General features: G+C 39.0%; 50 protein-coding genes (2 of these 50 running past the window's edge). 7 read left to right on the top strand and 43 right to left on the bottom strand.

Translation table 11 applies throughout. The features are described from left to right. The 3 genes from ACXYMX_RS00920 to ACXYMX_RS00910 all read right to left on the bottom strand — a co-directional run. A protein-coding gene (locus tag ACXYMX_RS00920) for an ATP-dependent Clp protease ATP-binding subunit (RefSeq protein ID WP_459042331.1) crosses the window boundary here: on the bottom strand, nucleotides 1-1,244 show its 5' portion. Its footprint begins 892 nt before the window's first position; only the first 1,244 of its 2,136 coding nucleotides appear in the window; it begins with the start codon at nucleotides 1,242-1,244; its stop codon lies off the left edge, out of view. Nucleotides 1,245-1,433: 189 nt separating this feature from the next. Further along, complete coding sequence (locus ACXYMX_RS00915; RefSeq protein ID WP_459042330.1) at nucleotides 1,434-1,745, bottom strand: metal-sulfur cluster assembly factor; 312 nt, start codon at nucleotides 1,743-1,745, stop codon at nucleotides 1,434-1,436. Between the two features lie 52 nt (nucleotides 1,746-1,797). Further along, entirely contained in the window at nucleotides 1,798-2,568 is a 771-nt protein-coding gene (locus ACXYMX_RS00910) for a serine aminopeptidase domain-containing protein (RefSeq protein ID WP_459042329.1), read from the bottom strand. Between the two features lie 134 nt (nucleotides 2,569-2,702). Between ACXYMX_RS00910 and ACXYMX_RS00905 the strand changes: the two genes are divergently transcribed. From ACXYMX_RS00905 to ACXYMX_RS00895, 3 genes are read left to right on the top strand one after another with little or no spacing between them, the layout of a single operon-like run. Continuing rightward, on the top strand, nucleotides 2,703-3,515 hold the full coding sequence (locus ACXYMX_RS00905; protein WP_459042328.1) for a Cof-type HAD-IIB family hydrolase: 813 nt from the start codon (nucleotides 2,703-2,705) through the stop codon (nucleotides 3,513-3,515). Nucleotides 3,516-3,542: 27 nt separating this feature from the next. After that, complete coding sequence (locus ACXYMX_RS00900; RefSeq protein ID WP_459042327.1) at nucleotides 3,543-4,400, top strand: DegV family protein; 858 nt, start codon at nucleotides 3,543-3,545, stop codon at nucleotides 4,398-4,400. A 5-nt stretch (nucleotides 4,401-4,405) separates the two neighbouring features. Continuing rightward, nucleotides 4,406-5,731 carry a CoA-disulfide reductase gene (locus tag ACXYMX_RS00895; RefSeq protein WP_459042326.1) on the top strand — a complete coding sequence of 442 codons (1,326 nt, stop codon included), beginning with the start codon at nucleotides 4,406-4,408 and terminating at the stop codon, nucleotides 5,729-5,731. Nucleotides 5,732-6,229: 498 nt separating this feature from the next. Here the strand turns inward: ACXYMX_RS00895 and ACXYMX_RS00890 are convergent, their stop codons facing one another. Genes ACXYMX_RS00890 through nikC form a run of 4 tightly spaced genes read right to left on the bottom strand, consistent with a single transcriptional unit; the run spans nucleotide 6,230 to nucleotide 10,166 of the window. Next, nucleotides 6,230-7,267 (bottom strand): ABC transporter ATP-binding protein, encoded by a 1,038-nt coding sequence (locus ACXYMX_RS00890; protein ID WP_459042325.1) that lies wholly within the window; start codon nucleotides 7,265-7,267, stop codon nucleotides 6,230-6,232. Beyond that, complete coding sequence (locus ACXYMX_RS00885) at nucleotides 7,239-8,264, bottom strand: ABC transporter ATP-binding protein (RefSeq protein ID WP_459042324.1); 1,026 nt, start codon at nucleotides 8,262-8,264, stop codon at nucleotides 7,239-7,241. Before ACXYMX_RS00885 ends, ACXYMX_RS00890 begins: the two co-directional genes overlap by 29 nt. A 29-nt stretch (nucleotides 8,265-8,293) precedes the next feature. Next, the gene (locus ACXYMX_RS00880) at nucleotides 8,294-9,256 is read right to left on the bottom strand and encodes an ABC transporter permease (protein ID WP_459042323.1); all 963 of its coding nucleotides are present in this window, start codon (nucleotides 9,254-9,256) and stop codon (nucleotides 8,294-8,296) included. 16 nt (nucleotides 9,257-9,272) lie between these two features. Then, complete coding sequence (gene nikC / locus ACXYMX_RS00875) at nucleotides 9,273-10,166, bottom strand: nickel transporter permease (protein ID WP_459042322.1); 894 nt, start codon at nucleotides 10,164-10,166, stop codon at nucleotides 9,273-9,275. A 376-nt stretch (nucleotides 10,167-10,542) separates the two neighbouring features. On the opposite strand from nikC, the gene ACXYMX_RS00870 reads away from it, so the two are divergent. Then, nucleotides 10,543-12,174, top strand: coding sequence for a glutathione ABC transporter substrate-binding protein (locus tag ACXYMX_RS00870; RefSeq protein ID WP_459042321.1), 1,632 nt, complete (start codon nucleotides 10,543-10,545; stop codon nucleotides 12,172-12,174). A 306-nt stretch (nucleotides 12,175-12,480) separates the two neighbouring features. Here the strand turns inward: ACXYMX_RS00870 and ACXYMX_RS00865 are convergent, their stop codons facing one another. The 18 genes from ACXYMX_RS00865 to ACXYMX_RS00780 form a co-directional block, all read right to left on the bottom strand. Beyond that, nucleotides 12,481-13,926 carry an alpha-amylase family glycosyl hydrolase gene (locus tag ACXYMX_RS00865; protein ID WP_459042320.1) on the bottom strand — a complete coding sequence of 482 codons (1,446 nt, stop codon included), beginning with the start codon at nucleotides 13,924-13,926 and terminating at the stop codon, nucleotides 12,481-12,483. A 658-nt stretch (nucleotides 13,927-14,584) separates the two neighbouring features. Further along, nucleotides 14,585-14,959, bottom strand: coding sequence for a YisL family protein (locus ACXYMX_RS00860; RefSeq protein ID WP_459042319.1), 375 nt, complete (start codon nucleotides 14,957-14,959; stop codon nucleotides 14,585-14,587). A gap of 74 nt (nucleotides 14,960-15,033) precedes the next feature. Continuing rightward, complete coding sequence (locus ACXYMX_RS00855) at nucleotides 15,034-15,933, bottom strand: fumarylacetoacetate hydrolase family protein (protein ID WP_459042318.1); 900 nt, start codon at nucleotides 15,931-15,933, stop codon at nucleotides 15,034-15,036. 59 nt (nucleotides 15,934-15,992) lie between these two features. Continuing rightward, nucleotides 15,993-17,153: a DUF418 domain-containing protein gene (locus ACXYMX_RS00850; protein ID WP_459042317.1), complete on the bottom strand. Its 1,161-nt coding sequence runs from the start codon at nucleotides 17,151-17,153 to the stop codon at nucleotides 15,993-15,995. Further along, entirely contained in the window at nucleotides 17,150-20,839 is a 3,690-nt protein-coding gene (addA, locus tag ACXYMX_RS00845; protein ID WP_459042316.1) for a helicase-exonuclease AddAB subunit AddA, read from the bottom strand. Before addA ends, ACXYMX_RS00850 begins: the two co-directional genes overlap by 4 nt. After that, the gene (gene addB, locus ACXYMX_RS00840; RefSeq protein ID WP_459042315.1) at nucleotides 20,817-24,302 is read right to left on the bottom strand and encodes a helicase-exonuclease AddAB subunit AddB; all 3,486 of its coding nucleotides are present in this window, start codon (nucleotides 24,300-24,302) and stop codon (nucleotides 20,817-20,819) included. Before addB ends, addA begins: the two co-directional genes overlap by 23 nt. 155 nt (nucleotides 24,303-24,457) lie before the next feature. Further along, nucleotides 24,458-25,624 carry a YeiH family protein gene (locus ACXYMX_RS00835; protein WP_459042314.1) on the bottom strand — a complete coding sequence of 389 codons (1,167 nt, stop codon included), beginning with the start codon at nucleotides 25,622-25,624 and terminating at the stop codon, nucleotides 24,458-24,460. A gap of 29 nt (nucleotides 25,625-25,653) precedes the next feature. Continuing rightward, complete coding sequence (locus ACXYMX_RS00830; RefSeq protein WP_459042313.1) at nucleotides 25,654-26,781, bottom strand: NAD(P)-binding domain-containing protein; 1,128 nt, start codon at nucleotides 26,779-26,781, stop codon at nucleotides 25,654-25,656. 41 nt (nucleotides 26,782-26,822) lie between these two features. Next, nucleotides 26,823-28,178, bottom strand: a complete 1,356-nt coding sequence (locus ACXYMX_RS00825; RefSeq protein ID WP_459042312.1) for an acetyl-CoA carboxylase biotin carboxylase subunit — start codon at nucleotides 28,176-28,178, stop codon at nucleotides 26,823-26,825. 49 nt (nucleotides 28,179-28,227) lie between these two features. Further along, nucleotides 28,228-29,004 carry a GntR family transcriptional regulator gene (locus ACXYMX_RS00820; protein ID WP_459042311.1) on the bottom strand — a complete coding sequence of 259 codons (777 nt, stop codon included), beginning with the start codon at nucleotides 29,002-29,004 and terminating at the stop codon, nucleotides 28,228-28,230. 27 nt (nucleotides 29,005-29,031) lie between these two features. Beyond that, nucleotides 29,032-29,253 (bottom strand): biotin/lipoyl-binding carrier protein, encoded by a 222-nt coding sequence (locus tag ACXYMX_RS00815; RefSeq protein ID WP_459042310.1) that lies wholly within the window; start codon nucleotides 29,251-29,253, stop codon nucleotides 29,032-29,034. A 23-nt stretch (nucleotides 29,254-29,276) separates the two neighbouring features. Further along, on the bottom strand, nucleotides 29,277-30,809 hold the full coding sequence (locus ACXYMX_RS00810) for an acyl-CoA carboxylase subunit beta (RefSeq protein WP_459042309.1): 1,533 nt from the start codon (nucleotides 30,807-30,809) through the stop codon (nucleotides 29,277-29,279). 61 nt (nucleotides 30,810-30,870) lie between these two features. Continuing rightward, on the bottom strand, nucleotides 30,871-31,548 hold the full coding sequence (locus ACXYMX_RS00805; protein WP_459042308.1) for an acetate--CoA ligase family protein: 678 nt from the start codon (nucleotides 31,546-31,548) through the stop codon (nucleotides 30,871-30,873). Continuing rightward, a complete protein-coding gene (locus tag ACXYMX_RS00800) occupies nucleotides 31,545-32,987 on the bottom strand; it encodes an acetate--CoA ligase family protein (RefSeq protein ID WP_459042307.1) in 1,443 nt (480 codons plus the stop codon). Before ACXYMX_RS00800 ends, ACXYMX_RS00805 begins: the two co-directional genes overlap by 4 nt. Before the next feature lie 45 nt (nucleotides 32,988-33,032). After that, nucleotides 33,033-34,319, bottom strand: coding sequence for a TRAP transporter large permease (locus ACXYMX_RS00795; RefSeq protein ID WP_459042306.1), 1,287 nt, complete (start codon nucleotides 34,317-34,319; stop codon nucleotides 33,033-33,035). A gap of 26 nt (nucleotides 34,320-34,345) precedes the next feature. After that, the gene (locus ACXYMX_RS00790; RefSeq protein ID WP_459042305.1) at nucleotides 34,346-34,858 is read right to left on the bottom strand and encodes a TRAP transporter small permease; all 513 of its coding nucleotides are present in this window, start codon (nucleotides 34,856-34,858) and stop codon (nucleotides 34,346-34,348) included. Nucleotides 34,859-34,919: 61 nt separating this feature from the next. Further along, nucleotides 34,920-36,008 (bottom strand): TRAP transporter substrate-binding protein DctP, encoded by a 1,089-nt coding sequence (gene dctP, locus ACXYMX_RS00785; RefSeq protein WP_459042304.1) that lies wholly within the window; start codon nucleotides 36,006-36,008, stop codon nucleotides 34,920-34,922. Between the two features lie 288 nt (nucleotides 36,009-36,296). Then, nucleotides 36,297-36,917 (bottom strand): TVP38/TMEM64 family protein, encoded by a 621-nt coding sequence (locus ACXYMX_RS00780; protein WP_459042303.1) that lies wholly within the window; start codon nucleotides 36,915-36,917, stop codon nucleotides 36,297-36,299. 130 nt (nucleotides 36,918-37,047) lie between these two features. Between ACXYMX_RS00780 and ACXYMX_RS00775 the strand changes: the two genes are divergently transcribed. From ACXYMX_RS00775 to ACXYMX_RS00765, 3 genes are all read left to right on the top strand, one after another. After that, nucleotides 37,048-37,773, top strand: coding sequence for an AzlC family ABC transporter permease (locus tag ACXYMX_RS00775; RefSeq protein ID WP_459042302.1), 726 nt, complete (start codon nucleotides 37,048-37,050; stop codon nucleotides 37,771-37,773). Beyond that, complete coding sequence (locus ACXYMX_RS00770; RefSeq protein ID WP_459042301.1) at nucleotides 37,773-38,081, top strand: AzlD domain-containing protein; 309 nt, start codon at nucleotides 37,773-37,775, stop codon at nucleotides 38,079-38,081. Before ACXYMX_RS00775 ends, ACXYMX_RS00770 begins: the two co-directional genes overlap by 1 nt. 195 nt (nucleotides 38,082-38,276) lie before the next feature. Continuing rightward, nucleotides 38,277-38,732, top strand: coding sequence for a hypothetical protein (locus tag ACXYMX_RS00765; protein WP_459042300.1), 456 nt, complete (start codon nucleotides 38,277-38,279; stop codon nucleotides 38,730-38,732). 70 nt (nucleotides 38,733-38,802) lie between these two features. Here the strand turns inward: ACXYMX_RS00765 and ACXYMX_RS00760 are convergent, their stop codons facing one another. From ACXYMX_RS00760 to ACXYMX_RS00675, 18 genes are all read right to left on the bottom strand, one after another. Beyond that, nucleotides 38,803-39,045 (bottom strand): CsbA family protein, encoded by a 243-nt coding sequence (locus ACXYMX_RS00760; protein WP_459042666.1) that lies wholly within the window; start codon nucleotides 39,043-39,045, stop codon nucleotides 38,803-38,805. A 22-nt stretch (nucleotides 39,046-39,067) separates the two neighbouring features. Next, nucleotides 39,068-40,237 (bottom strand): PDZ domain-containing protein, encoded by a 1,170-nt coding sequence (locus ACXYMX_RS00755; RefSeq protein ID WP_459042299.1) that lies wholly within the window; start codon nucleotides 40,235-40,237, stop codon nucleotides 39,068-39,070. Nucleotides 40,238-41,073: 836 nt separating this feature from the next. After that, nucleotides 41,074-42,513 (bottom strand): S41 family peptidase, encoded by a 1,440-nt coding sequence (locus ACXYMX_RS00750; RefSeq protein WP_459042298.1) that lies wholly within the window; start codon nucleotides 42,511-42,513, stop codon nucleotides 41,074-41,076. Nucleotides 42,514-42,581: 68 nt separating this feature from the next. After that, the gene (locus tag ACXYMX_RS00745; protein WP_459042297.1) at nucleotides 42,582-43,190 is read right to left on the bottom strand and encodes a redoxin domain-containing protein; all 609 of its coding nucleotides are present in this window, start codon (nucleotides 43,188-43,190) and stop codon (nucleotides 42,582-42,584) included. Beyond that, the gene (locus ACXYMX_RS00740) at nucleotides 43,187-43,843 is read right to left on the bottom strand and encodes a hypothetical protein (RefSeq protein WP_459042296.1); all 657 of its coding nucleotides are present in this window, start codon (nucleotides 43,841-43,843) and stop codon (nucleotides 43,187-43,189) included. The genes ACXYMX_RS00745 and ACXYMX_RS00740 overlap by 4 nt, the downstream gene beginning before the upstream one ends. Before the next feature lie 119 nt (nucleotides 43,844-43,962). Further along, the gene (locus ACXYMX_RS00735) at nucleotides 43,963-45,303 is read right to left on the bottom strand and encodes a murein hydrolase activator EnvC family protein (RefSeq protein ID WP_459042295.1); all 1,341 of its coding nucleotides are present in this window, start codon (nucleotides 45,301-45,303) and stop codon (nucleotides 43,963-43,965) included. A 37-nt stretch (nucleotides 45,304-45,340) separates the two neighbouring features. Continuing rightward, nucleotides 45,341-46,225: a permease-like cell division protein FtsX gene (gene ftsX, locus ACXYMX_RS00730; protein WP_459042294.1), complete on the bottom strand. Its 885-nt coding sequence runs from the start codon at nucleotides 46,223-46,225 to the stop codon at nucleotides 45,341-45,343. Beyond that, the gene (gene ftsE / locus ACXYMX_RS00725) at nucleotides 46,215-46,901 is read right to left on the bottom strand and encodes a cell division ATP-binding protein FtsE (protein ID WP_459042293.1); all 687 of its coding nucleotides are present in this window, start codon (nucleotides 46,899-46,901) and stop codon (nucleotides 46,215-46,217) included. The genes ftsX and ftsE overlap by 11 nt, the downstream gene beginning before the upstream one ends. 309 nt (nucleotides 46,902-47,210) lie before the next feature. Beyond that, a complete protein-coding gene (gene cccB, locus ACXYMX_RS00720; RefSeq protein WP_459042292.1) occupies nucleotides 47,211-47,537 on the bottom strand; it encodes a cytochrome c551 in 327 nt (108 codons plus the stop codon). A gap of 261 nt (nucleotides 47,538-47,798) precedes the next feature. Continuing rightward, nucleotides 47,799-48,900, bottom strand: a protein-coding gene (gene prfB, locus ACXYMX_RS00715) for a peptide chain release factor 2 (RefSeq protein WP_459042665.1) whose coding sequence is annotated in 2 segments (ribosomal slippage) — nucleotides 47,799-48,827 and nucleotides 48,829-48,900 — 1,101 coding nt in all. Because the reading frame shifts where the segments join, the coding sequence is not laid out codon by codon here. Between the two features lie 36 nt (nucleotides 48,901-48,936). Further along, a complete protein-coding gene (gene secA / locus ACXYMX_RS00710; RefSeq protein WP_459042291.1) occupies nucleotides 48,937-51,444 on the bottom strand; it encodes a preprotein translocase subunit SecA in 2,508 nt (835 codons plus the stop codon). Nucleotides 51,445-51,701: 257 nt separating this feature from the next. Next, on the bottom strand, nucleotides 51,702-52,271 hold the full coding sequence (hpf, locus tag ACXYMX_RS00705) for a ribosome hibernation-promoting factor, HPF/YfiA family (protein WP_459042290.1): 570 nt from the start codon (nucleotides 52,269-52,271) through the stop codon (nucleotides 51,702-51,704). 152 nt (nucleotides 52,272-52,423) lie between these two features. Next, the gene (locus ACXYMX_RS00700; protein ID WP_459042289.1) at nucleotides 52,424-52,810 is read right to left on the bottom strand and encodes a PilZ domain-containing protein; all 387 of its coding nucleotides are present in this window, start codon (nucleotides 52,808-52,810) and stop codon (nucleotides 52,424-52,426) included. A gap of 226 nt (nucleotides 52,811-53,036) precedes the next feature. Next, nucleotides 53,037-53,816 carry an enoyl-CoA hydratase/isomerase family protein gene (locus ACXYMX_RS00695; RefSeq protein ID WP_459042288.1) on the bottom strand — a complete coding sequence of 260 codons (780 nt, stop codon included), beginning with the start codon at nucleotides 53,814-53,816 and terminating at the stop codon, nucleotides 53,037-53,039. A gap of 35 nt (nucleotides 53,817-53,851) precedes the next feature. After that, on the bottom strand, nucleotides 53,852-54,628 hold the full coding sequence (locus ACXYMX_RS00690; RefSeq protein WP_459042287.1) for an enoyl-CoA hydratase/isomerase family protein: 777 nt from the start codon (nucleotides 54,626-54,628) through the stop codon (nucleotides 53,852-53,854). Between the two features lie 48 nt (nucleotides 54,629-54,676). Further along, entirely contained in the window at nucleotides 54,677-55,447 is a 771-nt protein-coding gene (locus ACXYMX_RS00685; protein WP_459042286.1) for a 3-hydroxyacyl-CoA dehydrogenase, read from the bottom strand. Between the two features lie 151 nt (nucleotides 55,448-55,598). After that, nucleotides 55,599-56,747, bottom strand: coding sequence for an acyl-CoA dehydrogenase family protein (locus tag ACXYMX_RS00680; RefSeq protein ID WP_459042285.1), 1,149 nt, complete (start codon nucleotides 56,745-56,747; stop codon nucleotides 55,599-55,601). Nucleotides 56,748-56,822: 75 nt separating this feature from the next. Further along, nucleotides 56,823-57,671, bottom strand: partial view of a CaiB/BaiF CoA transferase family protein gene (locus ACXYMX_RS00675; RefSeq protein ID WP_459042284.1) — the 3' portion only. The gene runs 300 nt beyond the window's last position; the window shows 849 of its 1,149 coding nt (coding positions 301-1,149); its start codon lies off the right edge, out of view — the gene reads right to left on this strand; it ends in the stop codon at nucleotides 56,823-56,825.

The following is a 57,671-nucleotide window of genomic DNA, read 5'->3' as shown; positions in this document are numbered from 1 at the left end:
AAACGCAACAGTTTTTCGCGTTCGCCTTCCACTAGCTTTGTCACAGGAATACCTGTCCAACGGGCTACAATCGTTGCAATTTCCTCTTCTGTTACTTCTTCACGTAATAAACGATTTTCTTTTGTATCTAAGAGAGGTGCCTCAAGTTCAGCTAACTTTTTTTCTAAGGTAGGGATTTTTCCATAACTTAGTTCTGCCGCCTTCGTTAAATCAAAGCGATTTTCTGCATCTTCCAATTCGCGTCGATATTGATCCAGCTGTTCACGCTTCTTCTGAATTTTACGCAACGTTTCTTTTTCCGAATCCCATTGTGCACGCATATCAGCAGATGAATCTTTCAGTTCTTTTAACTCACTGCGAAGAGCTTCTAATCGGTTTTTACTCGCAGCATCTTTTTCTTTTCGAAGCGCCTGTTCTTCAATTTCTAACTGCATCATTCGACGAGTTACTGCATCGAGTTCTTGCGGCATTGAATCGATTTCAGTCCGAATCATTGCGCTTGCTTCATCGATTAAATCAATCGCTTTATCCGGCAAGAATCGTTCCGTTATATACCGATTCGATAAAGTGGAGGCAGCTACGATTGCGCGGTCATGAATCCGAACCCCGTGATGCAATTCAAAAGCTTCTTTTAATCCACGCAAGATCGACACCGTATCCTCAACGGATGGCTCGCGTACAAGTACTTGTTGGAACCTGCGCTCTAAGGCTGGGTCTTTTTCTATATACATTCTGTATTCGTCGAGCGTCGTCGCTCCAATGCAATACAATTCTCCTCGAGCAAGCATCGGTTTCAGCATATTACCGGCGTCCATTGCACCTTCTGATTTACCTGCACCAACAATTGTGTGTATTTCATCGATGAACATAATAATTTGTCCTTCGCTGTCCTTAACTTGCTTGAGCACGCTTTTTAATCGTTCTTCATATTCGCCTCGATACTTGGCTCCTGCAATAAGTGAACTCATATCCAATTCGAAAATTTCACGACCTTTTAATCCTTCAGGAACATCGCCTTTAACAATTCGCTGAGCGAGTCCTTCTACAATTGCCGTCTTTCCGACGCCCGGTTCACCAATGAGGACGGGATTATTTTTGGTCTTTCTAGATAATATTCGAATCACATTACGGATTTCTTCATCCCGTCCAATGACAGGATCCATCTTTCCATTTTTCACATCTTCAACAAGGTTTCGTCCAAATTGTTCAAGTGGTGTGCGTTGATCTTCTTGCTCGCCGGCCATTCGCATATCAAATCACCTTTCTATTCATCTGACTTTGACCATCTTTGATTAATTAAATTATAAGATGAAAATATGCAGCTGTAAAGGAATTCACTCTATCAATTACACCCCGGCGTAATCTATGACTTCCTCCGAAAGATAGAAAAAGGCTGTACAACTTTAGAAAAGTCATACAGCCTTTATTGTTTATTAACGTACGCCTAGAGCGATTTTCGCATAGCGTGACATTTTGTCTTTTGACCAAGGTGGATTCCAAATAATGTTGACATCTACGTCTTTCACTTCTGGAAGTTCCATTAGTTCTTGCTTAATATTTTCAACGATTTGTGGCCCCATCGGACAGCCCATCGATGTAAGTGTCATAGTAACTTTCGACGTACCTTCATCAACTAGTTCTACATCATAAATGAGACCTAGGTTAACAATATCAATGCCTAGCTCCGGATCGATAACATTTTCAAGAGCGCCCATCATACTCTCTTTCATCATATCTTGCGTCATTGTACTACCCCTTCCTATTCTACTTGATAATCTTATCATAACAGAGTGCAGACTACTCTTTCAACTGACTTGCAATCCAATTCACTGCACCCTTCATTCCATTTCTTGAAACTGTATGTCCCGCTTCCTCATCTGAAACAAAAACAAGTCGATTGGGTACATCTGAATAATCTTCCTTAATTGACTTGTAAAAATTATGCGTTGGTTCATAAGGGACAACTGTATCACTTTTTCCATGCCAAAAATAGAGAGGGCGTTGATTTAAGGAAGCAGGCTTCTTCGTAAGATCGAATTGAGCTAAGTTGTCAAGAAGCTGCTTCTTTTCCACTTCTGTTACAGGCAACTTAAATCCTCTTCGTTCAAATTGAGAAATTTGTCCTTTCGCCAACTCGACAAATGAAGGGGATCCCATCATCACAGCCGCAACGTCAATCCACTCATAGATTCGCAAACAACCCAGCGTCGTAATTCCACCCATCGATGTACCGCCTACAGCAATTTTTTGCGATGTGCTTAACTTCCTACGTATTAATTCATCTCGAAGAATTGCCACTTCCTCCATCGATGTACTAATAATTTCCCAAAACCGCAAACTTAATTCAACCTCATCAAGATTTTCATGACGAGCACCGTGAAGATGCGCATCTGGCAATAGAACCCGAACTCCTTTTTTGGCCAGGTTGTATGCATAATGTAAGTTATGTTCTTTTGCACTTGTAAAACCATGAAGAAAAATGACGACCGGTACATCTTGATTCTTTAAGTCTTCTTCTATTATATGTAACAATGGAATATGCCCCCATAGTTCCTCTTGAATAATCATTTGCCCACAACCTTTCCTCTTAGATTTTAGCGTACCAAAGTTTTTCTAGAAAAACAAAAAGTGGGATTCCATCCTAGTATTTTGACTTGAATAGCGCATTAACGATAAACTTACTTAATAGAGGGGGAATTATTTTGAAACCACATTTAATCGTTCTAGATCTTGATGGAACTTTACTAACTGATGCGAAAACAATTACCCATAAAACGGCACAAACGTTAATGCAAGCGAAAGAACAAGGCCATCATATTATGATTGCAACAGGAAGACCTTACCGCGCATCTGAGCGCTATTATAAAGAGCTCAACTTAAATACACCAATCATAAATTTTAACGGTGCGTTTGTTCATCATCCAACGAACCATTCGTGGCAACCCGTTCATAAAACATTGTCACTTTCCGTTGTTCAGGATGTTATGGAAGCGATGCAGCAATTTCCGTGGAATAATATCTTTGCGGAAGTCATGGACGACGTCTACATGCAGATTCACGATGAACGAATGATTGATATTTTCAGTACCGGTAAACCTAAAATTACAACCGGTGAAATCCGAAGTCATCTGAAGCGTGATCCTACAACGCTCCTTATTCAAGCAGATGAACATAATGTGGATGCGATTTGTAAGCATCTTTCTCACGTACATGCAGAAGTAGTTGGCCACCGCGTTTGGAATTCTCCTTGGGGGCATGTCGTTGAAGTCTTTCAACATGGACTAAGTAAAGCGGCAGGTTTAGCGCATGTCTCTAAAACTATTGATATTCCAAGAGACCGCATCATTGCATTTGGCGATGAAAATAACGACTTTGAAATGATCGACTTTGCTGGTCTCGGTGTTGCAATGGGCAACGGGATTGATGAATTAAAGTCGATTGCTGACGAAGTGACCTTATCGAATAATGAGGATGGTATTGCCAAGGTGCTCAGGGAACGGTTACACTTAAATTAAGAATTTTTAAATAATGGAGGGTTATACATGAGAATTTTTGCGGATAGCGCTTGTGATTTACCAAAATCTTTTTATGAAGAAAATAACGTTTCACTAATTCCACTACATGTAATTATAGACGATGTAGAGTATGAAGATGTTCTAGCAATCGATTCCAAAGAAGTATATAAAGCGATTCGAAGTGGCAAACATCCTAAAACATCTCAAGCATCTCCTGAAAAGTTTTTAACTAAGTGGGAAGAACTTGCTGCTTCAGGCGATGAAGGGATTTACATAGCTTTCTCATCTGGATTATCGGGGACGCACGATACCGCTGTGATGATAAAGAACCAAGTACTTGAAACAAATCCTGCGATGAACTTGGTAATTATCGATACAAAATGTGCGTCTGCCGGAATTGGTCTTCTTGTTCAAGAAGCTGTTAGACTTCGCGATAAAGGGGATACTCTTGAAGTGATTGAACGTAAAATCCGATCCATGGCTGAGCATATGGAACATTTATTCACAGTAGAAGATTTGGATTATATGGCACGTGGCGGTCGTGTTTCAAAAACAAGTGCATTCATCGGTGGATTATTAAGCATAAAACCTCTTCTTCATGTTGAAGATGGTAAGCTTGTTCCGATTGAAAAGCACCGTGGCAGAAAGAAAGTATTACGTAGAATGACGGATCTAATGGCAGAACGTGGCGATCATTTATCAGATCAACACATTGCAATTAGTCACGGGGATGACGAGGAAATTGCGCTTGAAGTGAAAGCGGTTATTGAAGAACTCTTCCGTCCGAAAAGTATCGAAATCCACCTGATCGGTTCAACAATTGCCGCTCACGCTGGACCCGGAACTGTCTCAGTGTTTTTCCTAAATAAATTAAACGAGGAGTGAATGATATGAAAGTTATCGTTGTCGGAGCAATAGCGGGTGGTTCTACCGTTGCTTCACAAATTCGGCGCTCCGTTCCTGATGCAGAAATTACACTGATTGGACGAGATCCTGAAATAGGGTATGGAACATGTGGATTGCCTTATGTAATCGGAGGACTTATAGAAGATAGAAGCAAAGTACTTGGACCTTCAGTTCAAAAATTTAGCGATGAGAAGGATATCCTAACACTAGTTGATCACGAGGTTCTATCCATTCAAAGAGAAAATAAAACAGTTCAAGTTCGAAATTTAAGAACGGATACTATTTTCACTAAGTCGTACGACAAATTAATTTTGTCGCCCGGAGGCTACTCCCGCGTTCCAGAGATAAAGGGGCTAGGTGACCTTCCTTTATTCACATTGAAAGATATAAAAGATATGGACAACATCATGAAATATATTAAATTAGAAAAACCAACGTCTTGTGCCGTTATCGGTGGTGGCTTTATTGGTATTGAGCTAGCCGAAAACTTTATTCGATTGGGCATAGAAACATCGCTTATTGAACGCAACGAGCGCGTCATGAAATTGATGGATGTGGAAATTAGCGAGGTCTTAAATAAAGAAATGAGAGACCATGGTGTACACTTTTATTTTAATGATGCAATTGAGCGTATTGAAGGTAAAAAGCTTATTATGAAAAACGGTGTCAATTTTGAAGTCGATTTCATTGCGGCGAGTATTGGAGTCGAACCAGAAACTAAATTTGCAATAGATGCCGGGCTAGTAATTGGACCGACAAAAGGGATTGCTGTGAATCGGTATATGCAAACGAATGATCCTGATATTTATGCGATCGGCGATGCAGCTGAATGCACAGACTGGGTTACTGGCAAACCGAAAAGAGTTCAACTTGCTTGGCATGCTCATCGGGCGGCATATATCGTAGCGAGTCACCTCGAAGGAAAACCAGTTGAAATCAATGGGTTTTTAGGTGCTTCAATCACAAAATTATTTTCACTCACAGCTGCTATGACAGGTCATTCCGCGAAAAGCCTCAGAGAAGAAGGTATTTCATTCAAAACTGTTGAGCATCGTGGACGTTCGAATGCAGGCTATTATCCTGACCACGGAACTCTTTATTTACGGGTTCATTATGACAGTGAAACAAGACAAATTCTCGGTGCACAAGGAGTCGGTGATAAAGGTGTCGATAAAAGGATTGATATCTTAACGACTGCTATTATGGGCAAGATGACCGTCGATGATTTATCGGCTCTTGAATTGGCCTATTCACCTCCTTTTTCATCTCCAAAAGACCCTGTTAATATGTTGGGTTACAAAGCAAAATAATGAAAGAAGACTCCCTGTCAGGTTTAGTTTGACGGGGAGTCTTCTTCTTTGTATTAAGCTCTGTTAAATAATAATGTTAATAAAGCTTATTACACAATAGTGCTCGAGTGAGTGTATCTAACACGTTGATTTCCGTTTCAGACGGACGCGTTCCGGAGGGCAGGCGGTGGACCAACCCGTTCGCTCTGCTCCCGTTGGTTGTTTCACCTGACCCGCTGTCCTCCCGGAGTCGCCGTCTTCCACTCCAATCAAATGGCAAGTGTACAAAAACCTCTAGTCCCAATGTTCCGACGACCCTGACCATGAATCCAAACAATCCAGCGAAGAAGCGACAAGTGTGAGCCGAAGTAGTAAGACCGACAGTGAACTTTCTGACGGGCTTCCTACGGGAGGCCATCACCAAGCGACGAAGCGATATTTTCACGCCTCGCGCTCCACTGGACAAGGAGTACAAATACTTTTTCAACTATCAACAGAATTATTTAACATAGCCTTCTATTAAAACGCAGTCGATACAGCACCGTAATCTTTTGGTTGCAGTTCACCACTGCTAATTTCTTCAACAAAATGACAAGCTGCTTTATGTCCATCTATCATCTCGTCATGTACTTTGAGTTCAGGTACTTCCTCTGCACATTTCGTTTGAGCAAATGGACAACGTGTATGGAAGCGGCATCCTGTTGGAGGATCGATAGGAGACGGTACATCCCCTCTTAATGGTATATGTGTTTTCACATGAAGTGGGTCCGGAACTGGGATTGCAGACAACAATGCTTTTGTATACGGATGCTTCGCATTGTCAAAAATCGATTTCTTATCCCCTATTTCCACTATTTTGCCGAGATACATTACGATGACTCGGTCTGAAATATGTCGGACTACGCCCAAATCATGGGAAATGAATAAATAGGTTAATTTAAATTCCTTCTGTAAGTCCTCTAATAAATTGAGTACTTGTGCTTGAATCGATACGTCGAGCGCAGAAACTGCTTCATCACAAATAATGAGTTTCGGATTTACTGCAAGGGCTCTTGCAATTCCAATTCGTTGACGCTGACCACCAGAAAATTCATGTGGATAACGATCTGCTTGATATTCGTTAAGTCCAACTGTTTCTAGCAACTCAATAATACGCTCACGTCTTTTATTGGCAGGTACCGAATTTTGAATTGTCATTGCTTCATTCAAAATATCTGAAACGGTCTGGCGTGGGTTAATTGACGCGTAAGGATCTTGAAAAATAATCTGTAAATCTTTTCGTTGTTTACGCATTTCTCGCTTAGAAATCGACGTAATTTCAACACCGTTGAATGTAACTTTTCCTTCTGTCGGCTCTTCCAATCTAAGAATTGCGCGTCCTGTTGTGGATTTTCCACACCCAGATTCACCTACGATGCTGACAGTTTCACCTTCATACACTTCAAAACTTATATCATCAACTGCTTTTACATGGTTAATTGTTCGACCAAGCATCCCCCCTTTTATAGGGAAATACTGTTTCAAACCTTCAACCTTTAGCAATTCGCGTTTTGCCATAGACGTTCACCTCCGACTTACCGTCCCATTTGTCGGAGTAAATCCAACAACGGACGTCATTTCCTTTTTCGTCTTTCATTAGTTCAGGCAACTCTGCACGACATAAATCAGTTGCTGCCGGGCATCTTGGTGCAAACCGACAACCAACAGGCATATCATGAACGTTCGGGACATTCCCTAGGATTGGTTCTAATTTCTCTTGTTCAATATCATGGCGTGGTAAAGAGTTCAGCAAGCCAATTGTATATGGATGTTTTGGCTCTTGGAACAAGGTTACAACATCCGAGTACTCAACAACTTGCCCCGCATACATAACTGTAACAAAATCACATGTCTCTGCTACGACACCAAGGTCATGCGTTATGAAGATAACGGACATTCCAAGACGATGTTGCAATTCTTTAATTAGACCAAGAATTTGAGCTTGAATCGTTACATCTAGAGCAGTCGTAGGCTCATCTGCAATTAAAATTTCAGGGTCACAAGCTAATGCCATTGCGATCATTACACGTTGACGCATTCCTCCAGAAAGCTCATATGGATAGTTTTTCACACGGCGATCTGGGGACGGAATTCCAACAAGTGTTAATAATTCAACAGACTTTGCAAGCGCTTCTCGTTTAGATAAACCACGGTGCTTCACAAGAGATTCACCTATTTGTTGACCTACAGTGAACACCGGATTGAGCGATGTCATTGGCTCTTGGAATATCATCGAAATTGCATTTCCACGTATATCTCTCATTTTTTTATCGGTGTAACCAATGAGGTTTTCACCCTTAAACTTTATTTCTCCTCCAACAATTTTACCGTTTTCAGCTAGTAATTGAAGAATCGATAATGCTGTGATACTTTTACCAGAACCCGATTCACCAACGATACCTAGTGTCTTCCCTTTCGGAAGGGAAAAACTCACACCGTCAACCGCCTTTACTTCGCCATCATCAGTTTTAAAGGATGTACGGAGATCTCGCACTTCCAACAAAGCAGTTTCCATTTTGTCTTCCCTCTCTTCTTATCTTTCTATTAGTTCAAATCAATTCGTTTATTTAACATGCGATATGAAATATCAACAAGCATATTCACAAAAACAAATAGTAAAGAAATAATAAGAACAGTTCCTTGTACTATCGGGAAATCTCTTTGCCTAATGGCATCGATTGTTAAACGCCCCATTCCGTTAATCGCGAAGATTGTCTCAGTAATAACTGCGCCACCAAGAAAAGCTCCAAACTCCAAACCGACAACAGTAATTACTGGGATCAAGGCATTTTTAAGCGCATGACGATATGTAACAATACGCTCACTTAAGCCTTTTGCTCTAGCAGTACGAATATAGTCCTGACTGACTACTTCCAACATCGATGAGCGTGTCATTCTCGCAATAATTGCAGCTCCACTCGTACCTAAACAAATTACTGGTAGAAGAATTTGCCTCCAGCTTTCACCCCAACCAGTTGGCCTCATTTTTAAGAACTCTGGCGGAAAATTAATGCCGGTATTAAAAATTTCTCCCCCTACAGCGAACCATTGAATGAGCACTAACCCTAACCAGAAGTTCGGCATAGAAAGTCCAAAAAGTGCAATAATCATTATGGATACATCTGATAATGTGTAATGGCGAACTGCGGAAATGATTCCAGCAATCAGCCCGATGAATACCGCAAGTATGGTCGCATATATCGCCAACTCGGCGGTCACCCAAAATCGGTATTTTATTTCATCCATAACGGGCCTTCCTGTAGATACTGAATTCCCTAGGTCACCTTGAAGTGCACTTGTAACATAATTAAAATACTGAATATGTAGGGGTTGATCTAGCCCTAGCTTCACTCGAATTTGCTCAATAGATTCTTCTGTTGCAGCTTCACCTGCCATAATTTGCGCGGCATCACCTGGTATAAGATGCATAAGAGAGAAGACTAGTATGGATACACCAATTAAAACTGGAATCGTCTGTAACAGACGTCGAACTATATATTTAGCCATTCGTTTTCCTCTCCTATCACTTATTCATTTTCGGATCTAAAGCATCTCGTAATCCATCACCAAAAATATTGAATGCCAACACTACGATAACTATCATAATTCCTGGAAATAGAATTAGATGAGGCGCGTTCGACATATATGCTCGTCCATCATTCAACATAGCTCCCCATTCAGGTTCAGGGGGTGGTGCTCCAAGACCTAAAAATGAAAGACCACTTGCCGTTAGAACAGCTGTTGCAATACGCAAAGTTGCTTGAACGATAATTGGAGAGGTGACATTGGGAAGAATATGCTTAAATATTATTCTGAAATCAGTTGCTCCTAGTGCTCGGACCGCATCTATATACTCTAGTTTTCGAACGGATAATGTTGATCCCCGAACGATACGAGCAAAAGCTGGAACGGAAAATATACTTACAGCTATAATAACGTTCGTCAAACTTCCGCCTAAAACGCTTACAATTGCTAACGCAAGCAATATTCCAGGAAACGCAAGCAATACATCCATGATTCTCATAATTATCGTGTCAATTTTCCCACCATAATAACCGGATACAATGCCTAATACTACTCCAACAACGCCTCCTATAAATACAGAAAGGAACCCTACTTTTAATGTAAGGGCGGCGCCGTGAATGATTCGTGTGAAAATATCTCTTCCATAGTTATCTGTTCCGAACCAGTGCTCCATCGAAGGCTTTTGTAATTTATTCAATAATTTAACATCTGTTGGACTTTGTGTTGTCAACATAGGACCAAAAATTGCAACGACAATAAAAATCAGGATCAATACACCACCGACAACAGCGGCTTTGTTCTTTCTTAGTCTCTTCCATATCGTTTTGTAATACTCGATTCTTGGGCTCGACCTTTTTGGCCGATTTACTGTTTCGAGTGCTTTTTTCGACATACTTTCGTACACCCCTTCTTTAATTAGGCACTAAAACCTTATATTCTGAAATCTCATAAAGTAGCATAACATGCAAATAAAACTTTCGTAACAAATATTTTATTTTCATACTAAATTTACTTTAATTCCCACTTAGTTCCATTAGTTCCTACTATTACGCATACGGAATGTTGCGTATTTATTAACTGGTATGCAAAAATAAATAAAGTACATCTAATATAGCTTGTTAAACCACATCCCACCTAACGAATTACTAGAATGTCATATTCAAAAAAATGCATAACTGGTATTGTAATAAACTTTAAACCGTGATATAGTTTGTGCAGTATTGAGACTATTTGTTCAATACACTATAATATTTTGGGGGAGAATACGAATGAAGGCAAATCGTAAGTTTTCTTTACTGCTCATATTGACACTCGTCATGTCAATTTTTCTAGCTGCGTGTGCAACTGGAGAAAGCACAAAGGACGAAGATAAAAAAGATGAACCGAAAAAAGAAACAGAAGGCACTTCTGATGAAGGCACTGAAACTGAGCGTGCAGAACTAGTAATTGCAACTCTATCAGACGCTAAACTACTTGATCCACAACGTTCAACAGATGTTCCTTCAGCGAACCTTCAAACGAATATTTTTGATGGTCTAGTAAAAAAGGATCAAAATGAAGAAATTGCTCCAAACTTAGCAACAAAATGGACAGCAATTGATGACACAACTTGGGAATTCGAACTTCGTGATGATGTTAAATTCCATGATGGCTCTGACTTCAACGCAGAAGCTGTTAAGAAGAGTTTCGCAAGAATTCAAGACCCAGAAGTTGCTGCACCACGTGCATTCATCTTCGAAATGATTACAGAAGTAAATGTAATTGATGAGCATACAGTTCAAATTGTTACAGAATATCCATTTGCACCGCTTTTATCTCACCTTTCTCACCCAGCTGGCGTAATCGTTAGCCCTGAGCAAGTTGATGCTGAATATGCTGCAATGGCAGAAGGTAAAGATCCAAGCTCAGTAATGAACGAAAATCCAATTGGTACTGGATTCTTTAAATTTGAAAGCTGGATTCCTGGAACTGAAATCGTTTTAGTGAAAAACGAAGAATACTGGGGAACGCCTGCACATCTAGAAAAAGTAACTTTCAAAGTAATTCCTGAAGGAGCTGCTCGTCTTGCAGAACTTAAAACAGGAAACGCACAACTTATTGAGCCTGTTCAACCAAACGAAGTAGCAGAAATTAGCTCTTCAGACATTGCTACAATCAATGAGAAAGTTTCTTCTTCACTTAACTACCTAGGATTTAATATGGAGAAAGAACCTTTCAATGATGTTCGTGTTAGACAAGCAATAACGAAGTTAGTAAACGTAGAAGAAATTCTTGCAGGAGTTTATGAAGGTTTTGGATTGACTGCAAACGGTCCATTAGCTCCAAACGTATTTGGTTACAGCGAAAGTACAACACCAATTGCTTATGACGTAGAAGGAGCAAAAGAGCTTCTAAAAGAAGCTGGTTTGGAAGATGGTTTCTCAACAACTATTTGGACAAACGATAACCAACAACGTATGGATATTGCTGTAATTCTTCAAGATGCACTGAAGCAAGTAAATATTGATGTAGAAATTGAAGTTATGGAGTGGGGCGCATACCTCGACAGCACGGCTAATGGAGAGCATGAAATGTTCATCCTTGGTCTATCTAACCCTGTTGGAGATGCAGACTATTTCTTAACACAATTATTCCACTCAGCTAACAAAGGCGTTTCAGGCAACCGTTCATTCTACGATAATCCTGAAGTCGATAAATTACTTGAAGACGGACGTAAAGAAATTGACCCAGTTGCTCGTCAAGTATTCTATGACAAAGCACAAGATATTCTAGTAGAAGATGCACCTATGATCTTCTTACAACACCAAGCTTATCTAACTGGTGTGAGCAATGATATCGAAGGTTACTGGATTGACACTTCTGGTTACTACAAGCTTCAAGACGTTAAATTCGTAAAATAATAAGTAAGCCCGTATGACTAGTACTGAACTAGTCATACGGGCTTTTTTCATTACTTTAAACTTGAATATTCTCCCTCGACATGCCTAACTACTTTAAATGCACTAGAAACTCCCCAGGTCGTTCGATAAGCAGTTTTAGGCAATACAACTCGTTGTTCAAACAGAGTGTCTTAGAGTGACCGAAGAGCATACATCTTGAACGTATAAGACAATTACATAAAGAATTCAAAAAACCGTAAGAGAAAGTAGCGCATTTTCTCTTACGGTTTTTGTCCAATTAACAGGTTCAATAATTTAAAAAAGCAATTATTTCGTTGATGCTTGCCTTGCTTTTTTCCCTCTTCTTAAAACTACAAAAAGGAAACTTAAGAAAAAGACATAAACTAAAATCGATGCGATTAGATAAGGTGTATTAAATCCTCTATCTTCATCAACAAAATAGATTTCAGCAAGCTCTCGCTCTACCACAATACGGAAGATCCCATCCTTCGATTCCCTTACGCGGTCTCCGTCTACTACTCCGCGAAGCATTTTATTCTCCCCGAGCATTGTTGCAGGGATTTCGAAATTCGCAGTTTCTGTCGTATTATTTAAAGTAACAATCCATGTTTCATTCTCATCTGAGATTTTATAAACAACAAATCCACCCTCGTTGTGTAGCAATTCGAAATCACCTTTACGAAGTGCTTCAGATTGATTGCGCAATTTGTTTAAGTCACTAATGTAATCATACAGTTCCATATCTGTCTTGAAGTTAGATAACGGATGACTTTCAGGAGCTTCTTTACCGTTAACAGCAATTTCAGTTCCATAAGTCATTACTGGAACTCCGGGTAACGTAAACAATGCTGCCACAGCTAACTTCCAACGTGTTGGGGGAAACATTCCTGCTTCTCTCATTTCATATGTAAAACGAGGTTCCGTTAACGAATCGAACTGGATAAATCCATTTTCTTGTTCATCTTTAAATAGATCAAGCGGCGAAGAATCTGGATTAAATGCTACAAATGATTGTTTTAAAGCATTTATTTTCTCCACATTTGGCATTGCATCAAAATTCGATTCCGTCACTTCAGTTGAAAATACATACATTTCAGGCTTCACTTTTTTAACAGCAGCGATTACTTCATTCACATACTCCGTGTCAAAATCGTTCAGATTTGTCAATCGTAAACCATCTAAGTTGTATCCTTCAGCAAATGCGACAACCGCATTCTTTAATGCTTCTTTTACTAAGGCATCTGAGCTATCCCAATCGATTCTACCTTCACCAACTGGAGTTCCTTTAAACAATCCTTCTTTAGCCCATTCATGATTTTCACTTACTCCACCAAATGGAAAGTCAGCTAAAACACCAATCTTTTTTTCGTGAGCTACCTCTATCATCTTTGAAAGATCTTCTTCAGAACCAAAATGGGGTTCCAACTTTTCATAATCTTCTACGCGACTTCCGTCATATGCTTCAGTTTTAAAAATTGAACCTAATGACATCATTGTAAATCCCAAATCTGCAATATAATCAATGCGATTAATAATTCCGGCATAATCTCCGCCACTAAATAGACTGAAATTTTGTGTGTCAACATTTTCGTTATTACTCTCATCGCCATCATCATAACGGTCAACGAGTAGTTCATATATACTTTCGTCCTCTAGCGTACGATCCTCAATGGCTGACGCACCCATTGGTTGAAGTATCGATAAAAATAATGCCAAGGATAAAATAAAAGCAAATGATCTATTTATCTTCATACATAATGCCTCCCTAAACGTGCTCTCTTTCGCTATTTTACCAAACGAATGTACACATCGCCATTCATTTAGAAATTAAGTACCCAACATGAGTTGAAATACGGCATATTTGTGAAATCAATAACAAGTACATGTCGCTTAATGAATAGAACTACACATTTTCTAGAAAATGGCTATGTTAAATAACACTGTTGATAGTTGATAAAGAATTTGTACACTCTTTGTCGAGTGGAGTGGAAGGCATGAAAATATCGCTTCGTCGCTTGGTGATGGCCTCCCGTAGGAAGCCCGTCAAAAAGTTCAATGTCGGTCTTCCTACTTCGGCTCACACTTGTCGCTTCTGCGCTGGATCTTTTGGCTTCAAAGTTAGTGGCGTGTGGGGTAGTGGGACAAGAGATTTTTGTACACTTCCAGTTGATTGAAGTGGAAGACGGCGACTCCGGGAGGACAGCGGGTCAGGTGTAACAACCAACGGGAGCAGAGCGAACGGGTTGGTCCACCGCCTGCCCTCCGGAACGCGTCCGTCTGAAACGGAAATCAACGTGTTAGATACGATTACGAGCACTATTGTGTAATAAGCTTTATCAACATTATTATTTAACAGAGCCAAGAAAATAAAAAAAACTGCTAGGAATGAACACTAGCAGGTACTTCATTATTAATAAAACCAGTCGATACCAATTGGTAGTTTGAATCCAATGAACATTGTTGCGAATAGGAAGATCGCAAACAATACCCAAAACATTGTTGTGCTTTTATCTTTACTTGAACGAACAAGCACCATTTCCATCATTCCGATTGTCAGCACTCCAAGAAGGAATTTGACGCCATATAATGCCGCATCTAGACTAGAGTGTCTCATAAATAACAAAAGTCCTGAAATAATTATTAACACATAAAATAAACGTGTTATCATATGCGTAATCTTTCGGCCTTTTGAGCCTTTTGCCATACCCGTTGCAACTAAAAACAGGACTACACCGACGACCCACGTAAGTATGTGTAGATGGGTAGTATCAGATAAAAAATCCAAAGTCTTCACCTCATAGAAATATTTTCTTGCTTACTAATTTTAACATAATCAGCAATTTTTCATACAGATAAGGCTTACACGAACCGATTCGATAGTGTTCCAATGCCTTCTATTGAAACATTCACTGTGTCTCCAGCTTTTAAAAACGAAGGTGGATTCATTCCTTTTCCAACGCCTGCAGGAGTCCCTGTAAGGATTACATCTCCAGGTTCAAGCGTCACAAAACGTGAAATTTCAGCGATCAATTCATCAATTTTGAAAATCATATTAGCCGTATTCCCGTTTTGTCGAACTTCATCATTCACCTTTGTTACAATCGACAAATTATGAGGGTCTGGCAGTTCATTTTTCGTTACAATGTAAGGGCCTAGTGGACAGGAATCATCTAAACTCTTCCCCAGAAAAAACTGACCATGTTCTATTTGAATATCACGCGCAGTGACATCGTTAGCTATTGTATAGCCAAATACATAATCATAAGCTAATTGTTTAGGTATTTTACGTCCTGTTTTACCTATAACAATCGCTAATTCACCTTCATAATCAAGGTTTTCTGTTAAATCTGCATGTACAGTAAGTTCTTGCTCATCTGCAGCTATCGAAAGTGGAGATTTTGTAAAGACTAATAACTTTTCCGGAGGCGCATCTGAACCCATTTCTGTGACATGATCCTCGTAGTTCTTCCCTACACATAGAATATTTTTAGGTGTTCTAGGTACAGGTGACAACCACTCTATATCTGCAAATTTTAGTTTAAAACTAGATGAATTTTCGTGTTTCTCTGCTTTTTCTACAAGTTTTCGAGTCTTTTCTACGAAATCAAGCCCTGACGCAATACCGTCAATAATCGTCTCGGGAAAACCGTCAACTCCGAACTCTTTAGCGATCGATACGATATTCCATACAGCTTCTTCTCTTTTAACTTTTGGCCCAAATAATACATTGCCTTCATAACGGAACGATAATAGTTTCATCTACAAATCCATCCCTTCGTCATTCAATAGCCTAATACTACTCTATACGACAAACTATGCTACTTTACCTCTTTTTTCAGTTTGACAGTTCCGTAGGTTCCTTTTCTCCAGAGCCATTCAAACGGGCCCATTCGAAACTTTGTAAGCCAAAGCTCAGCAAAAATAACTTGAATGATAAAAGCACCTATCGCAATCCATGTACCTGTTACCAAATCAATTTTTCCATATAAACCGAATCCATATGAGTAAAATATTGTCGTTGCAATAAGGGACTGTGTGATGTAAGTCGTGAGTGACATCCTTCCTACTTTCCCGATCGGACTAAAAATAGTTTTGAATAAAGGAACAGTACAAAGTAGTAACATGATTCCTACATACCCAGCTGCTAAAATGACACCACCGTAACTATCTTGAAGCGTAACGACGTCCAAAGTTGGTTCGCCACTATGAGGTAATGATTTAATCCAAATACCTACAACAAGAGTAACGACTGTAATAGCGGCAATTCGTCCCTTTATTTCAGAGGCACGTTCAACGACCTTCCATTTCGATAAAGCAACACCTACCATAATAATCGGCAAAATAATAAATATACCCATGAATGTGCTTGTTAGCCCATATGTTAACCATTCGAGCAGTCGAAACATGAATATTTCACCGTACGTTCCTCTTGCATAAGCACTAATCGACAACTCAATTTGATGGATATCCGCATAGCCTTCCATGTTTGGAAGTATACGAGTGATTACGTAAAGTAAACCTGTTGGTACTATATACATTACAGCGGCTAAGGGCATTAGCCATTTTGCTGGTATCCGAACGAGCGCAATAATGAAAAAACCCATCATCGCATACGTAAACAAAACATCTCCATACCATATGAATAGTGCATGCAACAAACCGAATAGAGCCAGAAGTCCAAGTCGTCTTGCAGCTATCGGTGCAAACAACAGTCCATTTAACTTTGCCTTCTCGTATTGCATATTTAAGCCATAACCAAACAACATAGCAAATATCGGGTAAAAACTTCCTTCAACTAAAATATCAATCCACTTAAACGTATCTATGTCCTCCATCGTAAACCAAGTGAAGGGATCAAAATATAAGTAAGGTGAATGGAAATGAATCATGTTTGCTATGAAAATTCCGAGCAGTGCAAAACCTCTCATAATATCAAGTGCTTCTACTCGATTTCCAATTCCAACTGGTGTCAATTTCAAACGTATTCCTCCTGAATTTGAACAATTTGCTCCCCATTAAATAAGTAGAGAACCATTTCTTTAATCGTTACTCTCGCGACCGATTCAATCGCTTGTTTGTACAGCTTTAATTGAATTCCATAGCGGTTTTGCATTTCCTTCGCTACTTCTTCCGAACTTCCAAGTACACGGTCTGTCTTGTAATCCAACAATACCCAACCGTCCTCTTCTTTGAATAAACAATCCGCGATCCCCTGCAAGATTTGATAATCCCCATCGCCACCGTCATGTGCATACGTAAAAGGCATTTCACGAACAATGTCCCCCGCAACCTTAAGTCTTTCCGCAATTGGCGATTGAAAAAATTGGGCAACTGCAGTTGTTTTTACCGCTGCTGCTTCTTCTTTTGTTAACAACTGCCGTTCTACCAAAGTTGTGAGAAGTTCTTTTACTTCTGCATCGTCATACACTCTTCGAAGATCGATATGTTGCATAATTGTATGCATTGCAGTTCCCACTTCAGCTGGTGATAATTCTCGTTTTTGCATGAATGCAGGTCGATCATGCAAGTAAGCTGTACTAACTTCATCCCCATTTTCCATAAATGGGTCCTGTTCCACTTGTTGTTCAAGTAGAGCAAGTCGCTTTAATTCACTAACTGTTTGCTTCGAGCGTTTTTTCACAGAGTTTTCATGTGAATAAGTCCAATCAAACCGCCGTTTTACTTCTGCAAAGGCTTCACTGTTAAGTTCATCTTCAACTACAACAGACTCTACTTCTTCAATTTCTTCTTCCTCTGACACATCAAATACCGATGAAAAAGGGAGTGCATTAATTGTCCATTCAGAAGGGCTGTCTACAAATTGACCGCCTTGAATCACACCGAATTTACCGAATGCAGTATGCCTCGCAATCGCCGGGCCAATCCAATCCAAATAGCCATTTGCTCGAGAACGTGTATATTCTGGAAGCATCAGTAACGGATCAACGAGCTGTGCATCTTGCCATTTCCCAATTTCTTTTTCAATGTCTTTCACAGAAGCGACCAAATATAACTGTTCTTTCGCTCGCGTCATTGCTACATATAAAATACGCATTTCTTCCGCTCGCATCTCAAGTTCTTTCTTTTCTTTCATTGCTAAAAACGGCAATGACGTATAGGTAATTCGGTTATCCGGATCAACCGCCTTCACTGCTAATCCAAAATGTTGGTCAAACAAATACGCTTCATTGAAATCCATCTTGTTAAATTTCCGGCCTGTACCTGAGATAAATACGTATGGAAACTCGAGTCCCTTGGAAGAGTGAATCGTCATTAATCGAACGACATCTTCTTTTTCATTCAATGAACGGGCTTCCCCAAGATCATCTCCGCGCTTACGCATCCGATCCACAAAGCGAAGGAAACGAAACAATCCTCGAAACGACGTCTTTTCATAATCAATTGCGCGGTCATGAAGCGCACGAAGATTCGCTTGCTTCTGCTTCCCGTTCAGCATTGCTCCGACCATTTCATAATAATGCGTATCTGTATACACTTGCCAAATTAGTTCAGAGAGTGAACCTCGTCTTGCCAAGTTCCGCCACTCTTCAAATTGCCGGACAAACAACTGCAACTTCTTCTGTGTTTCCGGTGCCATTCCAGACCCGCCCGTACTGATAAACGTTTTAAGTGCGTCGTAAAACGGCTCATTTTTTGCAGCCAATCGAATTTGTGCCAACTCATTTTCCGTTAACCCGATAAACGGTGCACGAAGAACGGATGCAAGCGGGATATCTTGGTAAGGATTGTCGATTACGCGCAGTGTATTTAACATAATCATCACTTCCAGCGCCTCAAAATACCCTTTGGACAGTTCCGCGTAGACCGGGACGCCCGCCTGCTTAAATTCTTCAACGATTTCACCAGACCATGTCATCGAACGCATTAAAATAACGATATCACGGTATTCTAGCGGTCTTTTTTTATCACTAAACGCATCTGTTACTTCTGTTTCCGATGCCATTAATTCTTTAATTTTGTTGATCATGAACCGTGCTTCTACTTGTGAATTTTTCAGTGTTTCATCTTCGCTATCCGGTGCATATCCCTCTTCTTCATCATCTTCATAAAGAATTGTTAGCTCCGTAGAAGTTTCTTTTTCTGGATACTGCGCACCGTACTTCAAAGCTGCCGCATCGTCGTATTCGATTTCTCCGACACGCGTCCCCATCACTTGAGAAAAGACAAAATTCGTTGCATCCAACACTTCTTTTCGACTTCTAAAGTTCGCATTCAAGTCGATTTTTAGTCCGCCATCTTCCTTTAATCCGACAAACCGATTATATTTCCCGAGAAATAACTTGGGTTCGGCTAGACGAAAACCGTAGATTGACTGCTTCACGTCGCCAACCATGAACAAATTACCGTCTTCTTCTCCACCACGCTTCACCAATCGCACAATTGTTTCTTGCAATCGATTTGTATCTTGATATTCATCGACAAGAACTTCTTCAAATCGATTGCTGTACTCCAAAGCAATATCTGACGGAACCAGTTCTCCATTTTCTTCCTTCGACAATATACGTAAAGCATAATGTTCAAGGTCCGAAAAATCGACAATACCACGGTCAATCTTTACTCGTTCGTATCGTTCTCCAAAATCAATTACAAGATCGATCAACGTATGCATTGTTGGTGCCATTAACTTAATTTCATCCAAAAGACGCGTTGGTGTTCTTGTGAAGAAATCGTCTTTCAATTTATTGACAATTTTCTTGACGGCATCTCGAATTGCCTTTGCACGTTTCGCAAGTTCTTCATCACAGGAATCTTTTCGAATCGTTCCAGCTTTCACCCATTTCACAGAAGCGAAAAACTCAAACGTTTCTTGCCATGTACCGCTTGAAATTCGACGAATTCCCTCTTCGATCAACATCAAATCGGTCTCCGCAGTTGCTGCAAGTGGTTCAGGACCTTCTGGCATGAGTGCAAGTCGTCTCATGTCACCAGTTAGTGCAGCAGCTTCTTCAAGAGAATGTAAAATTGCTAATTTTAGCGGTTCGATAAAACCCAACTCATCGATTGTCTTAATCTCGCCCAATTCATATTGAGCGGGAATATGTCGTAGCCACTGAACTGGTGATGGATGAACGCGCGAGTAATCGTACAGCCGATCAATCAGCTTCTCAATCTGACTGTCATTCCTGTCAGAAGTAAAACTATCTGCAAGCCTGTACATTGCCTCTGGATTTTCCGCGCTGTACGCATCTTCCAACACCGCGCCGATTGTGTCATCCCGCAACAATGCTGCTTCTGTACTATCCGCAATTCGAAAGCCTGGATCTATTTCCAATAAATAAGCGTATTGTTTTACCACTTGTTGGCAAAACGAATGCAGTGTTGAGATTTGTGCTTTATTTAATAAATTCAATTGCCTGCGTAAGTGAATCGAAGTTGGATTATCAGCAATCGCTTCTTCAAGTGCCGCCGCCATTCGATGTCTCATTTCAGCTGCAGAGGCGTTCGTAAATGTCACAACGAGTAATTCATCCACATCAATTGGATTTTGTTCGTTAATGACCTTTTCAATCATTCGGGTAATTAACACCTTCGTCTTTCCCGAGCCTGCCGCAGCTGAAACTAAAATATCTTTTCCAGTGGCCCAAATCGCCGCCCACTGATCGTCTGTAAATGTGAGTTCCTCAGGTTTCACGGGTATGTTCATTTTCAGCCACCTCCTCGCGCATTTTTTCTAGTGATTGTTCTGAATCCATAACATCATAAGCTCTAATCGGTTGTGTCGGATCGCCAGGATCATACTGACACACTGAGAGGTATGAACAAAATTGGCACGGCATTTGATCGCGTAATTTATATGGAAACACGCGCGCATCCCCAGCCAACATACCGTTCCCCGCCATTTGATGCCTTGTTCGGACATACGAACGCATCATTTGCATATCGTCTTTGGAAAGTACTTTGGATGCTTTTGTAAAATCGCCGTCTTTTTTAAATCCAGCGGGAATAATCGTCGAAGATTGGCCCATTCCATCGTCCATACCTGAAACCACATTTGGTAGATCAAGAACATAACCTTTCATTTTATACTCTTTCGCAATTTCTGCTTCCAGAAGTTCTGCAGAAAGTTCTTTCCCCGTCCGAATCATCGGGTTGTGCACATGCATATACAACACACCTGCAGGATCCGCATAAACGCCCAACCAATCTTCGGCATTTTCAAGTGCCACGTCCAGATACGTCATCATTTGAAGCGACAATCCATAATAGACTTCGGACAAATCGAGCGCACGAGAAGATGATTTATAATCTACAATCCGTACGTAACTTTTTCCGTCGATTTCAGTCGCATCAATTCGGTCAATTCGACCACGCATTTGCATCGTATCGCCTCTGCGAAGAGGTATTTTAAGCGATGGCAATTCTTCACCTGGACCAAAACCCGCCTCAATCGCAATAGGCCTAAATTGCGTTGCTTTTGCTTGCGTATTTAATGAATAAATCGTCCGCTGAATAATCCGCATCAGCTTTCGTTTAATATAAACATAGCGATTCGTTGACAATAAGATTCGATTGAAGAAATACGGAGACAACACGTCAACTGCATCTTGTGCCAATTTCCAACATTCTTCTTTCGTCAATTCCGCCCATGATTTTTCAAGACGCATTACTTCATCCGAAACCCATTTAAGCGCCGCATGAAATAAATCACCGATTGCTGGTGCTTCCAATGTATACTCGGATCGCTCCCGAAGACCAAGCCCATAAGTAGCGTAATGTTGAAATGGACAACTGTAGTACGACTCGATACGTGAAACACTCGACACGAATGATTCCCCGTACAAACCTGTCGTCACTTCTGGACGGAGCTTTTCCGTAGCACTTCGCCCATCCATCGCACTGCGTATCCCTTTCGTTACGGAGGACCAATACGCATCTTCTTCATAATAGGCCATAACGGCTTGCCATTCTGGTGACAACTTACCCTCTCTTAACTTCATCGACACATACGGTAAAGCTGCCCGTGGATGACTAATATAACTAAATTCATCCGCGCCGCTTGGTAACTCCGATGGGTCCGTCACTGCATACGTTATGTTCGTTCCACTTAGCAGCTGTTGAATTCGTGTAATATACAAGGACGGAATTAGTGCTTTTCCTTCTTCATCCGCAACTGGATAAGACACGATAAGTTCTTCTTTTGCTGCCGTAAATGCTCGGTAGGCAATAAAGGTTTCATCCATTAATTTCGTTTTGGACGTCGGAGCTAATTCAAATCCAACTTCATTAAACCATTCTCGGTCCGCGTCAGATAGAATTCCTTCATTATCCATTCTTTGAGGAAGCACACCATCATTCACACCTAGAACAAATACGACGTCGATATCCATCAAACTAGACACTTCAATTGTAGACACAGTTACTTGGTCTAGCGATGGTGGTATTCGCGTAAATTCAAGTGAATCAAACCCTTCATCCAAAATACGTGCCGCTTCCTTTGGATTCATTGCTTTTTCACCGAACATGAGCACAAACTGATCAAGGACATTCATCCATCCTGCCCATGCTTGTTCATGTTCCGTCGCGCCGAGAAGTCTTCCAGCACGTTCTTCTTCTGCTCGTAAATCAATTATTTTATCGTAGACTTTCAAGTTTTCCATGAAATGAAAGAGTGCTTCCGCAACTTCTTGTCCATTTTTCGACTGCTTCATTTGTTTTTCAAATGCTTCGAGTGGTGTTCGCAATTGATCCCGAACCAAATGCAATTCTTCTTCCATCGCACGTTCTTCGTCCGTTTGGACATCCGAATACAACTCAAGGCCACGGTATTTTTTCACATGCCAGCGCGCATCGTCAAACCAACGGGATCCATAAATACCATGCGCCAACACGTAGTTTTCCAAACGATCTGCACGGTCACGCCAGATTTCTTTCACTTCGCCATGAGGGAAAAACAAATCGGTCTTTACCGCACGGAAGATGGATTCGTAGGACCATCCCGAAATGACGGCCTCTAAGATAGAACGTGAAAACTCAATAAGTGGATGATGCAACATCGTCTTTTTTCGGCTAATAAAAACCGGAATGTCGTAATGTGGAAAAATCGTTTCAATGAGTTCATCATATGTTTCAGGTTGCCTATACAAAATCGAGATGTCTTTGTATCGTTTACCCAAAAGCATTCGTTTACGTATTTCTCGTGCAACCGCATGAATTTCAGCTCGAGGATCTGCCGCTTCAATCAATTTCACATGGCCTTCTGCCGATTTTTCTGGCGTAGGGTATGTATCAAATGCAGCCTCCAAATGATGAAGGTCTGTATTTTGAAAACGCTGTGTTTCCGATAAGTAGACGTCTTCTTCGACCTCTATCGATTCAGATCGTGCAAGTTCACGCAAACGAAGAGATGTACGAACTGGATTGAAAAACAATTCATGGTCTCCAAAGCCAGTTAATGCACCTTCCATTGGCAACACGACCGTTATTCGATTCGCAATTTTCATCAGTTCCGTTAAGATTTCATATTCTCTCGTTGTGAAATTCTCAAAGCCATCGATGTAAATATCCGACCCTTGTAAAAATTCCGCATGTTTAATTTGCGCAGCGAGCAGGGCTAAATGTCCCTCGCTATCTACGAATGAAGTTCCTAAACGTTCTTCAATTTTCGTGAGAAGAAGTTCTAAATCACTTGCTTTATCTAGTAATGTGCGCGGTGCATTTGCTTCTTTTAAGGATTCATGAAGTGAATTCATCGTTGAAAAGTCAAGACAGTAACGGCTAAATTCTTTTAGTAAGTCGCCTATCTGCTCAGTAAATCCCCGCTTACTTGCTGCCTGTTTAAATAATTTGAACTCATCCCGATTGTCTTCCAAAACACTTCGAACAAGCATCCGATACCCAAATCCATCAACTTCTTTTCGCGTAATGCCGCCTGCTTCTTGAAGTACACGCCACGCAAGACGTTTGAATGTAGACACTTGTCCACGAATCAATCCATTTAATCCAAAATTGACAGACAAACTATGCTCCATTGAAAAAGACATTTGGTCAGGCACAAGTATAAATATCGGTGTACCCATCGGTCTATGTTCAAGCTCTTGTGCAATCTCTCGTTGAATAAACGTCGTCTTCCCTGAACCCGATCTACCATTTATAATTCGTAAGGACATGCTCAATCTCTCCTCCACATAAAAAAACTCCTGAACTATCTACTATCTTTCTATTGTACAGAAAGATAACAAATGATGTAGGAGTTGACTATTAATTTATTATTTATTAGACCAGTATATAAAATGGTTTCATAATCTCTATTTCTCGTTTGTTTTTATATTATTATCAAATGACCGAACAGTGAGACCAATACCAAGCTTACTATTCCCACTGATAAGGCTGCTATTAAACCAATATAAAATGGTTTTAATCCAAGTCCTTTGAAAATCTTAAAGTTAGTTGACAAACCGACACCTGCCATTGCAATTCCTAGCAAATACTTTGCACCGAATGAACTCCAGTAAATACAAAAATTTTCCCATGACTTCCCTTCAAAAACCCCAAAAGCTGTTCCGTTTTTAGAGACAGAAAAATCACCTACTGTTCGTATTAAAGCTAAGAACAAAAAACCAACTACAAAGAGAGGTATAAGTTTATACCATTTAGGTAGGGATGATTCTTCACCTTTTGCTTTTTTGCCATTACTTTTGAAGAAATAATAGGATAGTAAAGGAATAACTAAAATTAAAAATAGATTTCTAGTTAATTTTGTTATTGTTGCTACATCAATCACTTTTTCCATATCATACATTTGATTATAAATAAGTGCAGCGCCAGTCACTTGTGCAGTATCATGGATTGCAGTTCCTAAAAATAAGCCTGTTTTTATGGGATCATTTGAAAAAAAGGTAAATGCTAAATAGGGGTAAATTAACATTCCAATCAATCCAAATATTGTGATATTAGCAACCGCGTAGGACACTTCATCTTCCTTTGCTCGAATGACTGGAGAAGTTGACATGATTGCAGTTACACCACAAATCCCAGTTCCGCAAGCAATTAATGTACCTAACCGATTCGATTGTTTCATTTTCTTGGTAAAATAAAGTGTTACAATTAATCCGCAAGAAATACAAGATACAATTAATGGTATTCCCCATGCTCCAAGCTTCAAAGCTTCTGTGAGACTTAATCGTAATCCAAGTAATATAATACCAATACGCAAAGCATATTTAACAGCAATTGCAACACCAGTTAGAAAGATAGTTTGTAAGCCCAGTGTGTTGCGAATTATGATTCCTAATAGAATAGCAACAAATATTCCTGAAACTGGACTAGCACTTCCCTCTGGTAAAAACTTTAGAAGTATAATCAATTCACCTATTAGACTTGCTAGATATATTCCTGCCATCATCACACAAAAGCAAAGAAATAAACCTGGGAAGTAGCTTATAACATGTTTTCGATTAGAAGTTTTATTCACATTGTTAATATTCCCCAAAAGATTTCTCCTTTCACTACATAACCATACTAACTTAGTAGATTAGTTGTTTTAGATTTCTCTTGGATATAATTTATTAAGACATCTGAAGTATGCCAAACCCCAGAAATAAAACGAAAAGTGGGACCATGTTGAGAAGCTGTCGCTGGACCAGCAAAAAACAAATCAGATAAAGTTGACTCGAAATATTGATTTACTATTGGTTCACCTATTTCATTCGTCTGTATATTATTAAGAATGGGGTGTAAAAAAGGTAACTTTTTTAATGAAAAACGATAACCCGTTGCTGCAATTACATGATCAACAACAATAGATGATTGATCATTAAATATTAGCCTTAGCTTGTCGTTTTCCAATTTACTTAGGTGAGATATTGAAGTATTTGGTCTTTGTTTTACCTTTCCTTCGACTAAGGGAACAAGGAAATCCGAGACGGTTGGTATGGAAAATTGATTTTGCGCTCTATTTTTCTCCTCTTGTGATAAGAAGTAAAACTTATCTGCCAACTCCCGCTGCTCTTCATTCATATTTTTTTCCGGAGGACTTAATCGTCCAGCTCTTCTATAAATCAGCTCCACTCTAGCTTGAGATTGATATAGAAGCGCCGCTGTTTCCCAAGCGCTTTGACCCCCACCTATTACTGCGACAGATTTGTCCTTAAACCCCAAGTAATCCGTGTAGTTAGAAGTGTGTGAAACTAAAGTTTCAGGAAAAGAAGACAAGTTTTTTGGAATATATTGTGCATTAGTCAATCCAACTGCGACTATTACCTTTTTCGCGATATACTTTTTTCCACCTTCTGTTTCCAATCTGAATAAGCCATTGGTATTTTCAAGTTTTTCAATATACACCGTTTCGATTAATAGATTCATTTTTTCAGTAAACCAAAGGCCATAGTCAACAAAAATAGATCTTGGTAGTGGATAAGACAATGTGATATTCATTTCGGTTTGATATCGGTGTAAAGTGAACTCATTTTTGGAATCTGATAACCCTGTATAAGCTAATAAGGTTCGTATAAACATTTCCGGAGGCATTTTAGTTTTCCAAAAATCCATTGGATAACCAAAGACTCTATAATTAAGTCCTGCTTCTTTAGCATGTGCCGCAAGCGATAGCCCGTATGGACCTGCACCTATTATAGCTACATCTAACATTTATCATAATCCTTTCTTTAAGTTAGAACACATAAGGAAATTCACTTAACTTCTATTAATCCCTTAATATACTCGTCTATGAAATTAGTCTTTGTATTCCCTAGATAGAATTCCCTATGAGCTATAACATTTTTCAGCATTGGAATGTTTGTTTTAATTCCAGTAATTTCATATTCGTCAAGTGCTTGACTTAATTTCGTGATTGCATCTTCGCGACTTTCAGCATGAACAATCAATTTTGCAATCATAGGATCATAAAACGGAGTGACAGATGATCCTTCTTCAATCCCTAGCTCATTGCGAATACCTTTACCTTCGGGTAACTTTAACTTCTCAACTTTCCCAGGTGAAGGAAAGAATGTAATAGGATCTTCGGCATAAATTCTAACCTCAATCGCATGTCCAACACGCGCAATATCTTCTTGTCGAAAAGATAGTTCCATTCCGGCCGCAATCTTCAATTGCTCCTCAACTAAATCAATTCCAGTAATTTCTTCGGTAACTGGATGTTCCACTTGAAGCCTTGTATTCATTTCAAGAAAATAAAAGTTTTTCTCATTATCAACTAGAAATTCAATCGTCCCCGCATTTTCGTATCCAATTGATTTTGAAGCTAATATAGCAGCTTGCCCCATTTTGCTTCTAGTTGCTTCATCTAAAAACGAAGAAGGTGCTTCTTCGATAACTTTCTGATGTCTACGCTGAATAGAGCATTCTCTCTCCCACAAATAAACAACGTTTCCTACTTTGTCCGCCAGAACTTGAATCTCTATATGACGAGGACTCTCAATAAATTTTTCTATATACATTGCACCATTTCCGAAAAGTTCCGTTGCTCTTTTTTCATTACTTCCAAATACTTTTTTTAACTCTTCATTATTACTTACAATTTGCATTCCAATTCCGCCACCACCAGCTGATGCTTTTAACATCACAGGGTATCCCATCTGGGAAGAAATTTCTATCGCTTCTTCCACGTTTTTCAAAGGATGATTAATACCTGGTATGATTGAAACCCCTGCCTTTTGCATTGCTTTTCTGGATTCAATTTTACTTCCCATGTTCGCAATAACCTCTGAAGAAGGTCCAATAAATATAATTCCCTCTTCCTTACACCTAAGAGCAAATTTAGGATTTTCTGATAATAATCCGTAACCTGGATGAATTGCATTTGAATTCGTTTTTTTTGCGACTTCAATAATCTTTTCGATATTTAAATAACTTTCACTAACTCGTGCACCACCAATTAAATGTGCCTCTTCGGCCATTTCCACATGTGGAGCGCTTACATCTGCCTCCGAATAAACAGCGACTGTCTTAATCCCCAACTTTTTGCATGTTCTAATTATTCGAACAGCAATTTCCCCTCGGTTAGCAATTAGAACTTTATCGAACAATATGAATCCCTCCATTATTTTATAATATTTACTTGAATTACTATATATCTTAAGTACTTTCCTTTTTTGTAAAACTTAAGTTTTTTGTAAAGTTGGCTTCTTCTTTTGGAAGTGTAATCTTAAATCTATAAGCATCGGATGGAAAACAAGCTAAGGTATACTCAATAGGATTGTTTTTATCGCATGTAAGAATTCTTTCCATATTTAGTACTGAATCTTTTTTATTAAGCTTTAATAACTTAGCCGCCTCGTCAGTTGGTTTACTTGCAAATATTTCAAGGTCCACTAAGCTTACTTTTAGAGATAAACGATTCTCCAAAATCTGATACAAAGGCTGTGTTTTTGCATCATCCTGACTAATATAATTAGAATAGTCAGGATGAATATACATTTTCGCATAAGTTACCGGCTCTTTATTTACATGATATAATCTAGTGACTTCTAAAACTTCTTTTTCTTTATCTATATTAAATAAGTCACAGATTTTTTTGTTGACATTTACTATTTTATAATCAATTAAATCTACCTCAACATCTTTCTTTTTTTCCGATAGTATTGCATATAAACTATTAAATTCATTCAAAGGATGGTAATGTTTAGCTTTAGTCACAAATGTTCCTTTTCCAGCTTTCTTTTCGACTAACCCATTTTCAATTAGCTGCTTAACTCCTAATCTTACAGTTGTTCTACTTACTTTAAACTGTTCAATCAATTCAACTTCAGTAGGAATTTTATCACCTTCAGAGTAAGAACCATTATTAATCTTTTGAGTCAGATAACTAGCAATCTGTTGATACATTGGATTTATTTCATTTCTATTAATCATATTGTCCTCCAAAGCTGTTATAAATATTTAGGTTTCCATAACAATAGCTACATCCCCAGTTTGAATTATACTTCCTTCCTTAACTTTAATCTCTATAATTATTCCATCTTCAGGTGCGATAATAGGTATTTCCATCTTCATAGATTCTAAAATAATTAATTCATCTCCCTCTGAAACCTTTTCGCCTACCTTAGCAACTATCTTCCAAACGCTACCAGTCAATTCTGATTCAATTTTAACTTTCTCCATCTATGAACACTCCATTCCTATTTTTATAATGTAGTAGGCCAATTCCTCATTAAATGTTGTCCAACACCATTCGTTAATTTCATTTCATGTATTTGTAAAACATGCCCCAAATACTCACGGGTTTCTCTTGGATCTATAACATTCTTAGCTGCGTAAATAGCTGCTAACGAGTATGCAGATGTGTCCTTAGACATTTCTTTTAAATATAATTCAAATTGCTCAGGGTCGTCTTCTCTTTTAATACCATGTACAACAGTCACACCTGAATCTGGATCCATAAAACCTACTTCTGCTGTCCACCACGCAGCAACTTCATCTGCATGTCCAGTACCGCCCATGTTTAAAACGGCTTGTCCATAAGACTTTCTCAGAATGATTGAAATTTTTGGGACAGTACAAAGAGCAAGCGCATTCATCCAATTCATTACTTTTCCTGGCATTCTCTTTCTTTCTGCTTCTATTCCAATTAAAAATCCAGGTTGGTCGACTAAAAAAATAATTGGTATATTAAATGAGTCGCAATGAACAATGAAACTTGTAGCTTTATCTGCTGCGTCGGCGTCTATTGCACCTCCTTTAAACAAAGGGTTATTTGCAATTATTCCAACACTTTGACCATTTACCCTTGAAAAGGCAGTTACTATAGATTTTCCAAATCGTGATTTCAATTCAAAAAAACTATCAATATCAACTATTGCTTTAATAATTTTTCGAACATCATAGACACGGCTTCTTGATTCCGGAATTAAATCTAAGATATCCTTAATAGCTTCATCTGATCCTTCAGGAACTTCAATTTGTGGTGGCGCTTCATTGTTATGACTAGGCATGTAACTTAAATATTTTTTTATCATTTCTATTGCTTCTTCATCAGTTTCAACAACAACATCTGCTATGCCAGTTATTTCAGAATGTAACTTCCATCCTCCTAAATCCTCCGGTTCTACCTCCTCCCTCGTTGCAAGTGACGCTAAAGCTGGACTTGAAACTGCCATAATTGTACCTTTTCGCATTACAACAAAATCGGACATGACAGTATACCAAGAAGAGGATCCATAACAATGACCTAAAACTGCGGATGCCCATGGAGTTTCTCTTTGTCGAATATATTGAATAGGGTTGTGTCCACCACCTATTCCCTTAGCTCCCATTACATCTGGCATTCTTGCACCCGTCGACTCTCCAAGAAAGATTAAAGGCATACCTCTTTTTCTAGCAACTTCTTTTAGATGCTCCATTTTCTTTCCATTTATTGGACTACTCGAAGCTCCTTTAACAGTAAAATCATTGGACATTACAGCTGCTTTTCTACCACTAACTTTTCCGAATCCTGCAATTTTTCCATCTGCGGGTGTTTTATCTCCATCTTCGGGATTTAACGATGTTGCAAAACCACCAGATTCAAAGAATGTTTGAGGGTCAAATAATTTTTCCAATCTTTCTCGAGCATTTAATAATCCAAGCTTTTTTCTTTTGTCTAGCTTTTCTTTTCCGCCCATGTTTAATATTTTTTCTTTTCTTTCTTTATACTCCCTAATTTCTGTTTCGAATTTCATTTTAATTCCCCCTACTTATTATTTTACTTTTAGTGAAATTTAAATATAGGTCTACTAGTTTTTAGCCCATAACTATTCTTGCATCTACTGCTATACTTCCCCTACCAGCCTCTTTCACAATTAATGGATTGATGTCTAGTTCTAAAATTTTAGGTTCGTTAATTATCATTTCTTGTACCTTTAATACAATTTCTACTATTGAACTTAAATCAGCTTTAGCACTTCCTCGAAATCCATCTAATAACGAAAAACCTTTTAACTTTCGTAGCATTTTATAAATATCCTTCTCAGCTAATGGTGTGATCCCTAATGAAATATCTTTCATTATTTCAACAAGGATCCCACCAAATCCTACGACTATAACAGGTCCAAAAACGGGGTCTCTTTTGACGCCTATTAAAATCTCTTCAATTCCTTTCTCCATTTCCTGAATAGTTACACCATCTATTTCTTCAGCACTTATATTGTTTAAAGACGCATTATTAAATATTTTTTTATATGCGTTTTCTACCTCTTTTTCATTTTTCAAGTTAATTTGAACGCCGCCAAAGTCTGATTTATGAACAATCTTTTTTGAAACTACCTTCATAACTAAGGGATATGTTAACTTCTTTGCTTCATTTAAGGTATCTTCCAAACAAGTTGTAAACTTATATTTATTTTGTGGGATTTTATACTTATCCAAGATTGTTCTACTCTCTACTTCAGTTAATATCTCTACTAATTGTGATGAAGTCAAATTGATAACTCCTCTCCTTGTATTTTAGATAATACGCTCACACCATGAATAGCTTGTTCTATAGTCCTGAATACTGGAATACCCTTTTTCCGTAATTTAGTCATAGATATATACCGTATTTTCTCGACTTCTGGATCCTCATTTGACTTAAACACCCCTACTAAATTTATATTAGAAACATTAAGATCCATTATTTCTTTTATAAATAAATCTAATACCTCTTCTAATTTAAAGTAAACTGAAAACGGTACTAAATTCAGGTGAAATATTAAGTAATTAACCTCCTTATCTTTACATAAAGTCAACAATATATCAGATAACAACTTCCCTTGTCTTGCCGCTAATTCGGAAGCCGGAAGATCTATTGGATTCATATTTATTCCCGTATTCGTAAGACCTAAATCTGTTAATTTATTTGTAGTATTCGGGTCAATGTCTGCTAATTGTAAATTCATTTCTTCCAGATAATCTGTCGCTAAAACAGTTGCACCTCCACCGTTACCTACTAAGGCAACTTTTCCATTATATATCGGCTTAAGGTCTTGTAAGCATGAAAGTACTGTCAACATTTCCTCAATATTTTTTACGGGTATTGCACCTGTTTGTTCGAATAAAGCTTCCCATACATCATAACTACCTGCCAAATTTCCAGTATGTGACGCTACTGACTGAGACCCTGAAGCTGTTCTTCCTCCTTTAAGAATAACAACAGGCTTTTTTTTCGTTACATTCTTTAGTTCTTTTAGAAACCTTTGTCCATCTTTAACGCTTTCAATATAAAGCCCTATAACTTTAGTTTCCTCATCATTACTTAAGTAATTTAGAAAGTCCGAATGATCAAGATCAATGCAATTTCCTACTGATATAGCTTTACTAAATCTAACACCTAATATTTCTCCCCTATTTACGATATCAAATGTAATTCCACCACTTTGAGAAATAAAACCGGTATGTCCAGTTTTCATAGAGGTCCCCTTTGTAAAACTAATTCCACTTGCCGGACAGTATGTTCCAATACAATTTGGACCAATAATTCTCATATTATATTTTTTGCTTACCATTAACATTTCTTGTTCAAGTTTCTTCCCTTCTTCTCCAAGTTCACCAAAACCAGAAGAATAAATTTGTACTACTTTCACGCCTTTTTCTGCACATTCTTTGATTACAGGCAATACTAGTTTAGTTGGTAATATTATTGAAGCCCTATCAACTTCTTCTTGTATATCCAAAACCGATGAATAAGCCTTATATCCCTGAACAATAGTTTCTTTGGGATTTACGGGATATATCATCCCTTTATATCCGGAATCAATTAACAATTTTAAGTCCATTCCACCTAATTTATTTAACTCATTAGATGCTCCAATAACAGCAATCGACTTCGGTGTAAATGCAGCTTCCAGACTAGATATTGTTCGATCTTTTAAATAACTGTGCAATATTATCCCCCCATTATTTTAATTTGGTACTATTTCAATAAATGATTACTCTATTTGACTAGGCAACCACGTAACGAGTTGTGGGAAGACTGTGATTATAACCAAAACAATTAAGCTAGCAATTACAAATCTCCAAACGCCAGCAAATCCTGTTTCTACTGGTAGTTTTGCAGCGCTGGCACCAACAAATACGTTTAATCCTAATGGCGGTGTAATTAATCCAATTTCACCTAATATAGTTACTACAATACCAAACCAAATAGGATCGAATCCTAAAGCAATGATTATTGGAAATACTAATGGTATTGTTAATACTAGAATCGCTACTAAATCCATAAAGCAACCTAGAATCAAATACATTAAACATAATACAAAGAAAATTAACCATCTTGACACATCTAATCCCTCTATGAACATGACCATAGTCTGAGTGACCTTAGAAAAAGTTAGAAAATACCCAAAAATATGAGCACCTATAATAATCATGAAAATCATTGATGTTACACGGATTGCACTTAATGATCCATCATAAACTTTAGACCAGCTTATTTTCCAAAATACCTTTGCTACAAATAGCATGCTCAATGAACCAATTGCCGCTGATTCAGTCACCGTCATTATTCCACTATATATCCCACCTAGCACTACAAATCCTATTACAATAACTGGCCAAAAGTTTTTTAATGATTGGAATCTTTTACTCCATGAAAGCTTTTCTATATTTGGTGTCAAGTGTTTATTTTTATTAACCCAAAGCAAAATAACAAGAATATAAGCTATTGTCATAATAATTCCTGGTATTATACCGGCTATTAACAACTTACCGATAGATTGCTCTGTTAATATTCCATATAGAATAAGTACAGTACTTGGTGGAATTAATATAGCTAAAGTACCAGCCGCGCAAACTGTTCCTAAAGAAACTCTTTTATCATATCCTAACCTTGTCATCTCAGGTACAGCTATATTCGACATCATTGCTGCCGTTGCACTGCTTGACCCAGAAATTGCACCCATACCTGCGCTTGCAAAAACAGTTGCTATCGCCATTCCACCTCGATAATGTCCAACCCAAGCTCTTGCCCCGTCAAATATATCTTTAGTTATTCCGCTTCTAGAGGCATACTGAGCCATTAACATAAACATCGGTATTGTAGTTAAAATATACGAAGAGGCTGTGCGGTATGGTGCTGTTTGAATTATACCCAAAACAGCACCGCTTCCTCCTACCAGATATAATCCTACAATTCCTACAATGGCTAATCCAAAGCCCACTGGAATACCGATAGCTAGCAAGATAAAAAGTAATATTATTGGAATTAATACTTCCATGTGACTCCTCCTTAGCCCTTATTTCCTTATCTAGTGTTTGAAACCTCATTCAATTCTATGTTTTTCAAAATTGCAATAATTTGAAATACTAATCTAATGATAATTAAGAGGCACCCTAGTGGAACCAGACCATAAGCAGGAAACAAAGGAAATATGACTACACCTATAAAACTATCGTTAGTCAAGAATGCATTTAAAGTTACTAGACACCCTTGATAAAATATAAATATAAATAGAAGTAACCCCAATACATTTGTGACAATAGAAATAACTTTTTTTATTCTTAATGAAAATTTATTAGCAATGATATTTACACTAATGTGCTCATTCTCTTTGAGTGTATTAGATAGCCCTAAAAACACAATTGCAACAATCAAATATATTGTGACAAATTCATTTGTACCGCTAATTGGAGAATGAAATATATATCTTGCAAATGTATCTATTGAGATTAGTATCATCATCAAGGTTATAGCTATAACAGCCACCATCATAACCAATTTTTCAAGTCGTTCGAACAATCGAAATGGTTTCCCCAAACTTCCCACCTTCTTTTGGAATTTTAAACAAATGTACTTTCTAAGTACATTTGTTTAAATCCTATTTTAATTCTTCAACTTTTTTGTTCATTTCATCAATAGCTGCTTGACCATCAAATCCTAGCTTCTCCATATCAATTACCCATTGTTCAAGAGTCGGGGATACTAGTTCGTTCAACTGAATTAGCTCTGCTTCAGACAAAGTCCATACATTGTATCCCTTATCCACTGCATTTTGTAACGCTTTTTCATTTGATTTAACTACGTTTACGGCTAAACTCTCAGCTGCTTTTTCCCCTGCCTCTATTAATACCTTTTGCATATCAGTAGACAAACTTAACCATGTTTTTTCACTTATCGAAGCAGGAGCAACAAAACTCGTGACATTAGCATTTGCCGTTAAATTTTTCATTACTTCAATAGTTTTATTTGCTTCTAATGATGGTAAATTAAATACTCCACCATCTAAGGTCCCCCTATCTAGTGCTTGATAGTACTCTGACAAATCCATCGCAACCGGAACAGCGCCTAAGTTTTTAATCATTAGATCTTGAACACCTCCAGCTGAACGTAATTTTAAACCTTTTAAATCCTCAAATGAATTTAATGGATTCTTTTCAGTAGTTATAATTTGATAAAGTGGAAGTGTTGCAGCAAACAACGGAACGAGTTTATTATTTGTATAATCGTTTTTTCTAATAACTGAATTCTCATCTTTCAATATCTCCCAAATTACTTTTGATCCCTTTTCGGCATCTGGCATAGCACCTGGTAACTGGAATGCATTACTTAATGGTAGTTTCCCGGGGATGTAAGAAGGGGCTGCTTCTACTATATCCGCTGCTCCACTATTGGCTAGCGCAATCATATCAGCACCACTTCCTAGTTGGGAGTTAGGGAAAAATTCAATCTTCAACTTGCCATCACCGTTTTTTTCTACTTCTTCAATGAATACTTTTGTACCATAAACATAAAGATCATGTGTTTCAGGCACTAAACCTGCATATTTTAAAGTTACCACGCTACTATTGTCACTATTTTTGCTTTGATCGGGTGTTTCACTTTTTGAATCTTCTTCACCGCATGCTGCTAACACAACTAGAATTAATGTTAATACAAATAAACCAATCCAATTCCTTTGATTTTTCATTCTACTCCTCCTAGTTTATTGTCTTTGTAATATTAAAGAATCATAGACTCGCTAATAAATTCTAAGTAAATGAAAGCGCTTTATAATTCTTTCTGCTAACAATACGTTATATAACGTATTGTGTCAATACTATTAACTAAAAAATCTGAATAAATCTTAAAATCTGTTAAGTTGAGGGTTATTTGAATCAAAATATTACTTTTTCTATTTTCCGTGCTGAAAAATAAATGTTGGCAGATTGAAAAGACCAATTAGAAGAAACTCCTAATTGATCTTTTTTAAATAATATTAATTAGACTCTTTTTTCGAGAGTGACCTGAATTCTGCTTCAACTTTTGAATTCAAGCGCTTTTCGATTCTTTTTCCAACAAACCATAATAAAACAATAATGAATACTACAATTGCTGTGCGTATCGGTTGGGTAAGTAGTGCTTTTAAATCGTACCCAATGAAACTGATTGTGAAAATCATGACCAGTTTTCCAGCCATTAACGTTAATAAATAATAATGCCTTTTCATATCAGACAAACCCGCTACTAGATTGACAAGTGCAGACGGTGTAAACGGGAAACAGATTAGAAGAAATAATGGCCCAAATCCATTTCGATCCACCCACTTGATTAATTTCTGGACACGAGGTTTTTTTGTTAGAAATTGAAGAAAACGATTACGCCCATATTTTCTTATAAGGAGAAATACCATATAAGATCCAGCAAACGCACCGACCCATGATAAAACAAAGCCATACCAAAGTCCATATGCACTTGCATTTGCAAAAACAAAGACGAACAATGGCAAGAAAGGTAAAAAGGATTCGATGAAAGGAAATAACAAACCTAGAAGCGGACCTAATGCTTTATATTGTTCCGACAACTCTATTATCTTATCAACTTCAAACCATTCACTCATTCGCATGCACCCTTATCTTTGACTAATGGGAATAACAGGATTCTTACTATTCATTTTTCCCTACTATACATACATTAAAACATGGATATGTAGTATAATCACAGGATAAACCTTAGAAAGATGTGACAAAATGGAGAAGAATCAATTTTTGGCGGGAGTAAAAGCCGGAATTAGTATCGCAATTGGTTATTTTCCGGTTGCACTTACGTTCGGACTTCTTGCAAAAACAGCAGATTTAACAATCTTAGAAGCTACTGCAATGAGTATTTTCGTCTACGCAGGTGCGGCACAGTACATGTCTCTTCAACTCATACAGACAGCAGTCGATCCCATATTAATCGTCATTAATACATTTGTCCTTAACATTCGACACTTTCTTATGACGGCTTCGCTTAACGAAAGGATGCAGCCCGAGAAGAAAAAGGTCAAAGCGATGTATGCATTTTTAATTACGGACGAGTCCTTTTCCGTACTAGCAACAAGTAAGGAAAGGAAAATTACAACAGCCTTTGCGTTTGGCGTTGGGCTTATCGGTTATGGAAGTTGGGTCGTTTTCACTGCAGTGGGACACATCATTGGGGCGAATTTGCCAGACTTTTTACAAGCAGCTATGTCCATTGCGCTCTATGCGATGTTCGTCGGATTGCTTGTCCCTTCTATGAAAGGAAACCGAAAAGTAATCATGCTTGCCTTAATTGCTGCCGCCATTCACTCTTTCTTTTATTTCACAGAGATTCTATCAACTGGCTGGGCAATTCTTGTAGCAACGTTAGCATCTTCTATTTTCGTAGAATTAATTTATTCAAAGAATATCAAATCAATCGATTCGAAGTATAAAGAAAAGGAGGAAGTATGATGGGACCTACATTTTGGTGGATGCTCTTTGGAATGGCGTTCGTTACCTACCTTCCGCGCATGTTGCCCCTTACTTTTCTCGACGGCAAAGAATTTCCACCGCTTATTTCAGCAGTATTGAGAAACATTCCGTATGCCGTACTCGGTGCACTTATATTCCCAGCCATTTTATTTGTACAGGAAGGGAATATTTTATTCGGAGTTGTCGGGACAGTCGTTGCCTTTCTAATTGCAGGATTTGGCGGCGGAGTTATGTCTGTGGTGCTCGGTACAATTGGGGTACTTGCGGTTTATAGTTTGTTTATGTGAGTGAGTTGGATAGAGTCGACGTCATTCTTTTCTACATAAAATTTTAGGTTGCTGGGCACGATTCTATAAAAGAATCGTGCTTTTTTTGATTGATCAACAAGACTTTCCCGTTTAAGTGGATACTTATGGACCATTCGCCCGGAAGTTGCATATTGTGAAAAGGAAGATTACTACGTAAAGGTGGAATAGATAACTATGCAAACACCAACAATCCAGGATACATTTGAACAGATCTATATCGAGTTGGTAAAGTTCAGTGAAAAGATTCAAGTCATTCCAAACCTATCTTATCGGATTACAGGAAAGCTACAAGAACCGATACCTGAGCTATGGACAGCTTTTAATCACGACTTCAATTTAGGGATGTACTACCATTACAGATGCCAAGGTTATGTAGAAAGTCTTTTAATTACAAATGCATATTCCCCTTACAGCATTCATGTCTGGATGAACGAACTTGTCTATCCCGCAGCTGAAAACTTTAAACAGGCCATGATGTATTTTGAACAACTCAAATCGAATACCGCCTTTGTTCGACTACATGAATTTGCAGTGTTAAATCAACAGATGATGGAATTTCAACAAATTGCGATGGGAATTATTCAGTCTGCCAACCAATTAAACACGACAACTTCACCGGTAACTATGTAAGTGAGGGTTTTACGTTCATCCTATCCATAAGAAAAACCATCTCTTAACTAAGAGATGGCTTCACCTTTTCTTACATGTTCTCGCGTGCTTTTTCGACCATACGTTTTGCATACCAGAAACCGACTGTTAGCGACAATGCGTCAGCCGCGTATAGAATCCAGTCGTGCGTGAAGCCTGCGTAAACAGATGCTGCAATTAGAGCGACCGTCAAGATAAGACCAACCACATGATGGAATGTAACCCGTGTGAATAAAATGACGAGAAGGCCTGGCAAGAAAAGAGCTAAGAGTAATTTTGTTTCAAATAATTCCATCATAACCATTCCTTCCAACCTTTCATCTCACAACAAGAATTCCTAAACGGTGATGATCATGTCGATAAATCACTTGTTGCATCAGTCGCACTTCGCCTTCGCGATCAAGTACTTGTAAGCGGCAATGCGCAGCATTTATTTGGATTGCATCATATAACTCTTTTTCATTACTCACTTGACGACCATTTACAGCACGAATGCATTCGCCGGGAAGTAGACCCATTTTTTCACCAGGTGAATCAGGTAACACACCCGCAATTACAACGCCCGCTGAAATAGGTGTAACAGCGAAAATTCCACGTCGTTCATTAATTGAAACAACGATTGAAATCAGTGCCCGACCAACAACCCCAATGATTAAGGCAGTCCACCCTAATACAGGCATCCACATTGCCGAAAATCCAACTCCGATGACAACTACACCGACAAGTGCAATTGCACGCCCTATTTTAGGGAATAAATTCTCTGCATAGACGGAACGTGCGATTTGAGAGAAACCTATAATAAGTGGTACTGGAACAAATGTAAACATCGATTCTCCCAATGTAAACTGAGGCCAATAGGGAGTATAAGCTGATATCATATCGCCAGGCACTAAAAAGACAACCGGAAGTAACCAAAGCCGCTTCCCTTTATATGCAGCTGCACGCAATCCCCGTTTTGTCTGCATGAGGAATGGGGATACATCTTTTGCTGCGTGACGACTGATTAGACGCCCTTCGACCACAAGTAAAAGTCCCGCGATTACAGCAATGACCATTACCAATTCACCAAAAAGATCTACATTTCCTATAGACCACCCGCGATACGTAAAGTCCACAGCGTATTCCTGGGCTAAATATAACACCAAAAAGGCTAACGCCGCAAAGTAAATGGGTGAGGCAATTTTATAATACATAGAAATTAGCGCAACGAAAGCCGCTGCACAAAACAGCACGAGCCAGCCCGGATCTACGACCAATCCAACGCCTGAAACTAGGACGGATAGAACGAGTGCATACACCCATGACTCCGATAGTAACCGCTTGAGTTCGGTTAATCCAGGTAATAAGCGCACCTTAAAGCTACGTCGTTCGCGCTTTACACGGAAATATCCTAAACATACAGCTACTAAAAGGGCTACCACAAATAAAGGATTTAGTAGAAATACAACGAGCGATTGTAAAATATCCATTAGTATTTTTTCTGTCACGAACCGCCACCACCCAATCTGTCACAACATCGATACCACCATTGTAACAAATTATGGGTCTACTATGCGAATACATCTTGAATTTATTGCAGCAATTCTGTTTTGTAGGTGGAAGTTTGTGTGTTGTGGGAATAAAGTGCTTTGTTGCGGGAATAAATCGCTTCGTTGCGGGAGCAAGGCACTCCGTTACGGGAATAAACTCTTCGTTGCGGGAGCAAGGCACCTCGTTACGGGAGCAAACAACTCCGTTAAGAGAATAAACCCGTTGCGGGAGCAAATCACTCCGGTACGAGAATAAACCCGTTGCGGGAGCAAGGCACTCCGGTACGAGAATAAAACCGTTGCGGGAGCAAGGCACTTCGTTACGGGAATAAACTCTTCGTTGCGGGAGCAACAAACTCCGGTACGAGAATAAACATCGCGTTGCGGGAGCAAACCACTCCGATACGAGAATAAACTCGTTGCGGGAGCAACACGCTCCGTTACGAGAATAAAATCCTCGTTGCGGGAGCAAATCACTCTGTTACGGGAATAAACTCTTCGTTGCGGGAGCAAACTACTCCGATACGAGAATAAATCCGTTGCGGGAGCAACACGCTCCGTTACGAGAATAAAATCCTCGTTGCGGGAGCAAATCACTCTGTTACGGGAATAAACTCTTCGTTGCGGGAGCAAGGCACTTCGTTACGGGAATAAACCCGTTGCGGGAGCAAATCGCCCCGTTACGGGAATAAAATCCTCGTTGCGGGAGCAAATCACCCCTTTTCGGGAATAAACTTTTCGTTGCGGGAGCAAGGCACTCCGTTACGAGAATACACTCCGCCCCGGGAACAAACTCACTTATTCGATATTGCATGATTCATATAACCAATCCCCATCTGCAATTGATCATCATTTGCTGGGTCATTTCTATATGCTTCTACCTGATCCTTCAGTGCGGTGTAAAACTTTCGATCCATTACACTGTCTACTTTTACTTTTGCATCTTCTCGGAACGCTGCCACTTCGCGGGCTGTGGATTCATCGAAATACCCGTCTTCTCGGTTGATGGTATACCCAAGTTCCAGTAGCATTCGCTGACCGTACGCTACGTCTTCATTGAAATCGCCCACTTTAAACTCCTCAGAAACCAACCGAATATGCTCATTAAACAATTCGCTTTGTTCGACTTCAAGATCTGCGGGAACTCCCTTCCCATGAATCCATGTCTCTTTCGGTGTTAGCCATTTTGCGGTGGATAACTTCATTTCTCCCCCATTGGATAATTCATTTGTATCCTGAACCGTACCTTTTCCAAAACTACCTGTTCCAACAATGTAACCCCGTTTTAGATCTTGTAACGCACCACTTAGCACTTCGCTAGCCGAAGCACTGCTTTTATCTTGCAACAAAACAATAGGGATGTTCTTCAGTTTTTCATCAAATACGAGCTCCTCCGAAGGTTCAGCGACTAGTGGGGTGAGGGTTCCCTTTGCATCTTGCATAAAGGCGAAAACCGTATCCTCTTGCAATAAACTACTCGCAATATCACCGACACTGTGTAAATATCCTCCTGGATTCCCACGCACATCTACTATTAATCCTTGCGCACCTTTACTGATTAATTCATTCGTTGCGCTCTGCCACTCTTTTGCTGTTTCCATTGCGAACGTTGTAATCGATATGTAACCGACTTTCCGCTCATCGTCTTCAATCATTTTACTCGATACAGTTTTCATTGAAATGACTTCTCTCATTATCGATATGTCAATATGTTTACCTAAATCGGGTCTGAAAATCGTCATTACAACGGTCGTTCCTTTTTTCCCTCGTATGCGTTGAACGACATCTTTCAACGAATCGTTATCAAGTCGTTCACCATCGATACGAACAATTTCATCATATGGAAGAAGCCCCGCCTTCTCGGCTGGAGAAGATTTTACAGGACCTACAATGATATATTTTCCATTCGTTCGTGTAATTTCTGCTCCAATACCCACTCGCTCAGCGGCTAGAGATTCTTTATGCGCTGCAGCTTCCTCTTCGGTAAAATACGTAGAATATGGATCCCCTATGACATCCGCCATCCCACGAAGTGCTCCTTCAACCAACTTATCTTCATTTACGGGATACACTGCCCTTTTCTGAATTAGTGAAAAAGCTTCATCAATGACGGATTCCGTACTGACTGTTCCTTTTTCAGCTGTTCCCTTTAATATTTTCCCATCAATGACTAAAAATATCCCGACTGCTGCAATTACAATAAAGACAAATAAAAAAAACCGGCTACTGCGCACAACATTCCCTCCTTCGTCCACTATATGAACGAGAAAGGAACATTACGACAGTACAAAACCGGCTTCTTTTACTTTAGCATTCCAACAAATTCACCTATGGTTTTTTCATCCATTGGCGCAATAATCTTATGTGCGATCGTTCCATCCGTATTGATCAAATACGTTGTTGGAATCATCAACACTTGATACGTTTCCATGATTTTCCCAACCTCATCTATAGGAATCGGAAATGTTAAACCATACGCATCGACAAATTGTTCGACTCCAGTGACACCTTTTGTTTCTTCTCTAGTTAAATTAACTGCAATAATTTCTACATTCTCTTTTTCTTTGTTCTTCTTATAATAATTTTCCATATGCGGCATTTCAGCTTTGCAAGGAGCACACCATGACGCCCAGAAATTAAGAATAACCTTCTTACCTTTGTAATCTGATAACTTGATGACATCACCAGAAAGTGTTGATAACTCGAAGTCCGGCGGTGTGTCTCCTTTTCCAAAACCAATCGCTTGATCTTTAGATGGAGCTTCTGATAATAGTAAATCTTCTAACTCGGCATCTGAAACAACCAAATTATCTCCCAACTTATTCTGCTCCACATTGGATTTCACAGTAAGTACAATCATCGTTCCAACAATTAATACAGTTAATATCATTCCGATTGTTCGTTTATTCACAATTGGCCCTCCGCTTCATATTCTGATATACGTTTTTGATATAAAGTTATTCCGAAAAATATGCTCATAATAAGCGTTGCGATGACAGGCGTTCCTGTGAGTCCTTGTTCTTGAAAGGCTGCTACAAAAACATGCACTCCTATGAATAAGACAGTTAATTGGACTGGCCAAACTGGTGACTTCTCAATAACAACCCAAACGAATAGCGCAAACGCGGCAAATCCTAAAACGGTCACGATTTGGGCAACGAGTCCGCCCTCATTTAAGACGACCATCATCACTTGATAAATCGATTGAATAGCAATCACTCCAACGAATAAAGCGGTTAGCTGATGAAATCCAAACTCTTTTTTTCTTATTTCCATAACAATTCGAAGTCCTGCAGCAAAAAGCCCGAGGTAAAAGCCAATAAGTCCACCGTGGAAATAGAGAATGGAAAGTGGCGAATGTATGACAGTTTTAAAATCCGTCAAGATCACACTAAATTTCCAAACAATGATGAAGTAAAATAGTGCGTCCGATAAGATCTCAGCTGGGTATTTTCCAAATCGAATACGAATAACAACATATGCAACAACAAACGCTATGATTAGCGCAAGCCATGTCGATGGAAGCGTCAACGTATAAATACTAAATAAGTTTGTAACAGGCATAATTCATAACCCCTTCGACTCAACATACCCTGTATTCTATCGAAATCAACTATGAATAGCGACTTTTTTGACCGTGAAAAAGCTCACCTTCGGATGAACGAAGGTGAGCCAATTCTGTATTATAGTGGAACGATTCCAACCGGATTAATAGCATTTCCGTAAGAATAGTACCCTCTATACAATTCGAAATGAAGATGTGATCCTGTAGAATCTCCAGTGCTTCCCATTCCACCGAGACGCTGACCTTTATCTACAGCTTGTCCCACACTAACACTTAGACTAGACAAGTGTGCATAGACAGTTGTGTACGTTGCTCCGTTAATCGAATGAGTAATCATTACATGATTGCCATAAGATGAATGCCATCCAGCACGGAATACAACTCCATCACCTGCAGCTAAGATTGGCGTACCGACTCTGTTCGCTAGATCAATTCCATAATGTACTCTGCGCTGACCACTGATTGGGTGGATACGCGTTCCAAATCCAGAAGAAAATCTTCCGCTTGCAGGTTTTGTCCACACTCCACTTGATACTGCCGGTATTCCAGCAGAACTTGAACTACCTGAACTACTTGAATTACTTGAGTTATTCAATGCTTCTTGCCTTTTGCGTTCTTCTTGCCTTTTGCGTTCTTCTTCCTTTTTACGTGCTTCTGCAGCCTTTCGAGCGACCTCAGCCATTCGTTTTTGTTCAGCAATGATTTCTTGTTCAACTTCTTTACTCATTTCAATAACTTCTGCAAATGATGTTTCAAGGTTTGCTTTTTCGACTTCTAATCTTTTCTTTTCTACTTCAAGTTCTTTCGCTAGAACAGCCTGTTGTTGTTTCTGTGAATCTAAAGAAGCTTTTAATTCCACAAGCTCAGCTTTTCTTTTTTCTTGTTCAGCTAATTTTTGTTCGACAAGTTTCTTATCGTTTTCAAGTTGTTGTTTATCTTCATTTTGTTGTTTTAAAATTTCACGATCTGCTTCCATAATTGAACTGACAGCAGAAAAACGGTCGATGAAATCTGCAAAACTATTAGCGCCCAATAAAACGTCTAGATAATTTACAGATCCACCGTTTATTTGCATAGCGCGTAAACGTTCTCGCAAGACAACATCTCGTTCTTCTATTTTCTTCTCAAGTTGCACAATCGATTCGAGAAGTGCTTCGATTTCAACATTCGTTTGAGCAATCTCTTCTTCTGTTTGTTGAATCAAGTTATTTGTCTCTTGTACTTTAGCGTCCAACACTCGAATTTTTTCTTGTATTGAATCTATTTTTGACACGTTTATATGTATCTCTTCTTCTTTTTCTTTAATATCGGTAGATAACTCACTTTTCTTTTCATCAAGATTCTTCTTTTCTATCTTCATATCACTAATTGTACTAGCAAAAACATGAGAATTCGTTAATGTGGAAGATACTAGTAATATCCCTAATAGTGAAGAGATTATCCATTTATTCTTTCTCAACGTGTAATTTCCCCTTTCAAATCTTCTCTCTCTATCTCTATACTCTTAGAAACTTTCGTACGGATATAAAACTTCCCCATACGCCAATGAATATGCCCATGAACAAAATCAGACCGTTTATTTGATAAAGGAAAGGCGTCACTTCTAGTAGTTGAAACAACTCGCCTTCTAGACGCGGTGCCAAATAATTGTATAGATTGTAATACGATATTGTAATGATACCCATCGGAACGATTGATCCAAGAATCCCTAGCCATACGCCCTCAAATAGAAATGGAATGCGGACAAAGGTATTCGTTGCTCCTACAAGTTTCATAATGTCTATTTCTTTACGTCTAGCAACAATAGTAACACGTATGGTATTGGAAATGAGAAACATTGCTGTGAACAGCAGTGCAATGACAAGTATAAAGCCTACATTACGTCCAGTGTTTAGTACATTGAAAAGCTTCTCTACTTTGCCTTCGCCATAAACTACTTCGTAAACGTACTCATATGCTTCAACCTTTTTCGCTACAAGCGCTGTCTGTTGAGGATCTGTGGACTTAATGTAAAATGCGTGTCGAAGTGGATTATCTTGTTTAAACAAACCAAATTCATCACCAAAACCTTTAATCATCTTGTCCAATTCCACTTCATTCGAAGAAAAGACTACTTCTGAAACACCTTCTGTTGCATTTAGCTTTTCTTCTAGGGTCGAGACTGCACCATCACTCGCAGCAAGGTCTACCGTCAATTTTATTTCAACGTCATTTTCAATATTGTCAGCTAATGTACTTAAATTCATCATTATGGCAATGAATACACCAACAAGTAGAAGTGTGACGGTTACAGCACTAATTGAGGCTGTCGTCATCCAGCCATTTCGACCGATCATTTTAAAACTTTCACGGAAATGGCGGCGAATCGTTCTAATTTTCATAGCCGTATTCACCTCCGTACTCATCACGGGTGATAAGTCCACCTTCGATTACAATTACTCGGTGTCGTATTGTATTTACAATTTCTTTGTTATGTGTTGCCATAACAATCGTCGTTCCACGTTCATTTATTTCTTGAAAAATCTTCATGATTTCCCAAGCTGTATCCGGATCGAGGTTCCCTGTAGGCTCATCAGCGATTACAACTTGCGGTGTATTGACAATCGACCTTGCGATTGAAACCCGCTGTTGCTCTCCGCCTGACAGTTCATTCGGAAACATGCGTACTTTTTGTGTAAGTCCTACAAGTGCAAGGACCTCGTTTACTTTCTTTTTAATTTGAGCTGGAGATTCCTCAATTACTTCAAGTGCATATGCAACATTTTCATATACATTTAATTTAGGTAAAAGTTTGAAATCCTGGAAAACGACTCCGATTTGTCGACGCAAGTGTGGGACTCTCTTTTTGCGAAGTTTTGCAAGGTTAATTCCATTTATAATTATTCGACCACTAGTCGCTACTTCTTCTCGATACATCATTTTGATAAATGTCGATTTTCCTGCTCCACTTGGCCCTACTACATAAACAAACTCGCCACGATTAATTTCGACATCAATACCGTTTGCTGCTACAATTCCATTTGGATATTTTTTATACACGTCTTTCATGACTATCATTCTAAAACCACCTGAAAATTAGTAGATTCACTTTAATCCAATACGCTTATTATAACACGATTCGAGCAAATAATTATTACAGTTGTGTTTCATTTAATCAACCCTAGAAGTGTTGGTACACTTGAGCATTAGTTATAAAGCACCATTTGGAGAGGGTGTCTCTATCACTATTAATCGAATGACCTAGCCTCATATTGTATTATTCTCCCTAGTAATTTTTAACCAATTACAATAAAACAAAAACTTACCAAGAAAAAATTCGTCAAAAAAACCGCTTCGATAAAATGTCGAAAGCGGTTTATGTGTTTCTTATTTCTTATCAGCTAACCATTTTGCAACTGCGTCAGCATCTGCATCTTTACCTTTTAGAATTGCAGGCATTCCACCTACACCGTTCATTACTACGTCTTTGATTTCTGCTTCAGAAAGTGTAGCACCTATTGTATCAAGTGCTGGACCACTCTTACCTTCTAAGTTGCCGCCGTGACAAGATACACAGCTTTGTTTGTAAACTGCTTCTCCGTCTACAACTGTAACTGCACCGTCGTCAGCAGGTTTGTCAGCTTTGTCTCCGCCGCCACATGCACCAAGTACAAGTAAAGCTCCAAATAATAGTGCCATTAACGATTTCTTCACTCGAATTCCTCCTCTGTAAATTAGCTTCATTACATATACAAGTATACCAAATCAAACCATTTTTGACTGTTTATTAACTACTTATTTCATTAGCTATCGTCAACAAACAGCGTCATATAGAGGTTTAGATACTTGTTTCAAAGCTGTGAACAATTCAATTCATCCTAGAAGGTAGTAATTTGTACTTCTAAGGTATAATATACACCAATTTTCGACTTCTAAAACCTACATTATAGAAGGAAAGTAATAACAGGTATTTTATTAAGAGATACGGGAACGTAAATAAGCATTAATGAACATATCGATTTCGCCATCCATAACCGCGCTGACATTGCCTGTTTCTGCATCTGTACGGTGATCTTTCACCATTGAATACGGGTGGAAGACGTACGATCGGATTTGGCTACCCCATCCAATTTCTTTTTGCTCGCCTCGAATTTCAAGAAGACGCGCTTCTTCTTCTTCAATTTTTAATTGATACAACTTTGCTCGTAACAAGTTCATCGCACGCTCACGGTTTTTAATTTGTGACCGTTCCGTTTGACAAGTTACAACTGCGCCCGTCGGAACATGTGTGATTCGAACAGCTGAATCCGTTACGTTAACGTGCTGACCACCAGCTCCGCTTGATCGATACGTATCAATTTTTAAATCTTCCGTCCGAATTTCAACATCAATGTCCCCGTCAAATTCAGGCATAACTTCGATTGATGAAAACGACGTATGACGACGACCTGACGAATCGAATGGAGATATTCTTACAAGACGGTGAACGCCTTTTTCAGCTTTCAAGTAGCCGTATGCATTATGTCCTTTAATCGAAAGCGTAACTGATTTAACTCCCGCTTCGTCGCCGGCTTGGTAATCAAGTGTTTCGACTTTGAAACCTTGGTGTTCTGCCCAGCGCGTATACATGCGCAGCAACATCGATGCCCAGTCCTGAGACTCGGTTCCACCTGCACCTGAGTGAAGCTCTAAAATCGCATTGTGGCGGTCAAACTCATCACTTAAAAGCATTTGCAAATCAAAATCATCTAGCTTTTTCATAAAGGTTTTTAAATCGGCTACAAGTTCTTCTTTCATCTCTTCATCAAGTTCTTCTTTCAATAACTCCAACGTCATTTCAAGATCTTCTTGAGTTTCAGTCATTTCATGAAAGTTTTCAACAACATCTTTTAATACGTTTGCTTCTGAAATGACTTCTTGCGCAGCATTTTGATCGTCCCAAAATCCAGGTTCTGCCATTACTTCATCAAGCTCTTGAATTCGTGCCTCTTTGTTTTCTAAGTCAAAGAGACCCCCTAAAATTCACTAATTTCTTAGCTGTTTTGTCGAGCTCATTGCGTACATCTGATAATTCCATCATTGTCTATTCCTCCTGAATTGGGTACCCGGTCGATTAGTTTCTTCCGTGGCAGTGTTTATATTTTTTACCGCTGCCGCAAGTACACGGATCATTACGACCAATGTTTACTGCACGACGGACCGGTTTTTTCGTAACTTGTTCACCGTCTTCTTTTGGATTAACGGCCTGACCTTTAATCACTTCTTCACGCTCAAGGTTATTACGGATTTCAGCCTTCATCGCAAACTTAGCTGCGTCATCGGCAATCGATAGCACCATTTCCTCGAACATCGCAAATCCTTCACTTTGATATTCACGTAGTGGATCTGTTTGACCATACGCACGTAAATGGATACCGTGACGCAATTGATCCATTGCATCGATATGATCCGTCCACTTCATATCAATTGCACGTAAAAGGATAACTTTTTCGAATTCGCGCATGCGCTCTTCCGTCATTTCCTCTTCCTTTTCATCATAACGAGCAAAAACAGCTTCTTTTACAAACTGCTCAAGTTCTTCTGCCGTTTTGCCTTCAAGATCAGCTTGGGTAATGCGACCTTCTGGAAGTAAATTCGCACCGATAAATTCTTCAAAACCTTTTAAATTCCAGTTTGCTGGTTCTTCATCTGTTGTATGCACACTAACAGAACGAGCGATGACATCTTCAAGCATCTTCTCGACAATGCCGCGAATATTTTCAGTTTCAAGAACTTCATTTCTTTCTTTGTAAATAATTTCACGTTGCTGACGAAGAACATCGTCATATTGTAGCAATCGTTTACGTGAATCGAAGTTGTTTCCTTCTACTCGCTTCTGAGCAGCTTCAACAGAACGGGATACCATTTTCGATTGAATAGGCGTCGTATCATCCATGCCGAGCTTCGTCATCATTGCTTTCATCTGATCCGATCCAAAACGACGCATCAATTCATCTTCAAGTGATAAATAGAATTGTGTAACTCCCGGATCACCTTGACGTCCAGAACGGCCTCGTAGCTGGTTATCAATTCGTCGTGATTCATGGCGCTCAGTACCGAGAACTGCAAGGCCACCAACTTCCGTCACGCCTTCGCCCAACTTAATGTCCGTACCACGTCCTGCCATGTTCGTCGCAATCGTCACAGAGCCTTTTTGACCGGCTTCTAAAATAATTTCTGCTTCACGACCATGGTTTTTCGCGTTTAATACATTATGCTTAATGCCGTATTTTGTTAAATAACTTGAAATGATTTCAGACGTTTCAATTGCAACTGTACCTACAAGAACAGGTTGCCCGTTGGCATTTCGCTCTTTAATATCTTCAGCAACCGCTTTGTATTTACCTTGGGTTGATGAATAAATTAAATCCGCACGATCATCACGAATGATTGGACGGTTTGTTGGAATTTCAACAACATCCATATTGTAAATATTACGGAATTCCTCTTCCTCCGTCTTCGCTGTACCTGTCATTCCAGACAACTTATCATACATACGGAAAAAGTTCTGGAACGTAATCGTGGCAAGTGTCATCGTTTCGTTTTGAACTTCCAAGCCTTCCTTCGCTTCAATCGCCTGGTGAAGTCCGTCACTGTAACGACGACCTTTCATTAAACGACCTGTGAAGGAATCGACAATGACAACGTTGCCTTCTTCAACCACATAATCGATGTCGATATGCATACTCGCATGCGCTTTTAGTGACTGGTTAATGACATGATTCAGTTCAACATGGCTGAGGTCAAATAAGTTCTCGATGCTGAATGATTTCTCAGCTTTCTCGATTCCTTTTTCAGTTAACACTACGCCTTTTGTCGACTCATCGAACGAATAATCTTCCTCATTAATGAGTCCCTTTACAAACATATTTGCCAATCGATACAGCTCAGCGGCTTTTGCAGCTTGCCCCGAAATAATAAGTGGTGTACGCGCTTCATCAATTAAAATCGAATCAACCTCATCAATTACGCCGAAGAATAAAGGACGTTGAACTTTATGGTCACTGTAAAGGACCATATTGTCACGTAAGTAATCGAAACCAAGTTCGTTGTTCGTACTGTACGTCACGTCTGCTGTATACGCTTCACGTTTTTCTTCCTTAGACATACTATTCAAGTTCAAGCCAACTGTTAATCCTAAAAACTCAAATAACGTCCCCATTTCAAGGGCGTCACGGCTAGCAAGGTATTCGTTCACTGTTACAACGTGAACCCCTTTGCGAGCAAGTGCGTTTAAGTAAACTGCAAGCGTAGATGTTAACGTTTTACCTTCACCCGTTTTCATCTCCGCGATATTGCCTTCGTGTAACGCAGCTGCGCCGATAATTTGCACGCGGAATGGCGTCATCCCAAGTACTCGAGTCGAAGCTTCACGAACGACTGCAAAAGCCTCTGCTTGAAGCTCTTCTAATGTTTCTCCGTTTTCGAAACGGTCCTGGAATTCTTCCGTTTTGCCTTTAAGTCCATCATCTGTAAGTTTCGCCATATCCGAAGCTAGTGCTTCTACCTGATCAGCAATCTTATCCAGACGTTTTAAGTCTCTTTTATTCGAATCAAACATTTTTGTTAACACGCTTAACATTCAGGTCACATCCTCATTAGGTTCACCCTTCATTTTAACACTGCCAAATGCATGGTGCAAATGCTCTACTTACTATTTTAATGAAAAGATTTGGTTTATCTTGTAAATCAAGTTCGTTTACGTATTACGTGCGGCTTTCTAGTCGACGTACTCTTCAATTTAACAACTCTAGAATTAATTATTGGACTAACAAATATACGTTTCCACAAAAAAGGAATCCCCAAGTAGTTTTCCACTTGGGGATTCGGTTTATTCATTTAGTTTGTTTCGATAAGACCGTATTTACCGTCTTTTCGTTTGTAAACGATGTTTGTTTCATCAGATTCTGCATCTGTGAAGACGAAGAAGTTGTGGCCTAGCATGTTCATTTGAAGAATTGCTTCTTCTTGATCCATTGGTTTCAAGTCGAATCGCTTCGTGCGGACAACTGAAAATTCTTGGTCATCATCTAATTGGTTATCAGTACCTTGAGCGTCGTTGCTTTTATTAACAGAAGCGAAAAACGCTGCAACGCCTTCACGCTCACGGAATTTACGATTCACTCTTGTTTTATATTTTCGAATTTGACGTTCGAGTTTGTCGACAATTAGGTCGATTGCTGCATATAAATCGGTATGACGTTCCTCCGCACGTAGCGTTAGATTTTTCATTGGAATTGTTACTTCTACTTTTGTTTGTTTGTCATTATATACTTTCATGTTTACGTTTGCATTTGCGTTCGCACCGTCAGTGAAATACCTTTCAAGTTTTTGAATCTTTTTCTCGACGTGTTCACGAATCGCTGGAGTTACCTCGATGTTCTCACCGCGAATATTGAAGTTTAGCATAAATGAACTCCTCCTTTATTTAGTGTTACTGTTTAACACTACACTTGTATACTTCTCTATCTGCCCCGAAAAACCCTTCTTAAAACATGTTTTATTTTATTTTTTTGTCGACTTTTGACGAAACATTGGTTTGACGAGGTTTGTAACATGAATTATTTTTTCCGTTTACTCTTTTCTTCAAATTCAGAACGTCTACGTAGTTTAAGTTCATTTACGATTAACTCTTCTGTCAGTTCATCTTCCACAATTTCGAAGCCATATAAATATCCATTTCGAGTTGGTTTTTTCCAAACGATTGTACCTTCCACATCAATTTGGCTTTCGTATAAAGTAAAACTTAGGTGGAGTTGAATAGGATTTCCTTCAAGTGGTATATCAAACTCTGCAAACAATCTAGCACCACCTGGACTCAAATCAATTAATGTACAATGTCCTAATTTTGATTCCTTCCTCGTTCCGTTTACAAGTAGAATTCTGAACTTTGCTTCAAGTGGTTCACCAAATGTATATCTAAAATACTCTGCACGTTTGTAGTACACTCGCTACACCCCGTTCCTTAACATATCTATCTCTTCCCTTTATTATACCATACATACTTATTTTCAATAACCTTTTGTTCAGTGTAGAAAAAGTCGATTTTTTGGTTGATAAAATTTTTATTGTAACTTAGAATTCTCGTTTCAGAAAATTAATAAGGAAGCGAACGGGAACGCAAACAGCACAAACCTAAGCATTGGTTTGTGCTGATCGTCTGAACTACTTTATTTAATAACCTAGAAACTCGGCTTTCCTTTTCTCTAAAAATGCCGCTCTTCCTTCTTTAAAATCTCTTGATTGAAAAACAATCGCTTGTCCGTATGCTTCAAGCTCCAAAATATCTTCTAATTTTGAATACGCGGCTTGATGCATGATTCTTTTTGCCATTCCTAGCGTTTTTGTTGGTCCTTTGGCGAGGGATACTGCAAGTTCTCTTCCTTTTTCTATCGCAGTTCCATTAGGTACGACTTCATTGATCAATCCCATATCCAAAGCCTCGCTTGCGCTTACCTTCTTACCTGTAAATACTAATTCTGCTGCTTTATGCATTCCAATTTTTTGCGGTAAGAAATACAATCCACCCATATCTGGAAGTGCGCCAACCTTCGCAAAAATCTCAGAAAATACGGCATTTTCATCTGCGATAATTAAATCACATCCAAAAGCTAAGTTGCACCCCGCCCCAACTGCCGGCCCGTGAACCGCTGCAATTACGGGCTTCTCCATATTATAAATTCCGGTCGTGACCTCGTGACCTTTTTGTAAAAACTCCTTAACTTCCACCGGATTTGTGGCGTCCATTCCAAAGTCCTTTAAATCTCCGCCCGCACAAAAACCTTTTCCACTTCCATACACTAATACAGCTCGAACTTCTGGATCATCTCCAGCTTTTTTTATTGCCAATGCTAAATCTATCGACATTTCTTTATTAAATGCATTCAGACTTTCCGGTCGATTTAATTCAATTTCAAAAACACCATTCTTTAAAAAGGTGTTAACTGTAGACATTACAGTTCCCCTCCTTCCTCTTCAGCTGCTTCGAGTTATTTCCCTGTAAAACTTGGCTTCCTTTTTTCTAAAAATGCTTGTACGCCTTCTTTTACGTCTTCTGTAAGAAAAAGCTCTTGAAATAATTCCGCTTCCCTTTCAAGGGCTTTAACCAAAGGAAGCTCAATGCCTTCGTCGACTGCCTTTTTAATGTTTCGTATCGCAATCGGTGAATTCTTACAGATCTTTCTAGCGAGTTCAAGTCCCGCTTCCATTCCCTCGCCTTTAGGTACTACTTTATTTACTAAGCCAATTCGGAAAGCTTCATCGGCTGTAATATGTTCGCCTGTATACATCAATTCTTTCGCTTTTGCCTCTCCAATAAGCCTAGGCAAACGTTGGGTTCCTCCGCCACCTGGGAGCAATCCAAGCGTGCATTCTGGAACCCCTAACAAAGCCTGTTCCTCTGCAATACGCATGTCGCAAAGAAGTGCAAGTTCACAACCGCCGCCAAGAGCAAATCCGTTAATAACCGCAATAGTTGGTTTCGAACAAAAATCAACCTTATTTAATGCCCTATGTGTTTGTAAAAACTCTGGGAGTAGATTCGGGTTCCCCATTTTTTCTGGGAACTCTTTAATGTCCCCACCAGCCATGAAAGCTCTTTCTCCAGCACCTGTTACAATGACCGCTAGAACTTCATGATCTGTATTTAACTCCGTGAAAACTTCATCTAACCCTTTTATAACAGCTGCACTCAATGTATTCATTGGTGGATTATCAATCGTTACAATGGCAATTCCGTCTTGTTTGTCTACTTTTACAACAGGCATGTCCGTTCCCCCCACACTCTTTTTTGTAAGTCGTTTTTCTCTTTATTTTTATTTCGGTTGCATACGAATGGCACCATCTAAACGAATCACTTCACCATTGAGCATCGAATTTTCTATGATACTTTGAACCAATTGAGCATATTCAGTTGGTTGACCTAAACGTTTTGGAAATGGCACCATTGCGCCTAACGCTTCTTTCACATTGTCTGGTGAAGCAGCAAGCATTGGCGTTTCGAATATACCTGGGGCAATCGTCATCACACGGATGCCGTATTCCGCAAGATCTCTTGCAATCGGAAGTGTCATTCCAACAATGCCTCCTTTTGAAGCACTGTAAGCGGCTTGACCAACTTGACCTTCAAATGCAGCTACAGAAGCGGTATTGACAATTACGCCTCTTTCACCATCTTCATTCGGTTCATTTGTAGCCATCTTTTCAGCTGCCAAACGAATCACGTTAAATGTTCCAATTAAATTTACTTCAATCGTTTTTCGGAATACACCCAAGTCAAACGGACCTTTGCGACCGTAAGTTTTTTGAGCAGTCCCGATCCCTGCACAGTTTATAACTCCCGTTATCTTGCCAAACTTTTCTACAACTTGATTGAGCGCTGCTTGTGTTTCTCCTTCGTCCACAACGTTCGTTTGAGCATAAAGAACATTCTCTTCTCCTAATTCTCCAACTAACTTTCTACCACTTTCTTCGTTTAAATCAAGAATCGCTGCCTTTCCACCCTGATTCACTACATTTCTTACCGTAGCCTCTCCTAAACCTGAAGCTCCACCCGTAACAACAACAACACTGTTTTTAATTTCCATTCTTCTCTCTCCCTTAGTCTTATTTATTTTTATTTATTTGAAATACTACTTTAAAACCCATTGAATCGAAATATTTTGAAATCTCTCGTCAAAGAATGACCCATTAGTGAATTTATCTAAGCCCCTATTTTCATTCTAGGTTCTTATTGGATTACTGAAGAATCTTCTTTGCAATGATTCCCTTCATAATTTCAGTTGTTCCCGCGTAAATCGACGTAACCGCTATGTCTCGGTACCTACGAGCAATTTCATATTCTTCAATATATCCATAGCCACCATGAAGTTGTAAGCACTCTGCTGCAACTCGTTTTGCCATTTCACTTGTCCACCATTTTGCCATCGATACTTCCTTCACAATATCTTTATTATTAAGATGTTGTTCCGTAAGCATATTTACATAAGTTCGACCTAAGTCGATTTCAGTAGCCATTTCTGCTAACTTGAACTGAGTATTTTGAAAGTCTGCAATCCGATTTCCGAATGCTTTTCGTTCTTTTGTATAATCAATAGTAAGTTTCAACATTACTTCAGCTTCGACCTGAATTTGAATTGCACAGATTAAGCGTTCTTGTTGTAGCTTTTCCATTAGATAATAGAATCCTTTTCCTTCTTCTCCTAAAATATTTTCTGCTGGTACTTTTACATCTTCAAAGATGAGTTCGGCCGTATCGCTTGAATGAAGGCCAATCTTCTCGAGTTTTTTACCTCGTTTGAATCCAGGCATTCCCTTCTCAACGATAAATATGGATATACCGCGATGTGCAGGCTGGGCTTTAGGATCCGTCTTACATACGACCAAGACATAATCTGCATTCAAACCATTTGTGATAAATGTCTTTTCGCCATTTATTATATAATGGTCTCCTTCTTTTCTTGCAGTTGTGCTAATTCCTGATAAGTCCGAACCGGCGCCAGGTTCCGTCATTGCGATAGCCGAAATGTATTCCCCAGTCACACTTTTGGGTAACCATTTTTGTTTCTGTTCTTCAGTTCCATAAGTCGCTAAATAAGGAGCTACAATGTCTGAATGAAGACAAACACCACTGGCTAACCCAACTCCCACTTTCTCTAGTTCTTCTGTCAAAACCATAGAATATGAGAAATCAAGACCTAATCCGCCATACTTTTCATCTACCCATGGCAATAAAAAACCGTTTTCTCCAAGCTTTAACCACATTTCTCGAGGAATTCCGCGCTCCTCTTCCCACTTTTTATAATGTGGATATGCCTCTATATCTAACATTTTCCGAAGTGCTTCTCGGAACATATCATGTTCATTTGTTAAGAAGGATGCTTTCATCGATTTAATCTCCTTTTATGAAATTATTGTAACTCGCTTTCGAATTAAAATGCCTTTATTTTAAAAGACTCTCATTCATTTATTATTTACAGGGAGATTCCTAAAAACTTCATCATTATGCTCCCCTAATTTTGGTGGTGCTGTTCGAATCGAACCAGGTGTTTTTGAAAGTTTTATCGGTATTCCAATTTGTTTCAAAGTTCCAGAACCTGAATAATCGACATCAATAATCATTTCTCTATCTAAAACTTGTGGATCTTTTATCATTTCCTCAAAATTCAATACAGGTGCTACGCAAGTGTCGACACCTTCAAATATAGCAACCCATTCTTCAAGTGTTTTTTCTTTAATCACATCTTGTATTTCTACTTTCATTTTATCTTGTTCTGCTTGCGGAGCCTCTAGGGACTCGATTAGAGATTCTTTTCCAATCACCTGGCAAAACTCTTTCCAAAACTTCATTTCTAAGGAACCAACAGATAGATAGCGTTGATCTTTCGTTTCATAGACCTCATAACTAGCCACACCACCTGCTAATCGAGTTTCTCCCCGTTTAGGCAATTCCCCAGTAACTAAGTATTGAGGAAGTAATGTTTGCATTAGCGAAAGGGAACCATCCATCATCGATATATCGACAAATTGCCCTTCACCGGATTTGTTCCTTTCAAGTAAAGCAAGCAGGATTCCGCTTGTTGCCATCTGCGCTCCACCCGCAAGATCCGCAATTTGTGTCGAGGACATAGCTGGTTTTCCATTTTTCTCCCCTTGAAGCTCCATCACTCCTGCATAGCTTAAGTAATTCATATCATGACCTGGCAATTGCGAATATGGACCTGTTTGACCAAACCCAGTAATTGCACAATAAATTAACCCTTTATTTATCTCCTGTAGCTTTTCATAGCCAACACCCAATCGATCCATTAC

This window comes from Sporosarcina sp. CAU 1771 (genome assembly GCF_054482775.1).
This window is presented reverse-complemented; position numbering and strand designations above follow the sequence as displayed.

Excerpts from the sequence above, each read along its gene's own strand:
- ACXYMX_RS00915 (WP_459042330.1), bottom strand. The coding sequence starts at position 1,745 with ATGACGCAAGATATGATGAAAGAGAGTATGATGGGCGCTCTTGAAAAT.
- ACXYMX_RS00910 (WP_459042329.1), bottom strand. The coding sequence starts at position 2,568 with ATGATTATTCAAGAGGAACTATGGGGGCATATTCCATTGTTACATATA.
- ACXYMX_RS00900 (WP_459042327.1), top strand. The coding sequence starts at position 3,543 with ATGAGAATTTTTGCGGATAGCGCTTGTGATTTACCAAAATCTTTTTAT.
- ACXYMX_RS00895 (WP_459042326.1), top strand. The coding sequence starts at position 4,406 with ATGAAAGTTATCGTTGTCGGAGCAATAGCGGGTGGTTCTACCGTTGCT.
- ACXYMX_RS00890 (WP_459042325.1), bottom strand. The coding sequence starts at position 7,267 with ATGGCAAAACGCGAATTGCTAAAGGTTGAAGGTTTGAAACAGTATTTC.
- ACXYMX_RS00885 (WP_459042324.1), bottom strand. The coding sequence starts at position 8,264 with ATGGAAACTGCTTTGTTGGAAGTGCGAGATCTCCGTACATCCTTTAAA.
- ACXYMX_RS00880 (WP_459042323.1), bottom strand. The coding sequence starts at position 9,256 with ATGGCTAAATATATAGTTCGACGTCTGTTACAGACGATTCCAGTTTTA.
- nikC (WP_459042322.1), bottom strand. The coding sequence starts at position 10,166 with ATGTCGAAAAAAGCACTCGAAACAGTAAATCGGCCAAAAAGGTCGAGC.
- ACXYMX_RS00870 (WP_459042321.1), top strand. The coding sequence starts at position 10,543 with ATGAAGGCAAATCGTAAGTTTTCTTTACTGCTCATATTGACACTCGTC.
- ACXYMX_RS00865 (WP_459042320.1), bottom strand. The coding sequence starts at position 13,926 with ATGAAGATAAATAGATCATTTGCTTTTATTTTATCCTTGGCATTATTT.
- ACXYMX_RS00855 (WP_459042318.1), bottom strand. The coding sequence starts at position 15,933 with ATGAAACTATTATCGTTCCGTTATGAAGGCAATGTATTATTTGGGCCA.
- addA (WP_459042316.1), bottom strand. The coding sequence starts at position 20,839 with ATGAACATACCCGTGAAACCTGAGGAACTCACATTTACAGACGATCAG.
- addB (WP_459042315.1), bottom strand. The coding sequence starts at position 24,302 with ATGTCCTTACGAATTATAAATGGTAGATCGGGTTCAGGGAAGACGACG.
- ACXYMX_RS00830 (WP_459042313.1), bottom strand. The coding sequence starts at position 26,781 with ATGTTAGATGTAGCTATAATAGGTGCAGGTCCATACGGGCTATCGCTT.
- ACXYMX_RS00820 (WP_459042311.1), bottom strand. The coding sequence starts at position 29,004 with ATGATTAATAGAAATGAAATAAATCCAATGTATCAACAGATTGCTAGT.
- ACXYMX_RS00815 (WP_459042310.1), bottom strand. The coding sequence starts at position 29,253 with ATGGAGAAAGTTAAAATTGAATCAGAATTGACTGGTAGCGTTTGGAAG.
- ACXYMX_RS00810 (WP_459042309.1), bottom strand. The coding sequence starts at position 30,809 with ATGAAATTCGAAACAGAAATTAGGGAGTATAAAGAAAGAAAAGAAAAA.
- ACXYMX_RS00795 (WP_459042306.1), bottom strand. The coding sequence starts at position 34,319 with ATGGAAGTATTAATTCCAATAATATTACTTTTTATCTTGCTAGCTATC.
- dctP (WP_459042304.1), bottom strand. The coding sequence starts at position 36,008 with ATGAAAAATCAAAGGAATTGGATTGGTTTATTTGTATTAACATTAATT.
- ACXYMX_RS00780 (WP_459042303.1), bottom strand. The coding sequence starts at position 36,917 with ATGAGTGAATGGTTTGAAGTTGATAAGATAATAGAGTTGTCGGAACAA.
- ACXYMX_RS00775 (WP_459042302.1), top strand. The coding sequence starts at position 37,048 with ATGGAGAAGAATCAATTTTTGGCGGGAGTAAAAGCCGGAATTAGTATC.
- ACXYMX_RS00770 (WP_459042301.1), top strand. The coding sequence starts at position 37,773 with ATGGGACCTACATTTTGGTGGATGCTCTTTGGAATGGCGTTCGTTACC.
- ACXYMX_RS00765 (WP_459042300.1), top strand. The coding sequence starts at position 38,277 with ATGCAAACACCAACAATCCAGGATACATTTGAACAGATCTATATCGAG.
- ACXYMX_RS00760 (WP_459042666.1), bottom strand. The coding sequence starts at position 39,045 with ATGGAATTATTTGAAACAAAATTACTCTTAGCTCTTTTCTTGCCAGGC.
- ACXYMX_RS00740 (WP_459042296.1), bottom strand. The coding sequence starts at position 43,843 with ATGCCTGTTACAAACTTATTTAGTATTTATACGTTGACGCTTCCATCG.
- ftsX (WP_459042294.1), bottom strand. The coding sequence starts at position 46,225 with ATGAAAATTAGAACGATTCGCCGCCATTTCCGTGAAAGTTTTAAAATG.
- ftsE (WP_459042293.1), bottom strand. The coding sequence starts at position 46,901 with ATGATAGTCATGAAAGACGTGTATAAAAAATATCCAAATGGAATTGTA.
- secA (WP_459042291.1), bottom strand. The coding sequence starts at position 51,444 with ATGTTAAGCGTGTTAACAAAAATGTTTGATTCGAATAAAAGAGACTTA.
- hpf (WP_459042290.1), bottom strand. The coding sequence starts at position 52,271 with ATGCTAAACTTCAATATTCGCGGTGAGAACATCGAGGTAACTCCAGCG.
- ACXYMX_RS00695 (WP_459042288.1), bottom strand. The coding sequence starts at position 53,816 with ATGTCTACAGTTAACACCTTTTTAAAGAATGGTGTTTTTGAAATTGAA.
- ACXYMX_RS00690 (WP_459042287.1), bottom strand. The coding sequence starts at position 54,628 with ATGCCTGTTGTAAAAGTAGACAAACAAGACGGAATTGCCATTGTAACG.
- ACXYMX_RS00685 (WP_459042286.1), bottom strand. The coding sequence starts at position 55,447 with ATGGAAATTAAAAACAGTGTTGTTGTTGTTACGGGTGGAGCTTCAGGT.
- ACXYMX_RS00680 (WP_459042285.1), bottom strand. The coding sequence starts at position 56,747 with ATGAAAGCATCCTTCTTAACAAATGAACATGATATGTTCCGAGAAGCA.